The organism is Psychromonas algicola (assembly GCF_004378355.1).
Taxonomy (GTDB): domain Bacteria; phylum Pseudomonadota; class Gammaproteobacteria; order Enterobacterales; family Psychromonadaceae; genus Psychromonas.
In genome coordinates this window covers 1-57,671 of record NZ_SNUB01000022.1, presented here as the reverse complement: position 1 = coordinate 57,671, position 57,671 = coordinate 1, and the positions used below count along the sequence as shown (strand labels likewise).

Here is a 57,671-nt window from a genome sequence, read left to right as displayed (position 1 = left end):
AATTACAACAGCTGAAGGAACTCAAGTATTGCCTTTAAATGGCATTGAAAATGGCAATATTCCAGCCGCCCCTTCTGCGTCTTATACCTTGCTTGATGAACAGGGTAACCCAGTCATAGAAGACCTTTCATTAACACGTAAAGGCGATAATTTAACCTTAGAAGTTGAAGGTGAATCCGTTGCAAATATTGAAGAATTTTACACTGTCGATGGCTCTCAATATGTCGTTGATGGTTCGCAATCCCTTATTAATGGTGCAGCTTCCGCAGAAAATATGGTTATCAGCAGCTCTGGTCTTGATGCTAGCGGCAACATTATTGCACAAGGTGCAGTCTGGCAGGCTGAAACTAGTTTTCTAGGGTTAAGTACATTGCAACTTGTAGGAGCAGGATTAGGCTCTGCTGCAGTTGTCGCCGGGGCGGCGGTTTCGGGCTCTGATTCTGATTCTGGCTCAAGTACAACGCCAGATACAACTGCACCAGAAATTACCTCAGGAACAACGGCCGCCGCTATTGACGAAAACAGTGGTGCGAATCAAGTGGTTTATACCGTTACCGCAACGGATGACAACCCAGTGACTTACAGCTTGTCTGGTGACGACGCGAGCTTATTTACCATTGATTCCACAACAGGTGACGTGACCTTAATTGCCGATCCAGATTACGAGACTCAATCCAGTTACAACTTTAATGTGGTGGCCACAGACGAAGCGGGCAATGAGTCTGAACAAGCTGTGTCATTGGATATAAATGATTTGAACGAAGTCGCGCCAACCAATATTTTTACTGGCGCCGCTTACGATGAAGCCAGTAACACACTGACGTTAATTGGCACAGACATGAACACGCTTTTGTCTGACGGGGAAGATGCAACAACAGACATCAAAGACAACCTCAATTGGGATAATTTAACGTGGGACATTAATACGGATAATAACGATAGCAACAATGTTAATTTTAGCCTGAGCGATATCAACAGTGTGTCTGTGCAAGATGACAATACGTTAACCATTACGCTAACAGACACGGCAGCAAGCTCCCTAGAAGGCAGTGATGATTTTGATGATTTGACAGAAGACAATTCTATTCAAATCACAACAGGGTTTTCAGTGGATACAGAGGGGAATGTAGCAACGACGGATGCTTACGCAGGCGAAGCTGCAATGGACACCTCTATCGTTGTTTTTGATTTGGTCAATGGTGAAAACTCTAGCCATTCAGATAGAAGTTTTGATGCGGATGTGTCTTATACCATTTATATCATTGTGAGTGGTCAACCTGCTGAACCTGTCGATATCTGGGAAGGGGCGAGTAACTTAGGAAGTGATGATTTTGTTGTGTTGGTGTCAGGTGATGGCAATCCAGTTACAGGATATTCAAACAATTTAATTAATGGCATAACTCATTCCGCACCGGATCGGACGACTTATAAAACAAGCTATGGTAGGGCGGCGGTAATATTAGACGCAGGGTACTTTACCTTGTCACAGTCTAACTACTCTTATACTGCAGTCCGTTTATGGTCAGCAGGCACGAATGGCGATCCAAGCGTTCAAGTAAATACGCTTAGCGGCAACTTTACGTTAACGGCTTTACCATCCGGAGTTTTGACTTCTCAAGGTCTCGTTTAGTTTTATTTTAAGGCGTGTTTGGGTAGCGTTATGCATCTCAAACAACCCTTTTATTTTTTATAATTAACGTTTTTATAGGAAATAGTAACAACATTGCAAATAGCAACATTCCTACAGCTCCTTTATTCTCTTAAACCTTGATTAATGAACTGATTCAAGGTTTTCTACCAATAAAAAAGAATAGTGAAATACAATAATCGAATCATACTTAATAACAACTATTAATCATTTAATACTTGTTTATTGTTCTCATTATTCTTTAGAGCGTGTAATCTACATATTAAATGGTAACGGGAATTCATTTTTAAATACATTTTTTTACTTAAATCAAAACCTGCATAAAAAATTCAGGTCGCGAATCAAATAAATCAAAAATCATCTCAAGAACAAATTATCTAAACAACAAAAAACTTCTGAAAAAGCAAATTAAATACATCATAAGCCGTTGAAAAGTAAATACAATAAAACATAAATATAGTTTTTGTACAGAATTCAACAGCAACGGGAAGCAGATGAAAGCATTAATAATACGGCTTATATTAATGTCTATAGTGGTACTGCATCATCAAACAACTTAGTCGGTGAAATTTAATTTGTAAGTAACGGTTTAACAAATTATAGAAATGCCGCTAAAAGCCAACAGCTTATTGAAGGTTTGACTTACTCTGAAAATATTCCACTTAATGCAAAAATAAGATGGGACTATACTAACTATTGGCTTTCTTTAGATGACAGCTCAACTGAATATGGGCCTTACGTTGGCATTTTTGCAGGTAATCCTGTCACACATATACAATTCCGTATCGGTAATAGTAGCGAACAATCAACCAATGAGATGATTGCGGACAATGTAGTTATTGCAGATGAAGCAGGAAATCCCGTTCTCTCTGAAAACTTTGATACTGGTTTCTCAGAAGCTGAAGCGCTCAGTTCAACCTACTCGAGCTCTGCAGAAGCAACCATAGCAGAAATCGATTTATAAAAATAAATCAGTTTTATCTTTGTAGATGACAAAAATACAATCTGTAAAATTTATATTCGATATAACTTAAAGATTATATAACTCATAAAATAACATTCAAAGAATAAAAATTCTCACCTTTTAAAATAGCGTCTATTATAAAGTGCTAGTTATAAAAATACCCTACCAGGGCAACAATAAAATATGGAAGTTAACAATGAAAAATAATTTAACGAGAACTCTTTTTTTAGCACTATTCCTTGCCGCTTGTGGAGATAGTGGCAACGGTAGTTCAACAAGTACCACCAATTCATCCATACCTTACGATTATTCTAAATATAGAAATGCATTGAATAATGCCAATCTCCAGCAAACAGACCTTTCTGATTGTACCGATGGTGATATTAATGAAAGTTGTTCTAAAAGTGATGTTGTAGATGCTGGTGATTATGAAGACTACAGCTCAGAATACTTTTACGTTGATAAAAGCTCTGGTTGGTTAACTTTTGAAATGGAAGGTAAAAGTAACCGCACAGAGCTACGCTTTACAGAAAATTTCTTAACCGACTCAACTGAAACAACCTATACATTAAGTGCAGAGATCCTCCCTATTTCACCAACAGAGTCAGTTGCAAATAGTACTGATGGTGAGGAAATAACTCTATTACAAGTTCATAATAAAGGTGAAAATAACGCAACCGACAACACTGTTTTGTCACATCCTTTATTACGGGTTGTTTGGGATGGAGAGAGTCGAAGCGATGATGGTACAGATGGAGGTTCATATAGTAATGCATACTGGGCGATCATTAAAACCAACGCTTATGAATGTTCAGACGTTGATGGAGATAATTACAATCCGAACTGTCCAGATTCATACGACAATTTTTACCTCGGTGCTTACGATGCAGATAATCCCACTGACTTTGAAGTTAAAGTAGGTAATTCACAATTAGTGGTTAATGTAGATGGCACTAAAATGGTTGATCATGATATCAGTTATTGGGCTGCACTATACAGTTACTTTAAAGCAGGTGTATACAACCAATACACAAATGGTAACAGCGTTGTAAGATTTAAAACTCTTACCTATAGCGATGGTTTATTAATTAGTGAATTAGACTCATCTCTTGCCCCTTCTGCTAACTTTGATTTATCAAAATGGAACCTAAGTGTCCCAATTGATAATGGAGAAGGTGATGGTTATAAAAAAGCCACAACGGTTACCGTGGAGGATTTAAATGATGACTACCAATTAGCCGATTATTTTTGGACCGATACTAGTGACGGCGGAATGGTTTTCAAAGACTATATCGATGGGGCTATTACATCAAAAAACACAACCTATACACGTACCGAATTACGAGAAATGTTACGAGGAACAGACACGAGCATCAGCACTCAAGGTGTTAATGGAAATAACTGGGTGTTTAGCTCAGTACCAACGGATTTACAAAATAAAGCCGGCGGTGTTGATGGAAATATGGTTGCAACACTCGCAGTGAACCATGTGACAACAACAGGTAAAGATAGTTATGTCGGGCGAGTGATTATTGGTCAAATTCATGCAGCCAGTGATGAGCCGATTCGCATTTATTATCGCTTATTACCAGGCCATACAAAAGGTTCCGTCTATTTCGCTCATGAGCCAAGTAATGGCAACGATGAGCAATGGTATGAAATGATAGGATCTAGAGATGATGATGCAGATGAACCCTCAGACGGCATCGAACTAGATGAAAAGTTTAGTTACGAAATCGATGTTGTAGGCGACATCATGACGGTAACAATCACTCGTGAAGATGGCAGTACGATTGAAGAAGAAGTGGACATGAGCAACAGTGGATATTCTGATGGTTATTACACAAAAGATGGAGTTGAAACTGAAGATTATATGTATTTCAAAGCCGGTGTTTATAACCAAAACAAACTTGTTGATGAAGATGAAGACGGTAATGATGATTACGGCGCTGAAGCTGATGATTATGTTCAAGCTACTTTTTATTATTTAACCGTGTCACATTAATATTAATATTCTTCTTTTGAACTTCGATTAGAATAAAGAATGCCTGTTACCAATATAAACAATGTTGATAACAGGTGTTTTACCTTTTATATTCATAATTTCCTCTTTTAAATTTTATTTAATCTCTACTCCTAAGTATTTTAACTCCTTCAATAAAAACAGCTTCTCTAATGCTTACTGATTAATAAATACTAATCCAGCCCTACCACTTTTTACAACAAGCAATCCTACCTAGTAATTTCTTCGTATGGAGTATATTAGCAAGCAATTAAGACAATATAAGAGCAATTATTCATTGATACATAGCAATATCATGGTTACCAAATTAAACAGTTTAAAGTGTCTCCAATTAAACCTTTTATAACATGATGACAACAGTAAAGATCAATGAGTTTAAAAATTATCTAAGCGCATCAGTAAAGAGTAAGAGTAAGAGTAAAAGAAAAACTAAAATAGTTAATATGAAATTTTAAGCAAAAAAAAGCGGTTAGATAAACTAACCGCTTTCTATTAACTAATGTTAATAATGAATCACTTGCTTAAACTAATTAGCTTAGTTCAGGAAGTTTATCTTCATCGTCATCATCTTTTTTGTTCTCTGAATCAGCATCTACAGCGTTAATCAGTAATAGACCAACACCTAACACGATACCACCACATAGAACAAACACTAAGCTTGGTACAAATGCATTTGGTAAGAAGAACATAGCCATGATGCCTGCACCAGCAGAAGCAATTAACATACCCAACATTTTACGTTGTTTGTTATCAAGTACAGCTTGTGCACTAGATTCATTACGTAAAGGCGTTGCTAAGTTGTTAAAGAATGTATCAACATCTTTCTCACGCTCTGCAGATAATGGCTTGTAGAAGAGCATAGTACTACAGAAGAAACCACCCGTAATAACAATGTGACCTAATAGACCAAGACCAACTTTAAGATCTTTCCATTCACGACCAGTTAATGCAGTCTCTAGACCAAACCAGTTTTGAATGTCTTGTGCAGAGATAACTAAACCAACGTAGTAAGATACAGCAGCACCAACGATTAACGTTGCCCAAGCAGCCCAATCCGGAGTTTTACGGATGAAGAAACCACAGAAAGCAGGAACCGTCATAGGGAAACTGATTAAAGCACCCACGTTCATCATAACGTCAAATAGGCTTAGACCTTTAAGAGAGTTAATGAATAACGCTACGAAGATGATCACAAGGCCAAATACAGTAGAGGTTACTTTAGAACAAGTTACTAATTCTTTTTCAGTCGCCTTTGGACGTAAAACAACTTGGTAGAAGTTTTTAACAAAGATACCTGAGTTACGGTTTAAACCAGAGTCCATAGAAGACATGGTTGCCGCGAACATTGCAGAAATAAGTAAACCAACCATACCTACAGGCATGTATTCTTGTACGAAGTAAAGGTAAGCATAATCAGCTGCTTTTTTACCAGCTTCAGGGTAGATAGCTGCTAATTCAACACCAGTAGATGCTAGGTACCAACTTGGTAGGAACCAAATTAGAGGACCCATAGTCATTAAGATACAAGCTAGTAATGCTGCTTTTTTAGCATTCTTAGAATCTTTTGCCGCAAGGTAACGGTAAGAGTTAAGCATGTTATTAGTAATACTGAACTGCTTAACAAAGATGAAGAATGACCATAATGCAAAGATAGTGAAGTAGTTAACTTGAGTACCAACAAGGAAAGTAACTTCTCTTGTAGATTCAAATCCTTCAATGATATTAGAAATACCACCACCTTGGTTTAACGCAACAATTGCACATGTAATTGTTACAGCCATGATAATAACCATCTGCATAAAGTCAGATGCGATTACCGCCCAAGAACCACCTGTTACCGACATAACAAGTACAACAATACCCGTTGCCCAGATAGTCACTTCGATATCAACACCGAACAAACCAGAAGCAATGATTGCTAGACCGTTTAACCAAATACCAGCGTTAATTACACTGTTTGGCATACTTGTCCAAGTAAATACTTGCTCATTTTTACTACCAAAACGTTGGCGAACTGCTTGAATTACAGTTACAACACGTAGTTGGCGGAACTTCGGAGCGAAGTATAAGTAGTTCATTAGGTAACCGAACGCGTTAGCAATAAAGATAATCGCAACAGTGAAACCATCGTTGTAAGCTTTACCGGCAGCACCAGTAAATGTCCAAGCACTAAATTGTGTCATGAAGGCAGTTGACCCTACCATCCACCAGAGCATGTTACCGCCCCCACGAAAGTAATCACTTGTATTAGATGTGAATGTTCTAAACATCCAACCAATGGCAATAAGGAAAAGGAAGTAAATTCCCACTACCAGAATATTAAAGTCCATATTAAAAACCCTTTTGTTATTAAGAATGCGCAGACAATATATGAGTGTGGCCATTAATTGTATTACAATAGAGTGATAGTGTGATTGAAATCATAATAAAATCGCGTTACCAGACATTTTACTGATCTAACTCAAATGTAGTAGTCATCAGTACTCGCTAGGGATTGGCAAAAAGTGCAAAATTTAAAACAGAAGAGCCTGATCACATTTTAATTTCATTTCATTGCAAATGTATGACTACAGAATAAATTTTGTACAGACTTTAAAATAAAAAAACAGAAAATAATAAACACAAAAATAACGCATTCTATTGATTTAAAACACTTTATGAACAACCCGTTCCTAACAGACAATATTTAGAAAACGACACTTGTTTAAAATAAATCGATTTATCATATTTATTTTTATAATTAGTCCGAATTAATACTTAAAATCACTTATTTTTCGGAAAATAAAAGCAATATGTTAACAACTCGATAAAACCTTAGATGCATTTACACGTAACTAGATGAATGCTCCATGGGATAAAATTCGCACAAAAAAAGCAAACTGAGCGATCTCTACATTCATTGCTATTCATTCAATAACACAATATGCAAAATAAGGTTTATAAGCCATTTCCAGCCATAGAACGATTATTTCCTATAACAAACTAGATTTAATCGATTAACAGCAAGAATAACCAGTAACAGGCTTGGAGCGAGGAGATGAGCTAAGTACTCACTAATGCAAAAATTAGGGCAAAGTAAAAATCACGCTGCTAAAAATAAGCGTTGAATAAATATGGCTAACAAGGTTACAAATAGAAAAAAGCGAAGATCAATGAAAATTAAAAGAAGTAAGAAAATTAATTTTGTAAAACGAATTGTTCAGATGGTGTGAGTAAACTATAAACTAAATAATAAAGAGACAAACGAGAACGTGCTTAAAGCATTGCCATTGCAAAATAGACGATATAACAAAGAGTCTTAAACAAAAAAGCGCTTGAAGAATTAACTCCGAGCGCTGATTGTATTTATCTAATTAACTTAAATTAGAATTGCATGTTAAGTAAGAAACCAACTTTTACTTGCGCATCATCAAGTGAAGTTGTTGAAACAGAATCTTTATCAGCTCTATACTCAATTAAGTCGCCTTGTTGCATTGCTAACTCAGTTAATAAGTATACATTCTTAGTTAATGTGTGCTTAGACGCAACAAACAGATCCATATAAGCATCATTATCACTTACATTATCAATATCTTGAGTGATGTAATCACCACCAACTGATAGTTTAACTGTGCTACTTAATTTGTATGTCACATCAAATTCAACACCAGTAGAAGTAAAGTCTGAACCTGTGTTAGCAGAGTTATCTTCATAAGCTGCGTCTTGGTAAGCCACTAAACCAGCTACAGAGATATCACCCATTTGATACTCAACTTCAGCTTGACCATAAACTGCAGTTGAAACTTGTGCGAAATCTGCTGAATCTTGATTATAACCAGTAGTATGACCTACACCGGCATTAATTTGTAAATCACCTGGTTTATAGAAAGCGGTAACTTGCATAACTTTAGCATTTTTGAAGTCATCACTATCGTCTTCATTATTAATACCATAAGTTGCACTTATAGTAAGATCATCAATTTCAATTTCATACACTAAAGCATTAGAATGCTCAGTTGATCTTCCATCAAGCTTACCTGAAGCTGCACCGCCCCAAATCTCAGCAGTATCAATACCAAAATTATCAAATGATGTAATTTGGTTACCCCAAGTTAGCTGACCATATTGACTATGGTTAAAACCTGCCCAAGCATAGAAAACACCTACTGCAGCGCCAATTTCAGTGTAGCCATCAGGATCGGCAGTTAAATCCATACCCGCAATGTAATCTAAATTGTCACTTGCATGCCAAGTAAATTTGAAATCGATATCATCAAAGATAACTTCAGTCTCACCGCTATTTGATTTATAATCACCGTCAGTATCGGTAAAAGTTATATATGACTTTAAATCTATATCGCCATTAAAATTAAGTGTCATATCATCGTTTTTAATTAAATCAACACCGCCAGCAAATGCTGAAGTAGCGCCAAGAAGTGATGGAATAAGAACTGCTAAGAGTGCCTTTTTCATATTAAATTTCCCTATAAAGTTTTATTAAAAATTAAGTTTTTTATTTGTACTACTAATTCTAATACGTTGCATCGAATCCCGATAACACGTTGTCTTGACAACCCTTTGGCTGCTGACTGATAACGAGACTAACACTTGAATTATTTTCCTGCAACTGCAGGAACTTTTTATTTATTACCTTGTCATGACATCACAAGTCATTGATAAATAAAGAAACAGAGACAGTTTAAATCGAATAATGTGATCGATCTCTGTGTTTACCTCATGATTTTAGAATGTTTACGCAATTTTTTTGTACGACAAAAATTCACGCTTGTGATTACTATCACGATCAAAATGTGATCCTTGTTTATATTTATTTTTATATAGCGATAAATTAAGTCTGATTTATTGTTGACTTCAAGTGCTTTTTTATAGACCAAGCACATATGAACAATCGTTCATATTTCATGCAACTATAAAAAGTTAGAATTACATAATTAGGTAAACGAATCAGATCGTTAAAATACTCTTCTATTATTCATTACTAGGGTGATAAAGCACATTTAAAAACGATTCAATCGATAACTAGGGTCAAAATAAGAAAATGTTATTTTTTAAAATATAAAATGAAAAATCATTTGTAGTATTAGTATTATCTTTCTTTTAAAAAACGACTGATTATTTGCTACAAAGGAATAATTAACCTCAATTCTGGATAAGCAAATCGATACAGCACCGTTATTTTCACGTATTTCAGCGTTAAATCATCTCCCAATAGCCAGCTATTGCTTCGATAATTTGCCTTGAACTACACAAAACTAACAGCACTGTATTGTATAAGTTTTTAACGTTTTGATATTAAAAGAATTTACGATTCCATTATCCAGAACTGAGGTTAGTTAATTTAAAAGTATAGTGAGAAAAAGAGTAATAAGAAGCAGTCATTGATAGCTTTATTAAAAAATGGAGCAGGTGAAGTTAAAACAGTCATAAAGAAAGTCTAACCACACCATTATTTAAGAATTAAACACGATCAAATTTCATATGACGAACCGTTGCATCGGTTCCTGCATAGCATTGTTTGATTAATGCAATATATAACTCCCCTGTCGCCAAAGCATCAACCAAGGCTCCATGAGATGAGTATTCAGGTAAACCATGACGTTCACGGATTGAGGATAAGCGAAAATCAGAAGTTCCAATATTCCCTTTATAAATACTTAGCGATTTTTCTATACTGAGTGTATCAACCCATAATAAAGGTAATGGTGGTAGATCATAACGTCGCTCAATATATTGATTTAAGAATTTTTTCTCTATCATACTACCGTGTACGATAATCACTTTGCCTATCATTGCGTTAAGTAAATTATCCATTACAGTTTCTAAGGGCAAACCTTGTTCAAGCATTTCGGGCACAATGTGATTAATGATCGCCGTTTCCGCTTTGATATGTTCATTGCTATGAATTAACATTTCAACGGCTTCATTAAGCAATAACTGCTGCTTTGTCATAGGCAAATAACCAACGCTTAATAAACTATCAACTTCAGCGTCGAACCCTGTTGTTTCGAAGTCGAGAGACAGATAGTCAAGCCCGATAATTTCATCATCTAAACTAGGTAGAGGCGCTAATAATAATGCCTTGATATGCTCAGGCAATGGATGATGTTCTGCCAAGTATATTTCACGCTCTCGTTTTAATTTATTGAGCGGATGGAAGTGATTTAGAATAGCGCGCATAAGTTCCCTTTATTTAAAGTACGAGTAAAACCAAACGTGATAACAACATTCCATATTATTATTCGCTATCAACAAAGCGTAGTTTGGTGTATTCCTGTAAATCAGCAATGATTCGGAAAGCATCTTTTAAATGCTTTCTTTCAAAGCTACCAAAAGCATTAGGATCGATATGATTATCCGGTACTTTACCTTCCTTAAGTGCAGTTAATTGTTGCGATAAACGCACTTGGGTAAGAAATTGAAATGATCCCAGAACATTTTTAAGCATATCTTCACTTAATAAATTATGTTCGTAAGCATGATTAAAACGCGCAATGGTTTCACCCTTTTCCGAACCCGATGACAACCCATAAATACGCGCTAAATCCACCAACAAGTTAATCGCGAACTTCTTAATATTAAGTGTGTTAGAGTTTTCACCACTCTTTTCTAATACTAAAGAATTAAAAATACCTAAAGGCGGACTAACAGAAACAGAATCGCTCACCATCGACGATAAAAATACGCTAGATTTTTTAATTGAATCAAACAAGTGCGTTTGTAATTCGGCATTAAAAGATTCATTACCGTATAACCAACGTGTTTCTAAAAATACGGTCACGTTTAACAAACTATCGTATTCAGGATTAGAAACCCATTTGCTATAAGAGGCTTTCCAAACTTTTAATGGCATGCACCATTTAGGATTAACAGCCATATATTTACCTGTGCATAAAGGATAAGCACAAGCATCAAGCGCATTACACACCCATGAAGCTAACTCTCTAAAGTATTCTCGATCTTCTGTCGTTGCATTATCAGATAAAATAATCGCATTATCTTGATCCGATAGCATATGTACTTCATTACGAGCATGCGATCCCGCAACAATCCAAGCATATTCACAAGGCGGTTCACCAAAGTGTTTTTCAGCCATTTGTAATAGACGACGATTATAAGCATCCATAATCATTGTCATCACATGACCAATAATATCGCCACTCACTTTACCTTCAACTAAGGCTTCAAAAATAGCTTGTCGCTCAGGCGTTAGAACAGAAAGATCGTCAACTGTATTCGCGTATTTAATTTTTTCAATTAAGAACACCGCTTGTATTCGGTTGTTTCTTACAAGGTGAGTCGTTGTTAATACTCCCACGACATTATTATTATCAACAACAGGTAAGCTACGAACGTTATTTTGCATCATGATTGATGAAGCTTTTAGCACTAAATCATTTGGCCCAACCGTTAATGGATTAGGCGTCATAATTTCTCTCACTGGGCGATTAAAATCCAATCCAGCTACAATCACACGTTTTGTCATATCTCGGTCAGTCACCAAACCAATGATTTCACCGTTTTCAGTGATCACTGCCGTTGGCGAACACACCGCCATTATCTCTCTCGCCACTTCACGAATAGGCGTAGAAGCATCAACTACTACAATTTTATCACTAGCAACTTCAGAGACTTTCTTAACAAAAACTCCCTTTTCGCTATCTGACCAAACAACGTCTAAAGCCGAGTGTAAACGCACTTGAACGTTACTTGCAAAATGCTCAGCAAAATCTGGGTATTCTTCTAGTAAATTTAATAAGTCTGAATGAGGGACTAAATAAAGTAATGTATTCTCAATCGCTGTTGCGCTGTAATCTTCTTGTTTTGATTCTTTTGCTTCATCTAAAAACGTAAAACCAAATAAATCTTCCGCACCTAACTTCGCACGTAACATACCGTTTAGTTTGCGCTGTTCCATTGAACCCGTTCGGATAACATAAAGGTAACGTAACTCATCTTCTCCGCCAAAATGGATTTGCTCACCTTTGGCTAAATAAGTAATTTTAATGCAACAAGCTATTTTACGTTGTAGATCTTTAGGTAACTTATCGAAGGGATCGATAGTGGCAATGAAATCATGAATGTTCGGAATTAATGTTTGATTCATACAAATCCTTTAAAATACAAGCGTAAATGACACAAGAATCATTCTATATGCTCAGAGAATGTCTTAAATACATAGAACTGTCTAGTTTGAATTGAAGGCAAATGATTTACTTTATATGAGCGTATATCAATCCAAGCCACTCAATTTAGATTAAGAGCATTCTAAACGACTTAGCGCCAACTCAGTTTCTATTACCAATACAATAATACAAATAAAAAAGAGCAAGGTGAAGAAGTAGATTTGATAAGTGAGAAATCATACCGATTACATTAAATGTATTGGCTAAACTTTCCACTGAAGAAGCAGTTCAATTCAACAATGAAATTTACGTAAGCAGTTGTTTTCTTTTTCAAAATTTACAAAAAAGTGAATTATTTTAACAACTAAAATAGATAAGGTATTTATTATGATTGGCATTAAACAGGGAGACAGTAAAGCAGGCGTAACCTGCTTTTAAAAAAATACCAATTCTACTAAGTCTGTTATCGACTCACCGGAATTGATATCATTTTGTGCTATTTGGTAAACGACGTTTACTTTTACTTAATAGGTCAATATTAGCTTGTCTTGCTTTATCAGAATCACCCGCCATGATCGCAGAATAAATTGCGCGATGCTCATTAATACAGGTGCTACCTTGAATTGAAGAGTGCGTAATAAAACTTTTAAACATAGTACATAACACATTCGCAAAAGGTAGATAAAAGCTATTCCCAGTTGATAAAAAGATTAAACGATGAAATTCTAAATCCGCTTCGGTCCAAGTCTCAACATTAAAATCTTTAGAAATATCATCCATTCTTTGGAAAGTCGCAGACAATTGTATACGTTGCTGAGCAGTCGCGTTCATTGCAGCTAAAGCTGCAGCTTCAGGCTCTAAAGCATTACGTAGCGATAAAAAGTCACGATAAACCGCTTCATTATCACCAATATCAATCAACCAGTCTAATAGTTGAGAATCTAAAAAATTCCAATTCTCACGTCCAGTAACACGTGTACCGACTTTAGGTTTAGACTCTAGTAATCCCTTTGAAGTCAGCAACTTAATCGCTTCTCTTAGTGATGTTCGACTTACTTTAAACTGCTCACATAAAGTCATTTCACCAGGAATAATTTCATTTTGGGCGACTTCCCCCGAGAGAATTTTACGCGCTATTTCACGTGCTAGCTGCACATGTAAACTGCGTTTTACTCCATCCATTTGTACGAATGCGCTATGCATAAGGTATCTTCCAGTTAATAATTTAGCTCAGAATAGTATTACAAATACTATTCATTGCCTACAAGAGCACGGTAAGCACTTCATCTTATGTGATTCAAATTTATAAATTGTTTTATTTTTGAGATACGCTACCAGATTAAATTGATAATTTTGCGCTTTTAACCCTTGAATGAGGCTTCTTGATAACAATTAGTTAACACTTATTTGAATGACAAAACGTATTTTTATTAAAGGTAATAAAACAAAACCCATCATAATGACGGGTTTTATAATGAATCAATTAATACAAACTAAACCGAGAACGGATATTTTATCGGTTCATGGCATTGATAACCCACCACTTCAAAATCATCCATAGTGACCCAAGTTTCTAAATCTTCAAGCGACTGGATTTTAGGATTAATTTTCAATTGTGGAGAAGCAAAAGGCTCACGCTTTAGTTGCACATCTTTCATTAAAGCTAATTGATCTTCATAAATATGTGCATTAACTATTTTGTGATACGCCTTACCTGCTTTTTTACCTGTGATTTGTGCCATTAATGCAAGAAAAGCAAACACTTGTACTTGGTTAAAATTTAATCCTAAGGGTACATCACATGAACGCTGATAACTGGTTAAGTGCAATGTGTCACCTAACAGTGAAAAAGTATGTGTGTGCATACAAGGGCGTAAACAACCCATTTCAAATTCACCAGGGTTATAAAAAGTAATGATTTCAGCTCTATCATCGATACCATTTTTCAGGTTCTCAACCACTTTTTTAAGCTGATCTAAACGACTACCGTCAGGCTTTGCCCATGCGCGAGCTTGAACACCATAAACACGCCCCATATCGTCATCGCCTTTACGATATTCACTATTTAACCAAACCTCATTAAGATTAGCATTCGCATCCCACGTTTTAGTGCCTAACGCACGAAAATCAGCGGCATTATCATAGCCACGGATATAACCTAGAAATTCAGCAATGGCAGATTTATAAAAACTTTTACGCGTCGTGATCATTGGGAATTGATTATTACCAACATCGTATTCCAGATCGGCATTAATCACTGTTAAACAACGTTTTCCCGTACGCTCATTTTCAATCCAAGTCCCTTGGTCAATAATGCGTTGGCATAACTCTAAATATTGCTTCATTATTATTTACCTTTGTTCGCTTTAGGCTGTTTACCTTTATGTTTAGGTGAACTTGCAACCGCTTCGATTGGATTTTTTTTGTAAGCATAAAACATTAAGCCAGAACCAATAATAATCATTGGTAAAGATAAAATCTGTCCCATACTCATGCCGAGTGTTAACAAACCAAGATGCGCATCAGGTTCACGAGCGAATTCAATAATAAAGCGGAATGTACCATAGCCTAATAAAAATAAGCCTGTCACAGAACCTGCTGGTTTAGGTTTACGTGTAAAAATGATGAGTATAATAAATAATGCAATGCCTTCCAACGCAAATTCATAAAGCTGCGATGGGTGACGAGGTAATGGACCCGCATTGTGGAAAATAATACCAAAAGGAGAATCAGTCACTCTTCCCCATAATTCAGAATTAATAAAATTACCAATACGTCCTGCACCTAAACCGACAGGTATCAATGGCATCAAAAAGTCGCCAGAAGCTAAAATGGAACGTTTATTACGTAGTGCATAAATAGAGCCCGCAATAGCAACCCCCAACACACCACCATGGAAAGACATGCCACCTTCCCAAATTCTAAATAAATAAAGTGGATCGTTTAAAAAAGCTGAGAATTGATAGAAGAAAACATAACCCGCTCGTCCTCCTAATATAACCCCCATAAAACAAACAAATAACAAGTCACTGGCTTGCTCACGGTTCCAAACACCATTGGATTTATCACAAGCACGGTTTGCCATCCAAAATGCAAAAGCAAAACCCACTAAGTACATTAATCCGTACCAGCGTATATCTAATGGGCCAAGACTGATTGCAATAGGGTCAATATTAGGTAGTACATAATGCGATGAGGACATATTTTTCTCTAATTAGTAATGCGAATAAAATAGTATGAGCGCCACATAATAACGAAATATGGAAATTAATAATATTGAAATTTGACTAGAGTATTAAAAGAGCTTTCTCTATCAAAGATAAAAACACTTTCTGAACCATAAAACCCTGATCTGTATTAATGCTTAAAATAATTTAATCATTAAAATGCACTTGTTATCAGTAAAGATAACCTATAGCCTCCCGCTATAATCCATGCCTTAACAACCAGTTAAGGCATTAATCGCGATCACTAAACAAAAATAATTAGTATTGCATAAAGCTAAAACCAAAATAGGACATATTTATGAGCCCCACTCCTACTCTTATTCAACGCATGATCAACGGCAGTCTCGTATTACAAATCGTTGTCGGTATTATCGCAGGTGTTTCCCTTGCAACTCTTTCTCCAACTACTGCTACCTCTTTTTCTTTTCTTGGTGGATTTTTTGTTGGTGCGTTAAAAGCAGTAGCTCCTATTCTTGTGTTTATCTTAGTGATTTCTTCTATTGCCAATCAAACTAAAGGCACACAAACTAACCTTAAACCTATTATCCATTTATATTTAATCGGCACTTTATTAGCATCGATTACAGCGGTTTTATTTAGCTTTTTATTTCCAACGTCACTTATCTTAGTCACAAGTGACGTCGCAATCACGCCACCAGAAGGCATAGTAGAAGTACTCAATACATTATTATTCAAAATAGTTGATAACCCAGTTAACGCATTATTAACAGGTAACTTCATTGGTATTTTAGCTTGGGCAATTGGTTTAGGCTTAGCTTTACAACATGCGAATGAGTCTACTAAAAATATGCTTCATGACCTTGCTAATGGCGTATCAAAAATCGTTCACCTAGTGATCCGTTTTGCACCCATTGGTATTTTTGGTTTAGTTGCAACAACATTTGCTGAAACAGGGTTTGAATCATTAATCGGTTATTCGCATTTGTTGGCTGTATTATTAGGCTCAATGTTATTTATTGCTTTTGTTGTTAACCCAATTATTGTGTATGTAAAATTACGCACTAACCCATACCCGCTTATCTTAAAATGTCTTCGTGAATCAGGTGTTACTGCATTCTTTACACGTAGTTCAGCTGCAAATATCCCAGTAAATATGGAATTATGTGAAAAATTAGATTTGCATGAAGATACTTACTCAGTATCCATTCCACTAGGTGCAACCATTAACATGGCTGGTGCAGCAATTACTATTACAGTCTTAACCTTAGCTGCTGTGCATACGCTAGGCATTGAGTTTGATATTTTAACCGCTATTTTATTAAGCGTTGTCGCTGCGGTTTCAGCTTGTGGTGCTTCAGGTGTTGCCGGTGGTTCATTATTATTGATCCCATTAGCATGTAGCTTATTTGGTGTGCCAAATGAAGTCGCAATGCAAGTAGTGGCTATTGGTTTCATTATCGGTGTAGTTCAAGATTCTGCAGAAACAGGTTTAAACAGTTCTACTGACGTTGTATTTACGGCGGCAGCTTGTCTTGCTGAAGAAGCAAAAGAAGCAGCATTACAAAAATGATTTATTGCTAATAAATAATGAATATAAAAAAACCGAGTTCAATTGATGGACTCGGTTTTTTATTGCTAATAAGTTAAGACAATTAGCTGCTATTTTTTACCTGCTCGAACAAATCCGCCTAAGCCTTTAGTATCTAAATAATCCACAAAATGCTGTTTAATAAATTGTCCATCATGCCCTTTTAAAGCCATCGCGGTACAAGTTTCTAACTCGGGAATCGTGACATGGTTAAGTAAATATTTAACCTTATTCATATTAAACGCATTCATACTCAATTTGCGATAACCTAACCCTAGCAATATTAATAATCCTATTGGATCGCCTGCAAGCTCACCACAAATGCTCACTTCAATATTATGCTCTTGGCTTTGTTGTAAAATGAGCTGCATTACCTGTAAAACAGCAGGGTGATAGCTATCAAATAAATCAGCAACTCGACTATTATTACGATCCACTGCTAATAAATATTGGGTTAAATCGTTGGTACCAACCGATAAAAAATCAACTTGCTCAGCCAACTGCTTAATAATAAATACAGCGGAAGGCACTTCAATCATGACCCCTAATTCAGGGAAAGGAAATTGCTCCGCCGTTAATTCATGCTCAATACAAACTTCTTTCCATGCTTGTTGGATCAGGCTTTTCGCTTCTTCAACTTCACCAATTGAACCAACCATAGGTAACATAATCCGTAAATTTTTACTGTTCATACTTGCACGTAACATGGCACGAATTTGGATCCTAAAAATATCAGGATGGTCCAAGGTTAAGCGGATACCACGCCAGCCTAAAAATGGATTTTCTTCAGTGATCGGAAAATAACTTAATTCTTTATCGCCACCAATATCTAAAGTACGCATGGTGACAGGGAAATTTTTATATTGCTCTAAAAGACGCTGATAAGTTTTTATCTGTTGTTGCTCTGTAGGAAAAGCACTGCTCAGCATAAAGGGTAATTCACTACGATATAAACCAATACCTGCAAAGTGTTGCTCATTGAAACGATCCAAATGCGCATTAAGACCCGTATTTAACAGCACTTCAATAAAGCAGCCATCTTTCGTCATAGCAGGTTGATCTGAGCCTTGATCCACCAGCGCTTTCATTTCATTCTCTTCTTTAAGCAACACATTATATTTTGCTTTCAAAGATTTATTAGGATCAACAATAATGGTACCAGCATAACCATCAATAATAATGTAACTATCAGCTATATTTTTTAATCTTATTGAAGCGCCTAATACAGCAGGAATACCTAATGCACGGGAAAGAATCGCAACATGAGAACTTAAACCACCTCGAACTGAAACAACCCCTTTTAACTTGTTAACCGGAATCATTGCGAGCATGGAAATAGTCACTTCTTCTGCAACTAAAATAATACCTTCAGAGAAGTTTTGTTTTTCATCATTGTGCTTTGTCAGGTGATACAGCAAACGCTGTCCGACATCTCGGATCTCTACGGCACGCTCTTTAAGATAGGTATCTTGCATGTTTTCAAACTGCTTAATATAGCTTTCAGCCACTCGCTTAATAGCACTTTTAGCAGTTAATTTATTCTCTTGTATTTGTACTTCAATGGCAGCTAATAAGGCTTTATCTTTTAATAAATGCCCATACACATCAAATAACACAAAGGCATCTTTAGATACTTGATCTTTAAGCGTAGTCGCCACTTTTGAAAATTCATCGGCACACGTCTGCACCGCTCCACGAAATAACCTTAATTCATGCGCCGTCTGCTCAGAGGTTTCAATCGTTACATCGCTTAATACAATATGTCCTTGTAAAACATGCGCTTTATTAATTGAAATTCCGGGACTAGCAGGGCTACCTTGAAGATGCAGAGAGCGATTTTTTTTAATTGATTTATTAGGCAAATCCATCATGGCTTTGCCTAACACACTGCCTAAATGTACAGACAAAGTAACAAGAAATGACTCTTCTAATTTATTAAATAAACGCGGTAATTTTTGCTGTGCAACCAATACGCCCATGACTTGACGCTTATGAATAATTGGCGTGCCTAAAAAAGAACTAAATTGCTCTTCGTTACTTGATGGAAGATATTTAAATTGAGGATGTTCAGCCACGTTTGCTAAGTTAATCGGTTCACCTTTTTGATAAACCAACCCCACAATCCCTTCATCGAGATTAAAATGGGTCGCACCAACAACTTGGCTCGCTAGACCTTCACTGGCCATCAAACTGAGTTTTTGAGTTTCTTTATTAGTGATAAAAATAGAACAACAATCCAAGTTCATTGTCGTTTTAGTTTGCTGGACTAATAAATTGATAGCGTCAGGGAGTGTTTCAGCCTCACCGAACTGTTCTACGATTTGACGAAGTTGGCTGAACATAAAACACTCCTATTACCATGAGAAAGTATTTATCGCTTAACAGATCCTCGACGAGGACGTTTATTTCTTTTTTTATCTTTACTGTGCATTAATGCAAAAGCAGCATTTGAAAACTCAGCTAATGCACGTCGATAGACATCGCGTTTAAATGACACAACCTGGCGAACCGGATACCAAAAAGTAACCCATCGCCAATCATCAAATTCAGGATGGCCGCAGGACTCAAACCCAATTTGATCTTCTTCAGCAATCAGTTGCAATAAAAACCAGCGTTGCTTTTGTCCTATGCATACTGGTGCAGGTGAATCCCAACGCACTAAACGTTTAGGTAATTTATAACGCAACCATTGACGGCTACTTACAATTATTTTCACATGTTCTGGTTTTAAGCCAACTTCTTCGTGTAACTCTCTATACATAGCTTGTTCAGGTGTTTCACCCTCTTTAATTCCACCCTGTGGAAACTGCCATGAATGTTGCCCGAAGCGTTTAGCCCATAATACTTGACCATTTTTATTGCAAATGATGATACCTACATTAGAGCGGTAACCATCAGTATCAATCATTAAAAACCTTAATAAGGTTAGATCTATCCTATTTATGCACAAGCTTTTAAGCTCTCGAATCGGATAAATGAAATTATAATTATGTATGCATAATTACACAGAAAGCCTTTACCATCAAACTGATAAACCACAAAAAAACCAAGCACTTCCTATTTACATCACGTTTACAGAAAATGAATTATAAAAACTATCCCCGAAATCTGTGCATAAGTTTGTGTACAATTAAAAATAAAGCGAAGATTAACAAGGTTCACTAAATATCAAGATCTTAATGGAATTTATAAAAAACAAACAATAACATTTAAAAACAGTGAGTTACAAAAAACACAATTAAAATCAGTTTAAAGATCTGTATTTAGATCCAGTACTTTTAATTCACAATCGAATGTGAGTATCTTGCGCGATTAAAAAATAAGCATTGCTAATTTAAAGCTCTATTTCTGTTTAAAAAACAAACACAAAGACGATTTTTAAAGAGCTTTTATTTAATTTTCAAAGATCAAAATAGTAACATTTAATAAAGTCCACTTATCCACTAAAATTGTGCATAACTCTGTGTAACTTTATTTTAAAACTATGAATAACCCCGAATAAGAAAAACAAGTACAATAAAATACTTGGTTTATTAATAGCTAGTGAGAATGATTATGAAGGCAACACCACAAACTGAAACTCAGTTATTACAATATTGTGAAGACATTGCCGGTCATTCATTAGCAGAACTAGCAGACATTGCTGGTATTCCAGTTCCTAAAGATTTACGTAAAAATAAAGGTTGGGTAGGTCAATTAATTGAATGGCATTTAGGTGCAACAGCGGGCAGCAAACCAGAGCAAGATTTTAAACATCTAGGTATCGAATTAAAAACAATCCCCATTGATAGACTGGGTAAAGTCTTAGAAACTACCTTTGTTTGCAGTACACCTATTTTACAAACCACTCATTTAACGTGGGAAAATAGCAATATCCGCAATAAGTTAAGTAAAGTATTGTGGCTACCAGTGCAAGGCGAAAGAGAGGTTCCTCTCGCCGAGCGCATTGTAGGCAATGGTTTTTTATGGACAGCTTCAACAACGCAAGAACAATTGATGATGCAAGACTGGAATGAGCTAATGGAAAAAATTGCCCTAGGTAAAATAGAACAAATTAGCGCTCGAGATGGCCAAGTTTTACAGTTACGTCCTAAAGCAGCAAATGGTAGCGTAGTCACTGACGCCTATGGTGAGCAAGGAGAACTTATCAAAGTACGTCCTCGTGGTTTCTATTTAAAGAAAGTATTCACACAAGATATTATCAATCAGCAATTTCACCTTTAACAACTCAAGCTTATTAAAGTGATCTATTCCCTCGTCTATAACGTTTGAATACATGGATTCGTGATGATTGTTAACGCGATAAATGCCAAGATACAAATTAACATATCAAACAGACACTACCACTGTAATAATTTACAGTGTATTATTTGCAGCAAGTAAGCTAGTTTCATGGTCAACATTGTCGTCATAATAACTATCTTCAACCGATTACAAACGTATATTCAAAGCATTAATGAGTGAGAAATAATGAACAATATTGAAATCCGTGGAGCCAAAACGCACAACTTAAAAAATATCAGCTTATCTATCCCTCGCGATAAATTAGTTGTGATCACCGGGCTTTCTGGCTCAGGTAAGTCCTCACTCGCTTTTGATACCTTATATGCCGAGGGTCAACGTCGTTATGTAGAGTCACTCTCTGCTTATGCACGTCAATTTTTATCATTAATGGAAAAACCCGACGTTGAACATATCGAAGGTTTATCGCCAGCGATTTCAATAGAACAAAAATCAACATCTCACAACCCACGTTCTACTGTCGGTACCATCACCGAGATTTATGATTACTTACGTTTACTGTTCGCGCGTATCGGTGATCCTCGTTGTCCAACACACGGCGTAACATTACATGCTCAAACAGTAAGCCAAATGGTTGATGCTATTTTAGCGCATCCTGAAGGCACTAAAATGATGTTGCTTGCGCCTATCGTAAAAGGTCGTAAAGGTGAACATGTTAAGACTTTCGAAAGCTTAGCCGCACAAGGATTTTTGCGTGCAAGAATCAATGGGGATGTTTGTGATTTAAGCGATCCACCAAAACTAGAATTGCATAAAAAACACACCATTGAAGTAGTTGTTGACCGCTTTAAAGTACGTGATGATTTAAAACAACGTTTAGCAGAATCCGTTGAAACCACCTTAGATTTAAGTCACGGCTCTGCTATTTTAGCGTATATGGATGATAGCGAACCCGAGCAACTTTTCTCAGCTAACTTCTCTTGCCCACACTGTGGTTACAGTATTTCAGAATTAGAGCCTCGTATCTTTTCATTCAATAGCCCATCAGGTGCTTGTGAAACCTGTGATGGTTTAGGGATTGAGCAATACTTTGATGAAAAGCGAGTCGTTACCAACCCAGAATTAAGCCTAGCAGATGGTGCAATTGATGGTTGGAGTAGTAAATCGAATTATTATTTCCAAATGTTATTTGCCGTTGCAGAGCATTATGGATTTTCACTCACCACGCCTTTTAAATCGCTCACTAAAAAACAGCAGCAATACGTGTTACATGGAACTGGTTCTGAAAGGATCTCTTTCAGTTACAGCAATGACAAAGGGGATATGGTTTCTCGTTTGCATGCTTTTGAAGGGGTTATTCCTAACCGAGCACGTCGTTATAAAGAAACTGAATCGCCAGCAATGCGTGAGTATTTAAGTAAATATATGAATCGCCAATCTTGTTCAAGTTGTGGTGGTTCGCGCTTAAAAGAATCATCGCGCCATGTATTTATCAATGATGTGAATTTATCTTATGTATCTGCGTTATCCATTGCCGATGCTGAAGAGTTTTTCCAAAACATTAAATTGGTTGGACAAAAAGAAAAAATAGCAGAAAAAATTCTGAAAGAAATTTTAGAACGCTTAAGTTTCTTAGTAAACGTAGGTTTAAACTACTTAAGCTTAGAGCGTAGTGCAGAAACCCTTTCTGGCGGTGAAGCGCAACGTATTCGTCTCGCAAGCCAAATTGGTGCAGGTTTAATGGGCGTGATGTATGTGTTAGATGAACCTTCAATTGGTTTACATCAACGTGATAACGAGCGCTTATTAAAAACATTAACTCATCTACGTGACTTAGGTAATACAGTGATTGTGGTTGAGCATGATGAAGATGCTATTCGACAAGCAGATCATATTATCGATATCGGCCCAGGTGCAGGTATTCACGGTGGCGATATTATTGCTCAAGGTAATTACCAAAAAATATTAAAAGCGAAAGGCTCATTAACCGCTGATTATTTAAGTGGTCGAAAAGCAATTGAAATCCCTGCCAAACGTACACCGTTAACAGGTAATTGGATCAAGCTAAAAGCCGCAAGTGCGAACAACTTAAAATCCGTTGATTTGTCATTGCCTTTAGGTGTTTTAACTTGTGTGACAGGTGTATCAGGTTCGGGTAAATCTACGCTGATTAACGATACTTTATTCCCGTTAGCACAAACAAAGCTAAACAAAGCAACCACAGTAGAAGCCGCTGCACATAAGAGCATTAGTGGTTTATCTCAGCTTGATAAAGTGGTTGATATTAACCAAAGCCCGATCGGCCGAACACCACGTTCAAATCCAGCCACTTACACAGGTATTTTCACACCAATTCGTGAACTGTTTGCTGCGACACCAGAATCACGTTCACGTGGTTACAAACCAGGTCGCTTTAGTTTTAATGTAAAAGGCGGACGTTGTGAAGCTTGCCAAGGCGATGGCATGATCAAGGTAGAGATGCACTTCTTACCTGATGTTTATGTCCCTTGTGATGACTGTAAAGGACAACGTTATAACCGCGAAACCTTATCCGTAAAATACAAAGGTAAAAACATTCATGAAACCTTGGATATGACAGTAGAAGATGCCTTTAAATTCTTTGAACCTGTTCCAGTGATTGCACGTAAATTACAAACCTTAATGGATGTAGGTTTGTCTTATATTCGTTTAGGGCAAGCGGCAACCACACTTTCTGGTGGTGAAGCACAGCGTGTAAAATTAGCTAAAGAGCTATCCAAGCGCGATACAGGTAAAACCTTGTATATACTTGATGAGCCAACAACCGGCCTACATTTCCACGATATCGCTCAGTTATTAAAAGTGATTCATACGCTGCGTGATAAAGGTAATACCTTAGTAATCATTGAACATAATTTAGATGTGATTAAAACAGCCGATTGGATCATCGATTTAGGCCCAGAAGGTGGTAACGGCGGCGGTGAAATTATTGCCGAAGGTACACCTGAAGCAGTGGTTAAAGTAAAAGGAAGTTATACAGGCCAATTCTTAAAGCCTATTTTAGATAAGGCTACGTTAGAAAATTAAATTCAAGAATAAAGTATTTTAAACAGTAACAAAAAAGCCATTAACATCTGCTAATGGCTTTTTTATTTTGAAAAATTTAAGGCTAAAAACTAATGGGTTTACGCTTTTTAGGCTGCGGCTTCTCTTTCGCTTGCGGTTTTACATCTTCGCTCACAGTCTCAACAAATGGTTCAATGTCAGACTCGTCAACCATTTCGTAACCTTCAGTTTGCCCTTTAATCGCCACATGTAAGTGTTCACCATTAAAGCTAATCAAATCGCCTGCATATACTTTTTTGCGTTTACGCGTTTCTTCTTCACCATTTAACAACACATAACCTTCACTGATCACTTGTTTAGCTTCACCGCCACCAGAAACAAGATTGCCAATTTTTAAGATCTTATAAAGCTCCGTTGGCTCTTCATTTACTTCCACCAGCGTGGCATAAATTTCTTCTTGTTGATCCTGTTGATGTTCTGACATTGTGTTTCCATATGAAGTTTAATAACGTAATTAAACCGATTGTAAACGCAACGCCGCAATAAGCGAACTATTTTCCAGTCAGGCTATGATCCCAATCTTTCCAAACTACCTCATAACCTTGGTTTTTAACTAATTCAGCCATCACCGCTGGTGAGCGTTCATCACTAATTTCAAACTGCTCTAACGCTGCTTCAGATTCCGCGGCATAACCACCCGGTTGCGTACTTGAGCCTGCACTTAATGAGGTAATGCCTAAAGGTAAAACATGGTTACGGAAATGCTCAGATTCACGCGTAGACAATGATAATTCCACTTCAGGGTTAAACAAACGATAAGCACAAATCAGCTGAACTAATTCTTTATCGTTCATCACTGATTTGATTTCCATTCCACCTTCACAGGGACGTAAACGAGGAAAAGAAATAGTATAACGACTTTGCCAATATTTTTTCTCAAGATAGGTTAAATGCGCCGCCACATAAAAGCAGTCTGTTCGCCATTCTTCCAGCCCAATTAAAGAGCCTAATCCCATTTTATGAATGCCTGCTTCACCTAAACGATCATGCGTATTTAAACGATAAATAAAATCAGATTTTTTACCTTTTAGATGATGCTCAGCATAAGTTACAGGATTATAGGTTTCTTGATAAACTAAAACCGAATCCACGCCATATTCGATTAATTCGCTATATTCATCTTTATCTAAAGGTTGAACTTCAATGGTAATGTGCGAAAAGTGTTTTTTAATCACAGGTAAAGCTTGCTTAAAATAGTCCATCCCAACTTTACGTTCAGATTCCCCCGTTACCAATAAGATATGATCAAATCCCATTTTCTTAATCGCTAAACATTCATTCTCTATTTCTTGCATATCCAATGTTTTACGACGTAATGCGTTATGCATTGAAAAACCACAATACGTACAAATGTTGCTACACATATTAGAAAGATAAAGCGGAATATAAAACTGTTGAGTTTTACCAAAACGTTGCAAAGTGAGTTGCTGAGACTTTTGCGCCATTTGCTCTAAATAAGGTTCTGCCGCAGGACTAATTAACGCCTTAAAGTCTTCCAAATCTAAACGCGATTTTGATAATGCACGTTGCACATCTGCATCTGTTTTAGCATAGATAGACATGCGAATATCATCCCATTGATACTCTTTTATCTTTTCACTAAAAGTCATAGACTTGCCTCAAGAAAAGCAGTTAACGGGCTGGATGCAACAGCTTGTGTGCTTTGCCCACCTAAACCAGATAAGTAAGCTTGGCGCCCTGCTTGTACGGCTTTAGCAAAAGCTTCACTCATTGCAACGGGATCGCCTGCAACGGCAATCGCTGTATTCACTAACACCGCATCAGCGCCCATTTCCATTGCCAAAGCAGCATGCGAAGGACTGCCTAATCCCGCATCCACAATCACAGGCACATTCGCTTGTTCAATAATAATTTCTAAAAAGTCAGCGGTTTTAATACCTTTATTTGAGCCAATCGGTGCGCCCAATGGCATCACAGCAGCACAACCCACCGCTTCTAAATGTTTACATAAAACAGGATCTGCATGGATATAAGGCAACACAATAAAACCTTTATTGGCTAACATTTCAGCTGCTTTTAAAGTTTCAATTGGGTCCGGTAGTAAATACTTAGGATCTGGATGGATTTCTAATTTAACCCAATTAGTTTGTAATGCTTCACGCGCTAATTCAGCAGCAAATACCGCTTCTTTAGCATTACGCGCACCTGATGTGTTGGGTAATAGATTCATGCCGTTTTTAATTAAAGGCGCTAAAATATCATCATCTTGATGCTGCATATCAACACGCTTTAACGCCATAGTCACTAATTCTGATTGCGATGCTTTGAGAGCTGCCACCATAGTTTGCTGATCATTAAATTTGCCAGTGCCTGTGAATAATCGAGAAGTAAAACTTTTATCGCCAATGACTAATTGATCTTTGCTTTGCATATCTTCAAATAACATTTTATCCACCTGCAATTGCTTGAAATAGAGAGATATTATCACCCTCGTTGATAATGTAACTTTCCCACTGAGAGCGAGTGATCACTTCCTGATTAACCGCAACTGCGCTGCCCATTAGCGGTTTATCTAACTGTAATAACAATCGTTCGATATTGGTGTTATCTGCCACCTCTACCACTTGTTCGTTAACTTGTATTTTCATCAGCGCTTTGCTCCTCAATGTAGCTTTATAACCATGTTCAAATAATTAAAGATGCCCACAGACTTTGCATGTTGGATCTTTGTTAATAACAAAGGTTTGCCAATCTAGTGTTTTCCCATCGAACAACTTCAATTTATTTTTAATACCAGAAGGTAGGCCAACAAAATATTTAATGACTTCTAATGCTTGTAGTGTGCCGATGGTGCCAACGACTGGGCCAATAATGCCTGAGTTACTACAATTGAGCGTTTGCTCTTCTGAGCTTGGAAAGAGGCAGTGGTAACAAGGAGAATCCGCTTCGCTATGATCAAAAAACATTAACTGTCCTTCAAAGCGGATCGCCGCGCCCACGATTAAAGGCACTTTTGCATCCACACAGGCTTTGTTAATCAACTGTCGACTTTGCATATTGTCGGTGCAATCTAAGACCAAATCGGCCATGGTTAACTCCATGGTAAGCTGATCTGCCTGCATTGATTTATTAATGCTACGCACTTTAATTTCAGGATTAATTTGTTGCAGTTTACGTTTAGTCACTTCCACTTTTGAGTCACCAACATCATCACTTTGATAAGTAATTTGACGCTGTAAGTTACTCACTTCAATGCTATCAAAATCACTTAATACCAAATGACCAATACCCGCAGCAGCAAGATATAAAGAAGCAGGAGAGCCTAATCCGCCCATTCCAATTATCAGTACTTTGGCATTTTTTAACGCTAGTTGACCTGTTTCACCCACGTCTTCTAATAGAAGGTGTCGGCTATAACGTAATAACTCTGCATCGTTCAACATGTTCAATCCTTCACTCTATTAACGCATGATTTCATTAAAGCGCTCGATAACCTGTTTAGGATCATCGGCACGTGTAATAGCGGTTACCACAGCAATACTGCCTACACCACATTCCCACACGGCTGGTGCGCGCTCTAAATTAATGCCGCCAATCGCAACCGTTGCCATATCCGACATCAAATTTGCATACTTAGACAAACGTGTTAATCCTTGCGGATCCGAAGGCATGTCCTTCGTTTGTGTTTCAAAAATATGGCCTAAAGCGATATAGCTTGGTTTAAGTTGTCTTGCGCGTAACATTTCATAATAACCATGTGTACTTAGCCCTAAACGCAATCCTGCGTCGGCAATTAATGGTAAATCTGCTACATCCATATCTTCTTGCCCAAGGTGCACACCGTAAGCGTTATGTTTAATGGCTAACTGCCAATAATCATTAATAAATAATCGTGCATCGTATTTTTTACCTAATGCAATCGCGTCGATGATTTGTTGTTCTACTTGTTCGGGTTGTTTATCTTTAATGCGTAATTGCAGTGTTTTCACCCCCATTTTTAAAACACGCTCTACCCATTCAACAGAATCTACAACAGGATATAAACCTAACTGTGTTGTATCACAAGGTTCAAAACCAGGACCCGCTTCTAAGCTACCCGGCAAATCCAGTTCATAACCAATACTTGATTCAGGCAACACAATTTCAGGGAAGTCAGAACGCTCCGTTGGCCAACCGCCATGTGCGACTGAACCTTCACCAGTCCCCAAGGCTTTTGAGGCTTTTAAACCTTGGTTGATATAAGCTTTGGCTAACACTAATGCGTCTTCAATAAAATAGTCTAAGGCTAAAGTCGCCGCAATCGCACTGGCTAATGTACAACCTGTTCCGTGCGTATGAACATCTTCTAGACGTGGACTGGTTAACGCAATTTCTCGCGTTCCATCACTCCAGTAATCCAGTGAAATTTGATCCACCAGCTCAAAGTGACCGCCTTTAATAAACACACTGCCACAGCCCATGCTGATTAACTTATCAACAGCAGGTTTAAATGATTCACCTGAAATTAATGCATGGCCAGATAACGTTAAAACTTCATTAACATTGGGTGTAAGTAAATCAACTTGTGGTAATAAATGGCTTTTAATAAATTCATTAATGCCTTCTTCTGCCATATTGTCACCAGTAGAGGCAACAGCGACAGGATCGTAAATAACAAAAGGTTTATGAGCCCAAGTTTGTTTATAGTGTGCGAGTTGTTGAGCAAGAATTTTGACGTGTTCAATGCTCGCAATCAGTCCAATTTTAATCACTTTAGCAGGCATATCGTCGGCTAATGCATCCAACTGCTGAAGAAACATTTTTTCAGAAACACTTTCAACTAAATGAACAGCTTTTGAGTTTTGCGCGGTAATTGCACTGATCACAGAGCAGCCATCCGCACCGAAATCATGAAAAGTACATAGGTCAGCCTGAATACCAGCGCCTGCGCTAGAATCCGAACTGGCAATCGTCCACACTATATTGTTCATATTTAACCTTTTTTTCATTTATTGAATATTGTACGAAGGTTAGCATAAAGAGGTTTAGTTTAAATCAAAGTGATTTGACGATGAATGAAACTAAACCGCTATACCTTTAATACACCTTAGGCTTTATCTAGCTTAGGAGGTTGATAAATCTCAGCCCCACTTTCGGTAAATTCTTTGGCTTTAATCGCCATACCTTCTTCCGCTGACATAGTGATGGTCTCATCTAATATTTTAATTGAGATTTCACCCGAATCTAACTTCGCCGTAAAGTCTCGAACATCCTGCGTAATTTTCATTGAACAGAATTTTGGACCACACATTGAGCAGAAATGGGCAACTTTGCCAGATTCCTGCGGTAACGTTTCATCGTGATATTCACGCGAGGTTACAGGGTCTAAACCTAGATTGAATTGATCTTCCCAACGGAATTCAAAACGTGCTTTAGATAATGCATTATCACGAATTTGTGCGCCGGGATGCCCTTTCGCTAAATCAGCCGCATGCGCTGCAATTTTATAAGTGATCAGTCCTACTTTTACATCATCTTTGTTTGGCAGACCTAAATGCTCTTTTGGTGTTACATAACAAAGCATTGCACAGCCATACCAACCGATTTGAGCGGCACCAATACCAGACGTAATATGATCGTAACCCGGTGCAATATCAGTCGTTAATGGACCTAGTGTGTAGAAAGGTGCTTCAAAACATTCTGTTAACTGTTTATCCATGTTTTCTTTGATCATTTGCATTGGAATATGACCCGGACCTTCGATGATCACCTGCACATCATATTCCCACGCAACTTTAGTTAACTCGCCTAACACTTCTAATTCAGAGAATTGCGCTTCATCATTTGCATCTGCAACGGAACCAGGACGTAAACCATCACCCAGTGATAACGACACATCGTATTGCTGACAAATTTCACAAATTTCACGGAAGTACTCGTAAGCAAAATTTTCTTTATGGTAAGTCAAACACCATTTCGCCATGATTGAACCACCACGCGAAACGATACCAGTGACACGCTTAGCGGTCATAGGCACAAAACGTAACAACACGCCCGCATGAATGGTGAAGTAATCCACACCTTGCTCTGCTTGTTCAATTAACGTATCGCGAAACACTTCCCAGCTTAAATCTTCAACCACACCATTTACTTTTTCTAATGCTTGGTAAATCGGTACGGTACCGATTGGCACTGGCGAGTTACGTAGGATCCATTCACGCGTTTCATGAATATTACGCCCCGTTGATAAATCCATTACCGTGTCACCGCCCCAAAGCGTTGACCAAACCAACTTCTCCACTTCTTCTTCAATTGAAGAGGACACAGAAGAGTTACCGATATTAGAGTTCACTTTTACTAAAAAGTTACGACCAATGATCATCGGCTCTAATTCAGGATGGTTAATATTTGATGGAATGATCGCACGACCTCTAGCCACTTCAGAACGAACAAACTCAGGCGTAATTGATTCCTGTAAGTTTGCACCGTAACTCTGCCCTGCATGTTGTGAAAGTAAGGCTTCACATTTAATACGCTCACGACCTTGGTTTTCACGAATCGCAATGTATTCCATTTCTGGTGTGATAATCCCCTGACGTGCGTAATGTAATTGCGTGACGCATTGCCCTTTTTTAGCACGTAATGGCTTAGGCAAATTGGCAAACCGTAATTCATCTAATGAATCATCGGCTAAACGCTCTTGCGCAAAGTTAGACGTTACACTCTCTAATGTTTCAACATCATCACGAGCGCCAATCCAAGCTTCACGCAAACGCGGTAAACCTGCATGCACATCTATTTTGATATTAGGATCGGTATAAGGACCTGACGTGTCGTAAACTGGAATCGGTTCATTTTTTTCATAAATTGGGTTTTCTTCAGAACCACCAACAAAGGTATCGGTTTGGTGGATTTGACGCATCGCGACTTTAATCGGATGAATCTCACCATCAATAAAGATTTTTTCTGAATTAGGGTAAGACTGATTATTCAAACTCTGAATATAGTCTTGTGCAGCTTGACGCGACTCACGACGAGATAGACCTTTACGATCTGTGGTTTTTAACGTTGAATTAATTTCTTTAGACATAGCATTCTTTACCTAGTTTAATATAAACGGCTTATAAAAGATTGCTTGTCGAATAGGTGTGGAAGTTAAAAAATATCCAAGAATGGAAAATAGATAGATATTTTCTACTTGTTCCCTTCGTAGGTATTAGCCCAATCAGGTTCCACGGATCCCACGCAACTGCTTTTTAAACACAGTTACTTATGTGGTCTCAGCCTTTGGGAAATTCCCATTAGCACTCCGACAAGATGCACGCAGTATAGAAGAAAAAGCGGCCGAGTTAAACAGAAGAAATTATTTACTTACTTTTAGACGACTCACTAGGCTCTTGAATTTGGTACAAGGTGCGATGATCATCGCAGACTTCTTCGCAGTCACAGCTTTTCTCAATCCCTAAACTGGAAAGGCCTCCACAACTACCTTGGATTCGACTTCTGCCAAAAAAAACACCCAATGCCATAAATACAATAACCAATAAAAAAACGGCAAACGTAATAATAAATTCCATTAACTTTTCCTTTAATGTTTACCACAGCACTTACCTTGATGTTTATGTTCATCAGCGTGGCCGCCACATTTTTCTCCGTGGTTATGTTCATGAGCATGCCCACCACATTTAGCACCATCAGCTTTTACAACGCCTTGCTCAGGTTCAGTTAATGGATTTTTTTGTAAAGCCGCATCTGTTAATATTTGCTCAAGACTATGACGAGTATTACCTTGCTCAACTTTGAAACCTGCATTCAATAATCTTGTTAAGTTTTTTTCACCAATTTTTCTTACAATGATTGAATCACAGTTCATTTTTTTAAATAACTCGACAATACTCTGCTTAGATCCACAACACCCACTCGACTCTATTGATGGGTTTTTATGAACAGCAATAAGCTCTTGTTGATCATTATAAAAATTAAATGCTTCGGATTTTGAGAATTGATGTGAAAGTTTATTGTTTGTCATCGCAATTGCATAAATCATAATATTTGTCCTTTAGATTCAGAAACAACAAGTTCTTCAGGCATCACTAAAGCATTTCCATTAATTAAAGCCGAGCTTATTTTAAAACGAGACTTTTTTAATATATTGGCAAAGGTTTGACGAGAAACTTGCATTTTTTTAGCCGCATCTTGTTGAGAAAGTCCTTCAATATCCACTAAACGAATTGCTTCAAATTCGTCCATTTCAATACTGATTTTCACCAATTCAGAAGCAGGAATACCATTAGGTTTAAATAAACTGCATTTAGCAAAACTTTCAGTACAAATATGGCGTTTAATTTTCGGTCTCATTTATATTCTCAACGATTTTATTTTAAGTGTTCAATTAGGTTCACACATGTTATCTTACTCAAGTAATTAGCATATGCCAATTACTTTATTCAATATACGTCTTAGAGGTCAATCATGTCGTCTACTCATCAAGCAGAAAAAGAACAATTAATAAAACAACTACAATTACTTTCTCCAGAAAAATCAACGCCTTCTTTAACATTAGTCAGCAAGCACACGAGCCATCAACATTGCATGTTATGTGGAAGCCATCCTGTATTAGGTTTGAAACTCAATTTTTATAGCGCTCAAACACAACAAGTATTCGCACATTTTAAAAGTTCAATTCATCAACAGGGCTACGAAGGGATCTTACATGGAGGTTTTTTATCCGCTTTATTGGACAGTAGTATGTGTCAGGCACTTTTTAACCAAGATATTGAAGGTGTTACAGGCGATATGAATATTCGCTTTTTACACGAAGTAAAAGTTAATAGTGAAATATTAATGATAGGTAAGGTTATCTCCTCTCGACATCCACTTCATAAAGTAGAAGCAGAACTGTATGTCGATGGCGTACTAATGGTAAAAAGTAATGCGCGATTTATGACAAAAGGCTTTGGAAAGAAATAATAGAATAAAATTTAAAATGCATTATTAACACGAGACATTAACTTATTAAGCAATTGAATTTCTTCTTCATTAAATCCTGCAGTCAGTTGCTTAGTGAGATTTAAATGTAATGCATCATGCTCTTGAAACAACTTTGTGCCTTGATCTGTTAATTTAACTAAAATCGAACGTCGGTCAGTACCATGTGGAACTCGTTCAACTAGCTTTGCTTTTGTTAAATTATCAACTAAAACAGTTAAAGTGCCTGTTGTCACACCGACTTTATTCGCTAACTCCTTCATCGGCATTGAGCCGAAGGCACCTAAAATTTCAACTGCATGTATCAATGTTAGCGAAACTCCCTTATCTTTTACTATTTTTAGTTCCCATGATGATAACTTCTCATAGAACTCAATAAAGGCATGATTTAGATTTTCACTCTCAGATTTCATTACAACTCTCATTATTAGCTTTTAAGACATTCTATCTGAGTACATTTGTTAACTTCAATAGTTAGATGTGCCAAACGCTCAAACGGCTTTAATAAATTATGGTAATAATCTGTAGAGAATGGATTATGTGAAACGATAGTTATTTCTGCAGCATAATGGTCCGCACTAATTGACCAAATATGAATATCAGCAACTTGATGGTCATCTTGCTGTTCAATGCAATTTATTACCTTTTGCTGGTAGTTCCTTTCTATACTCTTATCCAACAAAATGGGAGCTGTCTGACTTAATAACCCCCATGCCCATTTACTAATAATCAAAGCTCCGATTATTCCCATTATTGGATCTAACCAATTTAATCCAAAATAGCTTCCCATTAATAATGCAATGATTGCTAATATAGAAGTTAAAGCATCTGCCATTACATGGAAGTAAGCAGCACGTAAATTGTGATCATGTTGCTCTGTATGAGAATGGTCGTGATCGTTGTCATGGTGATGATGTTTATGACTATGATGATCTTTTAATAAAAATACACTTACAATATTCACAAGTAAACCAACGCAAGCAACCAAAATTGCTTCTTTAAAATGAATTTGCTCTGGGCTGAATAAACGCACAGCAGACTCAATTGCCATAATCAGGGCAACTAAACCTAATGCAATTGCACTAGTGAAACCTCCCAACACACTGACCTTCCCAGTACCAAAAGCATACTTAGGATTGTTTTTATGTTTACGGGCATAACGGTAGACGAATAAAGTGATCATAAACGCTGCGGCGTGTGTCCCCATATGCCAACCATCAGCAAGCAAGGCCATTGAACCATAAATAGTACCTGCAACTATCTCCGCAAACATGGTGCTAATAGTTAGTAGTAAAACATATAAAGTATTACGTTCACCTTGTTCATTTTGATTAGAAAAATCATGTTGATGCTGCCAAGGTTTAAGTGAATGATATTGGGCCATTATTATTTCCTATTCAAAAAAGACTCAAACAATAATCTCACCAACTAGTTTGATTATCAAACTATATGAAAAACAAACTACTTAAATAGAATCTAGATCAATTCCACAACAAAAATAATGGCTAAGGGAATAAAAAGTCTAACTAGTTAAGAATTACTTCTTAGCAGCAGCTTTATCAGCTTTATCAGCTTTAACTTTTTCACTAGATCTTAAAATAAAGGCTTCTGCTACCTCAGTAGGACAAGGCATGACCTTTTTGAACTCCATAGAGAACTGAAGTTAACACTCAAAAATTTCCGCTAACACAAACGAGCAGATACAAAAAAGCCCCGATAGTTTTCACCATCGGGGCTTATAAAAAAGTCTAACTAGTTAAGAATTACTTCTTAGCAGCAGCTTTTTCAGCTTTAACTTTTTCACTAGATCTTAAAATAAAGGCTTCTGCTACGTTAGTAGGACAAGGCATAACCTTTTTGAACTCCATAGAGAGCTGACCACGAACAGGAGCCGCAGAGCTTCTCCACTCATATACTAAACTGTCGTCTAATTCGCTCTGCAGCATTGTACGTAGAGAACTGAAGTTAACACTCAAAAATTTCCGCTAACACAAACGAGCAGATACAAAAAAGCCCCGATAGTTTTCACCATCGGGGCTTATAAAAAAGTCTAACTAGTTAAGAATTACTTCTTAGCAGCAGCTTTATCAGCTTTAACTTTTTCAATTACTGCTTCTGCTACGTTAGTAGGACAAGGCATGTAGTTTTTGAACTCCATAGAGAACTGACCACGACCTGAAGTCATTGTACGTAGAGAACCGATGTAACCAAACATTTCTGAAAGAGGTACGTCAGCTTTAATACGAACACCAGTTGCGCCCGCTTCTTGACCAGCGATCATGCCACGACGACGGTTAAGGTCACCGATAACATCACCAACGTGATCATCAGGAGTAAATACGTCTACAGACATTACTGGCTCTAGAAGTTGTGCACCTGCTTTAGGGATAGACTGACGGAATGCACCACGTGCTGCTAATTCAAATGCTACTGCAGATGAATCCACGGCATGGAAGCCACCATCGTAAAGTTCAATTTCAACGTCAAGTACAGGGAAGCCAGCTAGTACACCAGTTTCCATCATGCCTTCGAAACCTTTCTCGATTGCAGGGAAGAATTCTTTAGGTACGTTACCACCAACAACTGTTGATTTGAACGAGAAACCAGTACCTGGCTCAGCAGGCTTGATACGGTAATCGATTTTACCGAATTGACCAGAACCACCAGATTGTTTCTTATGCGTGTAAGAATCTTCAACAGCTTGTGTGATTGTTTCACGGTAAGCAACTTGAGGTTCACCTACTAGTAAGTCAACACCGTATGTACGCTTAAGGATATCAACTTTGATATCTAAGTGAAGTTCACCCATACCAGATAGGATTGTTTCGCCTGAATCTTGGTCAGTTTCAACACGGAATGTTGGATCTTCTGCAACCATTTTACCGATAGCAATACCCATTTTCTCAGTTGAACCTTTATCTTTTGGTGTAACAGAGATAGAGATTACTGGCTCAGGGAAAACCATTGCTTCTAGAATGATTGGATCTTTTGGATCACATAATGTGTGACCAGTTTGAACGTTAGTCTTCATACCCACGATAGCGATGATATCACCCGCTTGTGCAGAAGTAAGTTCGTTACGATCATCAGCTTGCATTTCACACATACGACCAACACGCTCAGTTTTACCTGTAGCAGCGTTCATGATTGTATCGCCTTTCTTCAATGTACCTGAGTAGATACGTACGAAAGTTAATGAACCGAAACGGTCATCAGTGATTTTAAATGCTAATGCTTTTAGTGATTCATCAGCAGAAACTGTTGCTACGCGACCAGTTGGTTCACCTTCTTCATCTGTAAGAGGTTGCGGATCAACATCTGTAGGACAAGGTAAGTAATCAACAACAGCATCAAGGATAAGTTGAACACCTTTGTTTTTAAATGCAGAACCACAGTAAGTTGGGAAGAAGTCCATTGTACGAGTACCAGCACGGATACAACGTTTAAGATCTTCAATTGAAGGTTCTGTACCTTCTTCTAAGTATTCCATTAGAAGGTCTTCGTCTTGCTCTAGAGCAGTTTCGATTAGTTTAATACGGTATTCTTCAACTTTATCAACCATGTCCGCAGGAACATCTTGGATAGAGTAATTTTCAGGAAGACCAGTGTCATCCCAAACGTATGCTTGACGACTTAGTAGGTCAACAACACCAACGAAATCATCTTCGATACCGATTGGTAGAACCATAACTAGTGGGTTAGCACCAAGAATGTCTTCAGTTTGCTTAACAACGCGGTAGAAATCAGCACCCATACGGTCTAATTTGTTTACGAAGATAATACGTGCAACTTCTGAGTCATTCGCATAACGCCAGTTAGTTTCTGATTGTGGTTCAACACCACCAGAACCACAGAATACACCGATACCACCATCAAGTACTTTAAGAGAACGATATACTTCAACTGTGAAGTCAACGTGTCCAGGAGTATCGATAACGTTAAAACGGTGGTCATTCCAAAAACAAGTTACAGCAGCAGACTGGATAGTAATACCGCGCTCAGCTTCCTGTTCCATGAAGTCAGTTGTAGATTCGCCATCATGTACTTCACCAGTTTTGTGGATCTGGCCTGTAAGTTTCAGGATACGTTCTGTAGTAGTGGTTTTACCCGCATCAACGTGCGCGAAAATACCAATGTTTCTGTATTTACTTAAATCTGTCATTTTTTATACTCTGTATTAAAAAAGTTGGAGGCTATATTCCCGCGGCATTATACAATTTTTGTGGTTAAACAGAACACAGAATTTAGAAAAAAGAGCAAATATGTTGCTTTTTTCGGCTTTATTTTGTGTTTTTTTACAAAAACACCTCGAAAAACAGAAAGGGCTGTCATTAAACACAGTCATTTGAAGAATAAATAAACGATATTAAGCGATCAAAACAATCGCAAATAATAAAGAAAACACAAAAGTACTCAGCGCAGTGTTTTTCAATTGTTCATTAAAAATTTCACCTTCTCGAGTTTGTTTCTTTATTTCGTTGGAAATTTGTATACAACTTTTAGCTAATGGACTTATAACTAATAAAAACAAATATTGCCAAGTTTCACTATCTTGTAAATTATAAATATAAATCACACTGGCTAGCATAGCCGTTATTAATAGTAGTAAATGATAGATAAATGCTTTTTCACGTCCTAATAAAACAACCAAGGTAATTTTATTAGCCGCTTTATCACTATAAACATCACGTATATTGTTAATGTTTAATACCGCCGCACTTAATAAACCAAGACTAACAGCAGGCAAGAATAAAGAAGCCGGTAAGGTCAGTGCTTGCAAATAAAAACAGCCTAGTACCCCTAATAAACCGAAAAACATAAAGACTGCAATATCGCCCATAGCCCGATAACCATAAGGCAGCTTACCCATGGTATAAGTAATTGCAGCAGCAATAGCCAATGCGCCTAGCCCTAAAAAGATTAACCAACTCTTTATGTCATCATCAAAAGCAATTGCCAATAATGAAAGCCCTGAAAGCAAACACAACATAGTGACTATAATAATGGCATTCTTCATCGCACGCGCACTGATTAACCCACTTTGCATTGCTCTATCTGGGCCAATACGTTGTTCATCAGCTCCAGTGAAAGCATCACCATAATCGTTAGCAAGATTAGAAAGTATTTGTAGTAACAGAGCGGTTAATAGTGACAATAAAAAAATACTAGAATCAAAAACCTGGTAGTGCACCGCTAATCCACCAGCGACAATAATAGAAGCAGCGGCTAAAGGGAGAGTGCGTAAGCGTAATGCATTGATCCAGACAGTAAATAGCTTCACTAAAAATCCTATAAAATGATGATTATTGTTAACAGTACTAGGAATAAGGTTAATATCGCGCTACATTAACAAACCTAAATGAATAAATATATAACTGGCTTATGCTTAACGCTACGCAGCAATTCCAACAACTACTATTGTTTAGTCCTAAACACGGACCGCTTCTAATACAAAATTTAACCATTCCCAATTTAACCGATAATACTCGTCACTATTTCTCATTTTCCAAACGATATCCTTATCAACATAATTTAACTTTTAAACAATTAACTCAACAATCTTCTAAAAACCATCAACAACTAACCATTTTTTCTAAATCGAAAGCGTATTATCAAGCATCGTTATCTAGCCAACAAAGCAATACAACAGCATCAAGCAACATTGACATTAATTATTACCACACACCAACACAATTACAGATAATCAAAGACGAGGTTAAGAATGCCATTATATTATGAGCAACAAGGTTCGAATGATAATCCAACACTTGTTTTTTTACATGGTTTTTTAGGTAACTGCTTAGATTGGCATACAACCATCGAGCAACTGAAAAGTGATTTCCACTGTGTTTGTATCGACCTTCCCGGCCATGGTAATTCTAGCGCAATTGATCTTTCTAAAGTCGACGGCTTTGCAAACTGTCATCAACTTATTAAATATTGCTTAAACGAATTAAACATTCAATCTTTTGTCTTTGTTGGTTATTCATTAGGTGGTCGCATCGCATTAGATTACGCGCGTAGCCAAAACGATCCTAGACTAAAGCATTTGATATTAGAGTCCACTCACCTTGGTTTGGACAACGACAAAGACAAAATGCAACGCTATCAATCCGATTTAATATGGGCAGAATGCTTTGCCACACAATCAATAGAAGACAGTTTATACGATTGGTATGACCAAACTATTTTTGATGACTTAAGTGATGCAGAAAAAGGCATGCTAATTGAAACAAGAGAAGATAATTACGGGGTTTACCTCGCCAATATGTTATTGGCAACAAGCTTAAGCCATCAGCAGTGCGCAAGACAATTTATAGCGACAACGGATTTACCGATTTCCTATTGCTATGGAGAGAAAGACAGTAAATTTAAAGAAATAGCAGATTCACTTCCACAACGAAAAAACTTAGTCATTCAAGGTTTTGCGGGTTTAGGCCACAACACTCACATTAAAAAACCCATCATCTACGCAAATAATATTAAACAGATATTAAGGTAAGCGACTAAGTTATTTTACTTACACAATGCAAATCGCATTTTTGATAGCATTTACCTATTAACTTGATTGATATAAACAATTCGTTTAAGTATTTAATTTAATGGATACTATTGAAGTTATGGCCAATGAAAAGTCGGTCATACAATACTTCAAATTATATAGAGGAACATCCAATGGTATTAGTAACAAAACAAGCACCTGATTTTACATCTGCCGCTGTACTAGGTAATGGCGAAATCGTAGATAACTTTAACTTTGCTGAATTCACAAAAGGTAAAGAAGCAGTTATCTTTTTCTACCCGCTTGATTTCACATTTGTATGTCCTTCAGAGTTAATCGCATTCGACAAACGTTTTGGTGAATTCCAAGCGCGTGGTGTTGAAGTAATTGGTGTTTCAATTGATTCACAATTCTCACACAACGCATGGCGTAACACTGCTATCAATGATGGCGGTATCGGTGCAGTTCAATACCCATTAGTTGCTGACGTTAAGCATGAAATTTGCCAAGCATTCGGTGTTGAATTTGAAGAAGCTGGTGTAGCATTACGTGCCTCTTTCTTAATCGACAAAGAAGGTGTTGTACGTCACCAAGTAGTGAACGATCTTCCATTAGGCCGTAACGTAGACGAAATGTTACGTATGGTTGATGCACTTCAATTCCACGAAGAGCACGGTGAAGTTTGTCCTGCTCAATGGGCTAAAGACAAAGCAGGTATGGACGCATCTCCAGAAGGCGTTGCAAAATACCTAGCAGCTAACTCTGACGACCTATAATAATTAACTAAATTGTTATAAATAAAAAAGGCCTCATTTGAGGCCTTTTTTGATCGTGCGAGTTAGCTTTCCGATGAGTCAGTCCAGCGCTCACTATAGGGCTAAAGACAAAGCCGATATGGACGCATCTCCAGAAGGCGTTGCAAAATACCTAGCAGCTAACTCTGACGACCTATAATAATTAACTAAATTGTTATAAATAAAAAGGCCTCATTTGAGGCCTTTTTTGATCCTGCTAATTAATATTATTTTAAAGAAGAGTAATAAGCTGCAAGGTTTGCAATATCTGCATCGCTTAACATAGCGGCTTGCGGACTCATCAACATTGACATACCACCTCCACGAACGCCGTCTTTATAGGCTTTTAAAGTAGAAACAAGGTAAGCTTCTTTTTGTCCTTTTAAGTTTGGATAAATAGGTACAGCAGACACACCTTCAGCACCGTGACATACAGCGCAAACAGCTGACTTTGCTTTACCTGCTTCGATGTCTGCTGCATTGGCAAAAAATGGAAGACATAAAAATAATGCAATTAAACTTTTGTTCATTGGAAACTCCCTCTAAAAAATGAATAACTCAAATAATAGTGTTAATTCTAATAAAATGTATATGAACTGATATGATATAAATCATTGATACAACGAAATTCCTAACATTAAACGAGACACTAATGCTAATACCCTACCAACAACTCGACGAGATGACATTAAACAATTTAATCGAACAATATATATTACGTGAAGGAACGGATTACGGATTAGTTGAATTTTCATTACAGGAAAAAACACAACAAGTGCTATTACAAATTAAGAATGAAGATATCCACATTATTTATTCAGAACTTGAAGAAAGCGTAACTCTAATCAGCAAACACGAGCTCCAAGCTGCACAAGTAGAAAAAATAAACGAATAATTTATATTGTTTTTAGATAGCGAGCGTGCATAATTAATGAATACGGTTATAAATAAACGTTGTCTATCACAAAGTTCTAATTTATAGCAGAAGTAATGGCCATATGAATTGTAGAGCTTTATAAAAAAACGATACAATTCATATATAGAATGTGTTTTAGTGAAAAATAAAAGAAATAGCGTTAGCTATTCATCACCAAAGATAAAGGGAAGTTTATGATCATTACCAAACCTCAAACCGATCCAACGTTAGAATGGTTTTTATCGCATTGTCATACTCACAAATATCCTGCAAAAAGTATGTTAATTCATGCAGGCGAGAAAGCGGATACATTGTACTTCATCGTTAAAGGTTCTGTTGCTGTTGTCATTAAAGACGAAGACGGAAAAGAAATGATTCTGTCTTACCTGAACCAAGGTGATTTCATCGGCGAATTAGGCTTATTCGATAAAGAAGAAGAGCCAATCCGTAGTGCATCTGTTAAAGCAAAATCAGCTTGTGAAGTAGCAGAAATTTCATACAAGAAATTTACACAGCTAATTACAGTTAATCCAGATATCTTAATGCGTCTTTCAAGCCAAATGGCGAACAGACTACAAGTGACTAGCCAAAAAGTGGGTAACTTAGCATTCTTAGATGTAACTGGCCGTATCGCAAACACATTGCTAGATTTAGCAAAACAACCAGATGCGATGACTCATCCAGACGGTATGCAAATCAAAATTACACGTCAAGAAATTGGTCAAATCGTGGGTTGTTCACGTGAAACTGTTGGACGTATTTTGAAAATGCTAGAAGAGCAAGGTCTTATCTCTGCTCACGGTAAAACAATCGTGGTATTTGGTACGCGTTAATTCGCATTCAAATCCCATAAAAAAACCGCTTCATTATTATAATAAAGCGGTTTTTTTGTATCCAGTGTTTGCTAATACGTATTTATACCAATCACACTAATTAACTGATCTATTTTACTTGTTAAAATAACTTATTTCTTCGTTATAAGTTTCATAAAGGAAACAACCCTTTACCTCAACTTATGCCTTGAACTAAGCCATTTTACCTGCGCAAAATTTAGAACACTTATTTAATGTAATTGGTATTAGTGTATTAATCATTACCAAACAGATCCGCTTTGATAATGTAAAGTTGATTCGAATCCACAGTATTTTTATCCAAATACTTTTGTTCTAACTTGCCCTTAGTTGACCATGTTGCAAAATCATCGTCGTTTAATACGCCTAAGTGGTGTTCATCAATCACCCACAAGCCTTCCATTTTATCGTGTGGATAAGCCACTTCATCAACCATATCAATCACTAAGGTTTTATTCACAGGTTGAATACCTTTTGCCGCTAATGCATTCCAACCATGTTTATTTGCATATTGTTCAAGCGTTAAACCATCAATCAATAAACCATGACTTGCATCGCGCGTAACAGAAGCTGAAAGCGCAACACTAGAAAGTGGCGTACCAGTGCTTAAGTCGATTCGGTAAACTTGTTTCTGTGCATTAGGATTAGCTTTTTTAGGACCACCTAAAAGGAAACTGCCATCGCGTTCAATCACTAAATATTGCTCAGCCGTTAACGTCGCAATTTCAGAGTTAGCATTTTCTGCTTTTTCTTGGCGATATAAATATTGCTCAGTGTTACCTGTATTCAAATCCACTGTCACAATACGAGTTAAATTGCCCTTTTGTGCCGCTTTATCAGGATTCTTCATGGTCGATTGCATAATGCCAACCAATGTTGATTCATCAGGCGTGATCGCCAAACCTTCCATTCCTCGGTTAGCACGGCGATGTTGAAAAACAGCTGGTAAGTTAATCTGTGTACGTTGATCGTCTTTAAACGCATTAATACGCTCAATCTCAACACCATTCTGATCAAAATGAACAATATGTGGACCGTATTCATCACTCACCCAAAAAGAACCATCTTTTAAAGCCACTAGTCCTTCGCCATCTAAACCAAAATCATCCACTTTGATAGGATTAGTCGATTTGCTATAAGGCAAACTATTATCCATTAACACCGGCGTTCCATCGGCATGATAAGGCGTTTCGCCTGTGCCGCCTAAAGCAGAAGAATTAGGTAATCCTGAAATCAACTCCCCTGTTGGTGTTTTAAGCAAAATATCTTTAACCAATGAAATAGAACCATCGTGACTCACTTCAAACAAACCAATACGTGGCACATAAGACACAACAGGAAAACTTTTCCCTTTGCCATAATCACCCGTGTAATTTGCATTCGGTCCTCGATCCGTTAACGCATAAAATTGATTAACATGTGTAGGATGAGCAGTCATCGCCGAGCCATAACCACCATTACGAATTTCAAAGGGTTGATTGGTTTTCGCATCAAGTAAATCATTGCGTAAAACCGAATAAGGTAATTCACTACTTTGACCTGAAAAACTAGCAATGAAATCAGCATTCCCTATTTTGTCTGCATGGTTGGCACAGCCAGTCATTACACTTGCCGATAATAAACTTGCGATCAATGTTTTCTTATACGTTTTTTTACTAGTTATAGCTTTACTCGTCATTGTCTTGCTCCCTGAATGAATATGGCAAGCAAACTAAACAATAAATGTGACGGTTTAATGAACTTCACGAAAGCTTGATAACCAGCAGCCTGCAAGATAAATAACCCGCCCTTTAATACCAAGCATAAAAAAAGGAGCTTTCGCCCCTTTTATCAATACAAAGTAAACATTAATCACTCAAGCGTTACTTCACAACGGCTTCTTCCGCTTGCTCTTCAGCAGGCAGATGTAAACCATCAACAATCACAGCACAAGCGGCATCACCAGTAATATTAAGCGCAGTGCGGATCATATCGAAAATTCTATCCAAGGCGAATAATAATGGTAACCCTTCAATTGGAATGCCCGCCGCTAATAACACCGCAACCACTAAGAAAGAAGGCCCAGGCACACCAGCTTGACCAATTGCACCAATAGTTGCCGTTAAGATGATCGCAATATAAGCACCAAAGCTTAAATCAATACTAAAAACTTGAGCAAAAAATACAGCGACTAATCCATAATAAATCGCATTACCGCTCATATTAATAGTGGCCCCTAAAGGTAAAACAAAAGAAGCCGTCGAATTATTAATATTTAAATCTTTTTGAACCGCATCCATAGTCACAGGCAATGTTGCCATTGAAGAAGCTGTTGACAAAGCCACCGCTTGCGGACGTTTCATCACAGACAAAAAGCGACGCGCAGACACATTCGAAAATAGCTTGATTAATAATGGATAAAAACCAAAGCCAAAAATAAGAATAGCAATGACATAAACAACGAATAACTTCATCACAACCGATAACACATCAAACCCAAAAGTCCCTACCGCTTCAGCCATCAAGCCAAACACACCAATTGGCGCGATACGCATAACCACATTAATCATCCATACAAAAGCATCAACCAAACCATTTAACGCCATCAGTAAAGGTGCCGTTTTAGCGGTATCGACTTTAGATAAAGCAATGCCTAAGAACAAACAGAAAACAAGAATTTGCAGAATATTTGCATTGTTTAATGACTGAAATACATTCGTTGGGATCATGCCTAAAACAGTCGCAAAGAACCCAGGCACTTCGCCTTTATCCGCATACTCATTTGAAAACATAGAATGCATACTCGTTAAATCAATGCCCACACCCGGTTTAAATAACTCACCTAACCCAAGCGCCAGAGCAACCGCAGCCGCAGACGTTAACATAAAGAAAATAAAAGTCGTCAAACCGATTTTTCCTGCCGCAGGACTATCACCTAAATTCGCCGCTCCTGTAATAATGGCAACCGCCACTAAAGGAATAACCAACATTTTAATGAGGTGGATAAACACAGCACCAAGTGGCGCGAACATTTCTGCACTCGGTCCCATATAAGCGCCCACCACAGTACCAATAACCATGGCGATGACCACTTGCGTGCCTATATTTGAAAACAAACTTTTATTTAATTTTATCACTGACGATCCCTTTTATTATCTTTAACAATTTTCAAGCACAAGGTACCGAATATCCTGTATTGAATACTGACAGTGATCAATAATCGCTTAACTACTTAATTTAAAATGAATACAAAGCAAAAACTTGCTAGAGTTATCAATCACAAAAGCTTAATAGCAAACCATTCACACTTAGGAATAAGCATGAAAGTATTCTTCACCCCATTACTATTAATTGCATTAACCCTGAGCTCATCACTCTCCTTTGCCATTGTTTCTCCCACACCAGAGAGCAAGATACAAAAACAAAATAACTCAGGCACCATACAAATAGGCTGGCAAGATCTGCAAGGTAAAGTTGCCCCGTATTACGACCCATTCCGCGAGTTAACGCAGAAGCAAATATACAACCTTTCTATTTATGGTCGCGTTGTAGAGCTGCAAAAAACATTACCAAATAGAGTCACTGAGAAAATGATAAAAATGGGTGAAGAAGCAAAGTCCAAACTCATAGCAGACAAGGTAGACATTGAAGGCCTCTTTGCACAGCGCGAAATCATCGTCGCAAAACGAAGAAAAGCCGCAATGGCAACCAACAGTTTATTAATCAACAGGCAAATACAAATATCAGGCTATTTACTCGCTTTAGAATTTAACGAAGGTTTAGTGACAGAGTTTTTGTTAGTACCCACAGTCGGTGCCTGTTCACACAAACCCGTTCCAGCAGCCAATCAATTAATATTGGTGAAAACCAAGCAAGCTTTTGAAGCAAGATCGCCTTATGTTCCAATCAGAGTGACTGGGACGTTACAAAGCAACCAACAGAATAAGAATCTTAATTTGGTGGATGGGAATAAGCAGATTCAAATGGCGTATTTTATTGATGATGGAATGGTGACGGAGTTATAGTTTTGTTTTGCTTAGCGCAGTGAAGGTTCATCCTAGTTCCCATGCTCCGCGTGGGAATTCATTTCTGCATTGAAGTTTAGCTCGTCTGCGCTCGTCGGATCATCTTGGTTATTATTTACAGTGGTTTCGCCCTGTCGGCGAGTTCATTTTCTTTATACGAATAAAGAAAACGGAACCAAAAGAAAATCGCCCATAACGTTTTTTATTCTGAATAAATCACAGCCTTCTTTACGCACCGCTCATACGCGGCGTCCATGCCGCGAAGTTCGCTAACAACGGCATCCATGCCTCTGCTTGCTAAAGGCAGTGATTGATTCAGAAAAACTTAATGGGAGGTTGATGTAGCCGTATTGAGTTTCATTTTTTATTAACTTATTGATATTGTTAAGCTCAACGAATAACTTCCCAATACTTTTGTAGAGGTTAAATTATGAAAAATATACAGACTAAAAACTTAGTCGACTTTGGATTATTCACACATGCAAAGGATTACTATTCAGCGGCTCAAATATTAAAAGAGAATGGCCCTAATAATCCTTATTTTATAATGCTAGCTTTATCTATTGAGTGCTTTTTGAAAAGTATTCGGACAAAGATTGAATGGAATGATTCAGTTGCAATAAAGGTAAACCATACAAAGAAAACACATGACCTATCAAAGATTTTTCATAAGATAGAGATAAACCATCCATTAGATGCAGAGTATTTAAAAAATAAATATGAAATTCAATATTCACGCTCACTAAAGCAAGATATAGAATTGAATAAAACCGTTTTTACCGATAGGCGTTATCCATATTCGGCAAAAGGTGGTATTCCCGAAGTCCCATTACATTCTAATGATGAAGGACTACGCATACCTAAAGATAAAAAAGATAAAATTAATATTGCAGTTTATGTTAAAGAATTAGAGGCTGTTGCGAAGTTTCTGTCCGATGTACTTTCAAAGTATATTGATTGAAACAAAAAAAGATCAGCCTAGTTCCGATAGTCTCCGAGAGGTTTATCTGCACCAAAGGTTAACTCGTCTTCGCTCGTCGGATCATGTTGATGGTTATTTACAGTGATTTCGCCCTGTCGGCGACTTTACTTTTTCTTGGTCAGAAGAAAAAGTAAGCAAAAAGACTGACACCGAATCGCTTTCTAATCCAAACCATGGTGAACTTTCTTAACGCACCAGTTCATACGGCACGTCCCTGTGCCGGATGAACTTACAGCAAACGTCCTGTTTGCTGTTGCTGAAAGTTATCCATCGTTTGGGAAAGCTCAACGGTGGAGTGTTGTAGCCGCGTTGAGTTAAGTCCTCATGTAACTTTCTAATTTGATTCTCAAAAACTAAAATACTTAATCAATTCCCCATAAGCGATTTAAATCAATATCATCGCTATAAGGTCTGCTTTCCTCATTTTTCAAATAATCAACTTGCATTACTATTGGCAAGTCAAAAGCCGCACCTGTAACAACACAGCTACCTTTAGATAAATTGGGAATTAAGCTTTTTGACATCTTATCCAACGTACTTATTGTATTATCGATTAAGAATAAATCCCTATCATTCACTAGCTTGTGTATAAAAAAGTTATGGAGTTGAGACATGATCGTTGGTGAAATATCTGCAGGTCGTTGGCTAGATAATGTTAAAAACATCCCAAACTTTCTCCCTTCTTTAATTATCTCTTCAAACATCTCAAGCCGGTAATCTTTCCAACTCTCGTGCTCACGGGTAGATTGCTGAGATAGAATATTATGAGCCTCATCAATTATAAAATGAAGCGTTTTGTCTGGTTTTATCGCTACTGTATCTCTGTGGTTTTGGTAAAACATTTTAGCTAACAACAGAGGGATAATTTTTTTTGTTTTCTGGTTGCAATCTCTTAAAGAAATTACGCTTAATAGTTTGAAATTCACTTCATTATTATCTGTAATACTAAAAACTTTATCTAGATCCTTAATCGCTGATTCCACTCTCTTTAACAAGGGTTGAATATGTTCAAATTGAATATGCCCAAATAAAAGGTCTCTTAATAATTGAATATTTATGCGAATAATAAGTTCATTGAAAGGGTTTAGTGTAGTGGTATTTATAGTATTTAATATTGGTCGTAAATATTGATTAAACCCTGCATTATTTTCATAAAATTCCCACCCGGGTCCAGCAACATTATCACATGCAAATTTATTTTTATTATCATACCAAAAAATTTTTTCTAACTTATCTATTAAAGCATCTGATTTTAAGTTTTTAGCAATGACCTTTAATTGAATTAAAGCTTCTCTATCCTGTGCGGTATTTACAAAACATAGATGAAAAGTGCTAATAATATAATTTTTTAAACTATCTTGTTTTCCTACATGTTCTGCTCTTTTTTCGATAATTCTATTTAAAAATGGAGTTTGTGTATTTGCGGTCGCTTGAAACAATAAGGCTAATATTTCAGTGTTCCAGATATGAGAACTTGGCAATGGAAACTTGTTATCGTTTGTTGCTTCATTTACAGCCCTTCTTCCTGTACTAAGTTTGTATACTTTTTTATTTACAGGGTTTTTAATAAGCTGGTTACCCGTATATTCACCATTAAAATCAATTAATAAAAACTGGCTTTTATCTAGTAACTTATCTTCATAATTATTAAATAGTTCAGAGTACAATTTTGTGAGGGTATTCGACTTCCCACTTCCCGTGTTGCCAAAAACACCTATATGGCTATTAAAAACTTTATTCCACGGGAGAGATATCGGAGTATCTTCTTTTAACATCTTACCTATGCTAAAAGAACCATCCGAACCTTGATTAAAAATACTAATAACTTGGTTTTCATTTAATAAATAAGCTTTATCTTTGATCATCGGCATTAACTTAATACCATCATTGAATTTATACTGCTCAAAGTAGCCAATGGGTTTAACTTCTATTTTTCTAATATATTGTATTTTATTTTCTTCTCGTTCAAAGTATTTTTCATCTAAGTATTCCCCTTCGATAATACAAACTATTAAACAAAAACCTCTTTTAATTCCAATATATTCACGTATTGAAACACCTTTATATTTTTTACCATCATAAAATAATGTTTCTAGATTTGATTCATCATAAATACGCAATGTGACTTGCATTCCTTTGACAGCAACAACCTCTCCAACATTAATCTTCATTTATTTTTTCCCTAAGAACATCAGCATTGAACACAACATCATTGAATTTCTCAAAGTCCAAATTCCCATCTTTTAATGAAACAAGCTCTACGTTAATATAACCATTAAATTTTTTCTCCATTGATTTTCTTTCTTGTTCATTAAAGCAACAAACATAAACTTTCAATTTCCGATTAGAGAGTGAGCGTTCAATTAATTTTAATATGTGTTCGTCAGCAAAAGAAAAAGCAAAACTGATAAGAATAGAATTAGGCTCTTCAAGTTGATAGCTAAGAAGACGAAGCATTTGATAATAATGCTCTTCAAATACTGTCTCGTGAAATTTCCATTTTGTTGGGTTTACAATAGGTAGCTTGTTATAGCTTTCCCAAAAAGTATCTATAACATCATTATCTAATGTTATATCTATCCTTAAAACATCTGCGGTATTTTTAGTAGCATCATTTAGAATACTTTCTAAATGATGAAGATAAGGTTCTGCAACTTCAGGAATAACAACTCCTGTCTCAGTTAATGCATAGTCAACGATTATACTGTCCTCATGTTTTCTCCAATATGCAGAGCCATGCATATTAATTAAATTAATTTGAGGGATATCAGAAACATTTTTGCCAAAAACCCCCGACTTGCAAACATAGTTATTGAAGTTTTTCGCAGCGAGTATTTTTTCTAGAAAACCACTAGAACCATCGTTAATATAAAAATCTAACTTTCCTTTTTTTATTAGCCTATCTGCAACTAATGGAATACACCCGTCATAATTAGTAGTGAATAAATTACACCTTTTTGAAAAGTCACTTTTCTGTTGTAATAAACGTATAACCGAATCAATAAATTTTTCATAGTTATCAATTACTTCTTTCTTTTTACATTTAGATGCATCATCCGGAGAGGTTATGTCTTCAACTAACAAATCATTTATCTTAAATTTACAAACAGGCTCAATTATTTTTTTATAATAATACATAAATAATAAAGCATGCAGTTCTTGTTTCCCTGCCTGATCTAATTTTGTTGCTAATGTTTCTATCGTTTCTTCTTTTGTATCATCGTCCGAGTTTTTTAGGGATAACCATAGAGTAGGAAATAAACCATTTGATGCCCCTGCACCTATAAGAAAGTTTAATTTATGCTGATAAATATCTTTTAAAGGTATGTTTTCCATTTAGTTAAAGTCCCTATTTACAGTTTAAGCGATTAAATTTTAGATGAATGAAATACCGTATCAGTCATGTAAAATAACAACCATATTATCATCAAAATATATAATAAAAATCCTCTACTCTATAAATATACAAAAAGAAATAAAAAACCAGGGAATCAATAAATGCCTTTAGCAAGTAAAGGTAGCGAATGATACGACAGTATCGAGTTTATGAGCAGCCGTTGTTAGCGAACGTCGCGTATGAGCTGTGCGTTAAGAAGGTAGTTATTACTTTATTTTCAAAGAGTAGATCAAAAAACGAATCGAAGGGCGAGTTATGCGACAGCATAGTTTCACGAGCGGATTAAGCTCTGCTTATCCTGTTCCATCTTTTTGCTTGTTGTGGGTAAAAAGCCTCTTCTGACAAGAAAAAGTAGACTCGCCGACATGGCGAAACACCAAGTTATTATAATTCGTAAAGATCCGACGAGCGCAGACGAGCCTAAAAGGAAATCGAAACCTTAAACGCTATCTTTAATCAACCAACGTATATTTGTTTGAGAAGTGGTGACATAACCATTTGTATAGGTTGAATGCGGTCATGCTTTTAGTTGTGGGTAAGCCATCTGCATCTAAAAAGGATTCGCCTTTAAAGGTGATCACCCCGTGTTGTTCTGACACACTTTCTACCTTAATACCTTCAATAAAATCTTCATGCTCTGGTAACTGTGCATTGGCTAGTTTAATAATGTCAGCCATGTTGATTTCTTGTTTTTTATCGCTCATTAAAAACTTATTTCTTTCATATTCATCAACCTTACAAGCCAAAATAAAATATAAGTAGGTACTTTTCCATTAATCAGAGAATTTAAAATTAAACATATGATTACTCAAACAAATAATACCTCGTAATGTACATACAGGGTTCGCGCTGAAGTCTAGGTCATTACCAGGATATTGTTCTTGAATACGATAAATATATTGGAGCATATTTTTATCACTAATATTATTATTATCCACTCTTAAAGCAACAATTTGATCTAAATCGCCAAGAGGAGATAAATCTTCAATTTCATTGCCGCTTAAAAATAGCGTATTAATATTTTTATTACTTTTTAAAAAGCTAATATCTTTTATACCACTATTTATTAGTACTAATATTTGTATATTCTCTATGTTCTGAAGAGCTTCAAGATTCTTTAATTTATTATTAGATAACCCAAGCTCAATAAGATGTGTATGACCACTGAGAAAAGAAAGATCACTCACTTTATTACCCATCAACATAATAGAGCTTAACTTGCTAAATTTACTGAGTACAGATGCATCACTGATGGCATTTTTACTCAGAATAATCCTGTTAAGCCGAGTTAAAGAGCCAAGCTCTTCTATATCCTCAATATGGTTATTGCCTAACTCTAAATTAGATAACCTTTTAGCATTTTTTAAATTTGGAATATGATGCACATTGTTTGAGTTAAGGTTAATGCGGGTTAGTTTTGGCAACTTATTAATAAATGAAATATCTTGTATTTTATTGCCTTCAAGATCTATCTTTTTTAAGTTAGTTTGCTCTTTCGCAAGAGATAGCTGTTTAAGACTGTTTCCTCGCAGATTTAACTCAGTTAAATTTCCTAGGGAGTTTAATGAAAATGAGCCTGCAATCTTATTATATTCAAGATTCACTTCTTTCAGATGACTCATGCTTTCAAGTATTGAAATATTGCTTAATAATCCGCTTTTCTTTCTTTTACCTTTAACATAGAGTTTCTCTAATTTTTTCATATCAACAATAAAAGAGAGATCTTTAACATCACTGTAATTTACTGTTAGCTTCTCCATATTAATTAATCTAGATAATGGGGCGTAATAACTATCTTTAGCTAACTGTGACAACGTTGAATTCGATTTTTTACTCGGTTTTACGCCGGTTAAGTCCAACTCTTTTAATTTAGTTAAACCTTGCAACGGCAAAAGGCTTTTTAATGGGTGGTACTTCAATTTTAATTTTTCTAAATTTGTACAATACTGCAAAAAATCGACTTCTTGCGCGCCGTAGTATGCGCGTCTTACCGACAAATCAAGCTCTACAATTTTCGCAAGATCTGAACTAGTTATTCCTCCTTGCTTCTTTTTAAGGGCTTTTCTGACGGTGTACTCAATTGATGCATTAGGAAAAATGATCACTTCATTGTCCGTCTTTATTGGGTTACTAATACCTTCAAAAATATTGGCCGACACTGTTTTTAATACTTTTTCATCACGTAGTCTAAATTTACCACGAAGTATTTCTTTTAATTTTTCTGTATTATTTTCTTTTGCAGCATTTTGAACGCTAGAATTAGCTGCAGGGTTTGATGAATAGGTGAAATTTTTTACTTTAGAAAACGCAAGGATCTCATTGTAATTACCAATAAAATTTTGTATCACTGAAAAGGTTTCTAAATGATTAAGTGGCTTTAAAGCAGAGATACTTACTATTTTATTTTTACTCAGTTCTAACGTTTTTAACTTTGAAAGATAGCTTAAAGCAGAAACATCCATTATTTCATTGTCATTTAAGTCTAGATTTTGAAGTTCAGTTAATCCTTTTAACGCTGAAACGTCAGTAATTTTATTTCCGTTTAACTTTAATTCTTTTAACTTTGTCAGGTTAGTTAATGGCGACAGGTCAGAAATGTTATTTTCTACATGCGGCGCATATTTGTTTGTTTTTGCAAAGCCTAAGTTAAGATATTCTAAATTGGTTAATTTCGCTAAAGCATCGATATACCAAATAGAGTCATTGGCCAAGCTCAATCTTTTTAAACTTGTTAAATTAGCCAGACCATCAAGCTTATCCTTTCCTTTTTTTAGCTTTAATTTATTGGCGTTGAGTGTTTCAAGGTATTTAAGGTTTGCTAATGGTTTAAGGTTATTAACTTTTGAACTAGACAAGTTAAGATTTTTTAATTGTGCAAAATGTTCAATGCCAGATAAAAATGAGATTGAATAATTGAGATTTAAATACTCAATATAACTGACATGATGATTATATAAAATCCCCTCAGGTTTATTGATAAGCAGACGAACATGGTGCTCAAATTTTGAATCATAAAACTTTATTTGACGCTTTGATGGACTCTTTTTAATGTTGTCTTTGATTCTTTTAATATAATTTTCCGCAGCTTTGGTAGTTAAAGCATAATGAGATGTTAATTCTTTTTTGGCGAGATCACTTTTATCATCAACAACTAAGGTATATATGTTCTTTTCAAAGTTCAGCGGATGAATTAAATTATTGTTTTCGTCTCTTTCTTCTACATGTAATTTTAAATTTACAGGATCGTAAAACTCTGGACTAGGAATCACATCTCCTTGTTCATAAACTTCCCCATTAAATTTTAAGTCGTTAATATAACGTTTTTCATACAACAGTTTTTGCTTACCATGTTCAGGATAATGGATCACTTTAGATTTGGTTACGATACGAAGGTTGTTATAACCATTGCTTTTAGCAGGCAATATTTGGATAGAAGACTTCCCTTCTTCACGTATTCTTTTTTTTGAATTAGTGTGATTAGAGGAACAAAACGAATCTCCACGATTCATGTTATATGACATTGGCAATGAGTTTAAAACAGGGATTAATTTTTTATCATCAATCACAAACAAACTCAGCTTATCGTCCCTAGAATCCGTAAATACGCATGAGTGAGATTCAGTATTAAATCCTAATCTGACACCAACGGCTCTAACGGTATCTGTCAACATATAAGGAGCAATATCTAACCACATCTTATTTTTGCTGATGTTTTGCGCCTCATACTCACTAAGAAAGATCTCATACTTTGCAAGTATCTCGCGCTTTTTATTCGACACATCTATGATAGAGACAACTAAAATTTTGTTGGGGAAATCAGTATCTCCATGATAAATATCGATAATAATCGAAGAAAGCAATTGATTTTTATTAGTAGGATGCCATTTACAAGCTGAGTCAAACACTTCTGAATGGTCAAACTCTGCATCAATAGAAGAATAAATAAGGTTTTGAATAGCGAGACTACAGCCAGATTGTTTTGCAACAGCAATATTGCTATAAAAAAAAGAACAAACTTGAATTAGAATGGTTAAAAGGATTGTTTTTTTCATCAAATATCACCGTTATTTATTAATAAAAACCATCATAGCTTGGTAAAAAAGAGGAATTATATTAAAAATATAATCTAAGTTTTACGCTGGCAAAATGGCTCAACTGGAGTATAAATTGACGTAAATGGCAGTGTCTTTTATTTCATGATGGTGCTTAACACTTAGCTTTAAAGGAAAAGTATAAAAACTTAATTTAAAAGCAATTTAATGACAACATTATCAATAAGAATTTAAAGTTTCAATATTTAACTTATCAACAACATTTTGCCAACAAAAAAGGAGCCTAAACTCCTTTACTAGATAAAATAAGTAGTCTCTACGAAAGAACCAAGCCTTTTGTAAGTCCTCTTCAATCAACCAAGGTGTATTTATTTGAGAAATGGTGACATAACCATTTGTATAGATTAAATGCAGTCATGCTTTTTGCGGTTGGTAGACCATCTGCATCTAAAAAGGATTCGCCTTTAAAGGTGATCACGCCGTGTTGTTCTGACACACTTTCTACCTTAATACCTTCAATAAAATCTTCGTGCTCTGGTAATTGGGCATTAGCTAGTTTGATAATATCTGTGCTGTTAATTGTTTGTTTATCATCACTCATTGGTTTATTCCTGTAGTGAGTATTTATAGGTATTATATTACATAGAGTCGCAGGTAAACCGCAAGCTAAAGCAAACAACCGCTAAATAACAAAAATCACCAATATTACACAAGTCAATATTTTCAATAATCGAGTATTGTACAGCCACTTTATAAAATTAATTAACAATACGAAACTCAATGTGGCTGCGATAACTCTCCCGTTGAGTTTTTCTGAATCAATGACTGTCTTTAGCAAGCTAAGGCAAGGAAGCCATTGCTAGCGAACTTCGCGACATGGACGTCGCATATGAGCGGTGCGTAAAGAAGGCTGCCATTACTTTACTTGCAAAAAAGTAGATTAAAAAATGATTCGGGAACAGTCTTTTTGCGTGCTGTGGGTAAAAGGTTTCTGCTGTTCAGAAAAAGTAGAGTCGCCGACAGGGCGAAAATACAGCTAATAATAATAAATCAACCTTGATGAGCGCAGACGAAAAACGCTTCAATAACTTAGATCATACTTTAACAATCAATTATTCCTGTTCAACGAATAAATAACAAAAATTGCCCTAATTATGCGAATCTGCGCTTTTAAAATAGTAGAAATCTAATATGCTACGACATTAAAAATCTAACTTCCCCCTAAGGAATCTTTCACATGAAACTCAAAGATCACGTCTACTTAATGGCTGACTATAACCAATGGATGAATCAGAAAGTATACGAAGCTGTGGGTGCAATGACACCAGAAAAACTGCATCAAGATCAGGGTGCCTTTTTTGGTTCTATCTTTGCGTCATTAAATCATATCTGTGTGGGTGATACGTTATGGTTAAAACGATTTGAATCTGTATTACACAGTTATGATGCTTATGCGCCTATTGCAGCGTTAGACATGCCTGAAACGCTTGATATATTTCTTGCTAATAACTTTATCGACCTTAAAGATCGTCGCGTATTATTAGATGAAGCATTATTGGAATTAGCGAGTTTATTAACTGACGAAGAGTTGCTACAACCTATTAGTTACCAAAACAGCAAAGGCGTTGCATCAAAGAAGACTTTGTTTAACCTGTTAATGCACGTGTTTAATCATCAAACACATCATAGAGGCCAAGTGACTACTTTACTTAGCCAATCAGGCATTGATATAGGTGTAACTGATTTAGTATTTATACAACCGAATGTAAATTAATAGCGATTGCGTTAATACCAATCTGTAAAATTAACTGGTCAGTTTCATCCAGTCTCTAAAGCACATGCTTTTTACTCTTAGAGGGATGCTGACAAAGTCATTCCATGCCTTACATACTTCATCAACAATATTGTCATAGCCTTTAAAACTTCGGTTAGCTAGATGATGTTGCCTTAACCAGCTCCACACTTGTTCTATTGGATTTAGTTCCGGTGAATATGGTGGCAGTTTTATTATTGAAACGTTATCCAAGTCTGCATCAATATTATCAACATGCCAACCTGCACCATCCATAATAACAATGGCATGTCTATTACAGACTGTCGCTTTGGATATCTGTAATAAATGTGCTTTCATAATCTCTTTATTAACAAATGGAACAACCATCGCCTCGCTAGCACCATTCGTTACACAGACTGAACCAAATAGGTATGCATACTCAAATTGTTGCTGCTTTACTGCTCTTGGCCGACTGCCTGTTTCTGCCCATAATCGTGTTGTTGTGTTTTGTTGGCCAAATCTCGCTTCATCTTGAAGCCATATATCAACAGACTCTAACGCAATATGTCCTGGGATCTTAAGGATCGTTT

48 protein-coding genes and 1 riboswitch (1 of these 49 running past the window's edge) are annotated in these 57,671 nt (G+C 36.6%); of the genes, 15 read left to right on the top strand and 33 right to left on the bottom strand.

Annotated elements, in window-relative coordinates; genetic code table 11:
- The 3 genes from E2R67_RS11585 to E2R67_RS16885 all read left to right on the top strand — a co-directional run.
- Positions 1-1,630: the 3' portion of a cadherin repeat domain-containing protein gene (locus tag E2R67_RS11585; protein WP_166739377.1), read on the top strand. The gene continues 17 nt to the left of window position 1, outside the view; the window shows 1,630 of its 1,647 coding nt (coding positions 18-1,647); its start codon lies off the left edge, out of view; it ends in the stop codon at positions 1,628-1,630.
- Between the two features lie 655 nt (positions 1,631-2,285).
- Positions 2,286-2,612: a hypothetical protein gene (locus E2R67_RS11580; RefSeq protein WP_134291114.1), complete on the top strand. Its 327-nt coding sequence runs from the start codon at positions 2,286-2,288 to the stop codon at positions 2,610-2,612.
- 196 nt (positions 2,613-2,808) lie between these two features.
- Positions 2,809-4,617: a polysaccharide lyase family 7 protein gene (locus tag E2R67_RS16885; protein ID WP_243837006.1), complete on the top strand. Its 1,809-nt coding sequence runs from the start codon at positions 2,809-2,811 to the stop codon at positions 4,615-4,617.
- Between the two features lie 548 nt (positions 4,618-5,165).
- Here the strand turns inward: E2R67_RS16885 and E2R67_RS11570 are convergent.
- The 7 genes from E2R67_RS11570 to lgt all read right to left on the bottom strand — a co-directional run bounded on the left by E2R67_RS11570 (position 5,166) and on the right by lgt (position 15,960).
- Complete coding sequence (locus E2R67_RS11570) at positions 5,166-6,965, bottom strand: sodium:solute symporter family transporter (protein ID WP_134291113.1); 1,800 nt, start codon at positions 6,963-6,965, stop codon at positions 5,166-5,168.
- Positions 6,966-7,998: 1,033 nt separating this feature from the next.
- Positions 7,999-9,087, bottom strand: a complete 1,089-nt coding sequence (locus tag E2R67_RS11565; RefSeq protein WP_134291112.1) for a porin — start codon at positions 9,085-9,087, stop codon at positions 7,999-8,001.
- A gap of 1,005 nt (positions 9,088-10,092) precedes the next feature.
- Positions 10,093-10,812, bottom strand: a complete 720-nt coding sequence (locus E2R67_RS11560; protein ID WP_134291111.1) for a 3'-5' exonuclease — start codon at positions 10,810-10,812, stop codon at positions 10,093-10,095.
- A gap of 58 nt (positions 10,813-10,870) precedes the next feature.
- A complete protein-coding gene (locus E2R67_RS11555; RefSeq protein WP_134291110.1) occupies positions 10,871-12,739 on the bottom strand; it encodes a DUF294 nucleotidyltransferase-like domain-containing protein in 1,869 nt (622 codons plus the stop codon).
- Between the two features lie 505 nt (positions 12,740-13,244).
- On the bottom strand, positions 13,245-13,961 hold the full coding sequence (locus tag E2R67_RS11550) for a FadR/GntR family transcriptional regulator (RefSeq protein ID WP_134291109.1): 717 nt from the start codon (positions 13,959-13,961) through the stop codon (positions 13,245-13,247).
- A 290-nt stretch (positions 13,962-14,251) separates the two neighbouring features.
- A complete protein-coding gene (locus E2R67_RS11545) occupies positions 14,252-15,103 on the bottom strand; it encodes a thymidylate synthase (protein WP_134291108.1) in 852 nt (283 codons plus the stop codon).
- Between the two features lie 2 nt (positions 15,104-15,105).
- On the bottom strand, positions 15,106-15,960 hold the full coding sequence (lgt, locus tag E2R67_RS11540; RefSeq protein WP_134291107.1) for a prolipoprotein diacylglyceryl transferase: 855 nt from the start codon (positions 15,958-15,960) through the stop codon (positions 15,106-15,108).
- A gap of 323 nt (positions 15,961-16,283) precedes the next feature.
- Between lgt and sstT the strand changes: the two genes are divergently transcribed.
- Positions 16,284-17,516 (top strand): serine/threonine transporter SstT, encoded by a 1,233-nt coding sequence (sstT, locus tag E2R67_RS11535; RefSeq protein WP_134291106.1) that lies wholly within the window; start codon positions 16,284-16,286, stop codon positions 17,514-17,516.
- Between the two features lie 89 nt (positions 17,517-17,605).
- Here sstT and ptsP read toward each other — a convergent pair whose 3' ends face one another.
- Positions 17,606-19,876, bottom strand: a complete 2,271-nt coding sequence (gene ptsP / locus E2R67_RS11530) for a phosphoenolpyruvate--protein phosphotransferase (RefSeq protein WP_134291105.1) — start codon at positions 19,874-19,876, stop codon at positions 17,606-17,608.
- A gap of 29 nt (positions 19,877-19,905) precedes the next feature.
- Positions 19,906-20,442 carry an RNA pyrophosphohydrolase gene (rppH, locus tag E2R67_RS11525; protein ID WP_134291104.1) on the bottom strand — a complete coding sequence of 179 codons (537 nt, stop codon included), beginning with the start codon at positions 20,440-20,442 and terminating at the stop codon, positions 19,906-19,908.
- A 647-nt stretch (positions 20,443-21,089) separates the two neighbouring features.
- Between rppH and mutH the strand changes: the two genes are divergently transcribed.
- Together mutH and uvrA are read left to right on the top strand one after the other, a co-directional pair.
- Positions 21,090-21,758, top strand: coding sequence for a DNA mismatch repair endonuclease MutH (gene mutH, locus E2R67_RS11520; protein WP_134291103.1), 669 nt, complete (start codon positions 21,090-21,092; stop codon positions 21,756-21,758).
- Between the two features lie 246 nt (positions 21,759-22,004).
- Positions 22,005-24,842: an excinuclease ABC subunit UvrA gene (uvrA, locus tag E2R67_RS11515; protein WP_134291102.1), complete on the top strand. Its 2,838-nt coding sequence runs from the start codon at positions 22,005-22,007 to the stop codon at positions 24,840-24,842.
- A gap of 82 nt (positions 24,843-24,924) precedes the next feature.
- Here uvrA and E2R67_RS11510 read toward each other — a convergent pair whose 3' ends face one another.
- The 10 genes from E2R67_RS11510 to E2R67_RS11465 all read right to left on the bottom strand — a co-directional run bounded on the left by E2R67_RS11510 (position 24,925) and on the right by E2R67_RS11465 (position 33,179).
- Positions 24,925-25,305 carry an RNA-binding S4 domain-containing protein gene (locus E2R67_RS11510; protein WP_134291101.1) on the bottom strand — a complete coding sequence of 127 codons (381 nt, stop codon included), beginning with the start codon at positions 25,303-25,305 and terminating at the stop codon, positions 24,925-24,927.
- A gap of 67 nt (positions 25,306-25,372) precedes the next feature.
- Positions 25,373-26,491: a 2-iminoacetate synthase ThiH gene (thiH, locus tag E2R67_RS11505; RefSeq protein ID WP_134291100.1), complete on the bottom strand. Its 1,119-nt coding sequence runs from the start codon at positions 26,489-26,491 to the stop codon at positions 25,373-25,375.
- Positions 26,488-27,288 (bottom strand): thiazole synthase, encoded by an 801-nt coding sequence (locus tag E2R67_RS11500; RefSeq protein WP_134291099.1) that lies wholly within the window; start codon positions 27,286-27,288, stop codon positions 26,488-26,490. Before E2R67_RS11500 ends, thiH begins: the two co-directional genes overlap by 4 nt.
- A 1-nt stretch (position 27,289) precedes the next feature.
- Positions 27,290-27,490 carry a sulfur carrier protein ThiS gene (gene thiS, locus E2R67_RS11495; RefSeq protein ID WP_134291098.1) on the bottom strand — a complete coding sequence of 67 codons (201 nt, stop codon included), beginning with the start codon at positions 27,488-27,490 and terminating at the stop codon, positions 27,290-27,292.
- A gap of 45 nt (positions 27,491-27,535) precedes the next feature.
- Positions 27,536-28,285 carry a HesA/MoeB/ThiF family protein gene (locus tag E2R67_RS11490; protein WP_134291097.1) on the bottom strand — a complete coding sequence of 250 codons (750 nt, stop codon included), beginning with the start codon at positions 28,283-28,285 and terminating at the stop codon, positions 27,536-27,538.
- Positions 28,286-28,303: 18 nt separating this feature from the next.
- Positions 28,304-29,812: a thiamine phosphate synthase gene (gene thiE, locus E2R67_RS11485; RefSeq protein ID WP_134291096.1), complete on the bottom strand. Its 1,509-nt coding sequence runs from the start codon at positions 29,810-29,812 to the stop codon at positions 28,304-28,306.
- 116 nt (positions 29,813-29,928) lie between these two features.
- Entirely contained in the window at positions 29,929-31,911 is a 1,983-nt protein-coding gene (gene thiC, locus E2R67_RS11480; protein WP_243837005.1) for a phosphomethylpyrimidine synthase ThiC, read from the bottom strand.
- Between the two features lie 95 nt (positions 31,912-32,006).
- Positions 32,007-32,143: riboswitch (TPP riboswitch) on the bottom strand.
- Between the two features lie 45 nt (positions 32,144-32,188).
- Complete coding sequence (gene nqrM, locus E2R67_RS11475) at positions 32,189-32,398, bottom strand: (Na+)-NQR maturation NqrM (protein WP_134291095.1); 210 nt, start codon at positions 32,396-32,398, stop codon at positions 32,189-32,191.
- 11 nt (positions 32,399-32,409) lie between these two features.
- Entirely contained in the window at positions 32,410-32,868 is a 459-nt protein-coding gene (locus E2R67_RS11470) for a NifB/NifX family molybdenum-iron cluster-binding protein (protein ID WP_134291094.1), read from the bottom strand.
- Entirely contained in the window at positions 32,865-33,179 is a 315-nt protein-coding gene (locus E2R67_RS11465; protein ID WP_134291093.1) for a DUF134 domain-containing protein, read from the bottom strand. The genes E2R67_RS11470 and E2R67_RS11465 overlap by 4 nt, the downstream gene beginning before the upstream one ends.
- Positions 33,180-33,293: 114 nt before the next feature.
- Between E2R67_RS11465 and E2R67_RS11460 the strand changes: the two genes are divergently transcribed.
- A complete protein-coding gene (locus E2R67_RS11460) occupies positions 33,294-33,791 on the top strand; it encodes a PaaI family thioesterase (RefSeq protein WP_134291092.1) in 498 nt (165 codons plus the stop codon).
- Positions 33,792-33,802: 11 nt separating this feature from the next.
- On the opposite strand, the gene E2R67_RS11455 is transcribed toward E2R67_RS11460, so the two are convergent.
- The 5 genes from E2R67_RS11455 to menA form a co-directional block, all read right to left on the bottom strand.
- Positions 33,803-34,222 carry a MarR family winged helix-turn-helix transcriptional regulator gene (locus E2R67_RS11455; RefSeq protein WP_134291091.1) on the bottom strand — a complete coding sequence of 140 codons (420 nt, stop codon included), beginning with the start codon at positions 34,220-34,222 and terminating at the stop codon, positions 33,803-33,805.
- Between the two features lie 14 nt (positions 34,223-34,236).
- A complete protein-coding gene (dmeF, locus tag E2R67_RS11450) occupies positions 34,237-35,193 on the bottom strand; it encodes a CDF family Co(II)/Ni(II) efflux transporter DmeF (protein WP_134291090.1) in 957 nt (318 codons plus the stop codon).
- 379 nt (positions 35,194-35,572) lie between these two features.
- The gene (locus E2R67_RS11445; RefSeq protein WP_134291089.1) at positions 35,573-35,785 is read right to left on the bottom strand and encodes a hypothetical protein; all 213 of its coding nucleotides are present in this window, start codon (positions 35,783-35,785) and stop codon (positions 35,573-35,575) included.
- Positions 35,786-35,874: 89 nt separating this feature from the next.
- On the bottom strand, positions 35,875-37,971 hold the full coding sequence (gene fusA, locus E2R67_RS11440; RefSeq protein ID WP_134291088.1) for an elongation factor G: 2,097 nt from the start codon (positions 37,969-37,971) through the stop codon (positions 35,875-35,877).
- A gap of 204 nt (positions 37,972-38,175) precedes the next feature.
- Positions 38,176-39,090, bottom strand: coding sequence for a 1,4-dihydroxy-2-naphthoate octaprenyltransferase (gene menA / locus E2R67_RS11435; RefSeq protein ID WP_134291087.1), 915 nt, complete (start codon positions 39,088-39,090; stop codon positions 38,176-38,178).
- A gap of 101 nt (positions 39,091-39,191) precedes the next feature.
- Here menA and E2R67_RS11430 point away from each other — a divergent pair, with 101 nt between their 5' ends.
- The 3 genes from E2R67_RS11430 (at position 39,192) to E2R67_RS11420 (ending at position 41,087) form a co-directional block, all read left to right on the top strand.
- Positions 39,192-39,548, top strand: coding sequence for a hypothetical protein (locus tag E2R67_RS11430; protein ID WP_134291086.1), 357 nt, complete (start codon positions 39,192-39,194; stop codon positions 39,546-39,548).
- Positions 39,532-40,311, top strand: coding sequence for a 2-succinyl-6-hydroxy-2,4-cyclohexadiene-1-carboxylate synthase (gene menH, locus E2R67_RS11425; RefSeq protein ID WP_134291085.1), 780 nt, complete (start codon positions 39,532-39,534; stop codon positions 40,309-40,311). Before E2R67_RS11430 ends, menH begins: the two co-directional genes overlap by 17 nt.
- Positions 40,312-40,484: 173 nt before the next feature.
- On the top strand, positions 40,485-41,087 hold the full coding sequence (locus tag E2R67_RS11420; protein ID WP_134291084.1) for a peroxiredoxin C: 603 nt from the start codon (positions 40,485-40,487) through the stop codon (positions 41,085-41,087).
- A gap of 245 nt (positions 41,088-41,332) precedes the next feature.
- Here the strand turns inward: E2R67_RS11420 and E2R67_RS11410 are convergent, their stop codons facing one another.
- Entirely contained in the window at positions 41,333-41,635 is a 303-nt protein-coding gene (locus E2R67_RS11410; protein WP_134291083.1) for a c-type cytochrome, read from the bottom strand.
- A 122-nt stretch (positions 41,636-41,757) separates the two neighbouring features.
- Between E2R67_RS11410 and E2R67_RS11405 the strand changes: the two genes are divergently transcribed.
- Together E2R67_RS11405 and crp are read left to right on the top strand one after the other, a co-directional pair.
- A complete protein-coding gene (locus E2R67_RS11405) occupies positions 41,758-42,000 on the top strand; it encodes a YheU family protein (protein WP_134291082.1) in 243 nt (80 codons plus the stop codon).
- Between the two features lie 215 nt (positions 42,001-42,215).
- Positions 42,216-42,854, top strand: a complete 639-nt coding sequence (gene crp, locus E2R67_RS11400) for a cAMP-activated global transcriptional regulator CRP (protein ID WP_134291081.1) — start codon at positions 42,216-42,218, stop codon at positions 42,852-42,854.
- A 253-nt stretch (positions 42,855-43,107) separates the two neighbouring features.
- On the opposite strand, the gene E2R67_RS11395 is transcribed toward crp, so the two are convergent.
- Together E2R67_RS11395 and E2R67_RS11390 are read right to left on the bottom strand one after the other, a co-directional pair.
- On the bottom strand, positions 43,108-44,550 hold the full coding sequence (locus E2R67_RS11395) for an esterase-like activity of phytase family protein (RefSeq protein WP_134291080.1): 1,443 nt from the start codon (positions 44,548-44,550) through the stop codon (positions 43,108-43,110).
- Between the two features lie 184 nt (positions 44,551-44,734).
- On the bottom strand, positions 44,735-45,931 hold the full coding sequence (locus E2R67_RS11390; RefSeq protein ID WP_445177040.1) for a dicarboxylate/amino acid:cation symporter: 1,197 nt from the start codon (positions 45,929-45,931) through the stop codon (positions 44,735-44,737).
- 240 nt (positions 45,932-46,171) lie between these two features.
- On the opposite strand from E2R67_RS11390, the gene E2R67_RS11385 reads away from it, so the two are divergent.
- Both E2R67_RS11385 and E2R67_RS11380 read left to right on the top strand, forming a co-directional pair.
- Positions 46,172-46,876: a DUF3299 domain-containing protein gene (locus E2R67_RS11385; protein ID WP_166739375.1), complete on the top strand. Its 705-nt coding sequence runs from the start codon at positions 46,172-46,174 to the stop codon at positions 46,874-46,876.
- A 430-nt stretch (positions 46,877-47,306) separates the two neighbouring features.
- Complete coding sequence (locus tag E2R67_RS11380) at positions 47,307-47,837, top strand: hypothetical protein (RefSeq protein WP_134291078.1); 531 nt, start codon at positions 47,307-47,309, stop codon at positions 47,835-47,837.
- Positions 47,838-48,220: 383 nt separating this feature from the next.
- On the opposite strand, the gene E2R67_RS11375 is transcribed toward E2R67_RS11380, so the two are convergent.
- The 5 genes from E2R67_RS11375 to E2R67_RS11355 all read right to left on the bottom strand — a co-directional run bounded on the left by E2R67_RS11375 (position 48,221) and on the right by E2R67_RS11355 (position 55,908).
- On the bottom strand, positions 48,221-50,029 hold the full coding sequence (locus tag E2R67_RS11375) for an ATP-binding protein (RefSeq protein ID WP_134291077.1): 1,809 nt from the start codon (positions 50,027-50,029) through the stop codon (positions 48,221-48,223).
- Positions 50,019-51,194: a hypothetical protein gene (locus E2R67_RS11370; RefSeq protein WP_134291076.1), complete on the bottom strand. Its 1,176-nt coding sequence runs from the start codon at positions 51,192-51,194 to the stop codon at positions 50,019-50,021. The genes E2R67_RS11375 and E2R67_RS11370 overlap by 11 nt, the downstream gene beginning before the upstream one ends.
- Positions 51,195-51,707: 513 nt before the next feature.
- Positions 51,708-51,959: a DUF2498 family protein gene (locus tag E2R67_RS11365; RefSeq protein WP_134291075.1), complete on the bottom strand. Its 252-nt coding sequence runs from the start codon at positions 51,957-51,959 to the stop codon at positions 51,708-51,710.
- Between the two features lie 69 nt (positions 51,960-52,028).
- A complete protein-coding gene (locus E2R67_RS11360) occupies positions 52,029-55,307 on the bottom strand; it encodes a leucine-rich repeat domain-containing protein (RefSeq protein ID WP_134291074.1) in 3,279 nt (1,092 codons plus the stop codon).
- A gap of 349 nt (positions 55,308-55,656) precedes the next feature.
- Positions 55,657-55,908 (bottom strand): DUF2498 family protein, encoded by a 252-nt coding sequence (locus tag E2R67_RS11355; RefSeq protein ID WP_134291073.1) that lies wholly within the window; start codon positions 55,906-55,908, stop codon positions 55,657-55,659.
- 636 nt (positions 55,909-56,544) lie between these two features.
- Here E2R67_RS11355 and E2R67_RS11350 point away from each other — a divergent pair.
- Positions 56,545-57,081, top strand: coding sequence for a DinB family protein (locus tag E2R67_RS11350; protein ID WP_134291072.1), 537 nt, complete (start codon positions 56,545-56,547; stop codon positions 57,079-57,081).
- A 30-nt stretch (positions 57,082-57,111) separates the two neighbouring features.
- Here the strand turns inward: E2R67_RS11350 and E2R67_RS11345 are convergent.
- On the bottom strand, positions 57,112-57,671 hold a 560-nt coding region (locus E2R67_RS11345; protein ID WP_134291071.1), incomplete at its 5' end, for an IS630 family transposase.

Excerpts from the sequence above, each read along its gene's own strand:
- E2R67_RS16885 (WP_243837006.1), top strand. The coding sequence starts at position 2,809 with ATGAAAAATAATTTAACGAGAACTCTTTTTTTAGCACTATTCCTTGCC.
- E2R67_RS11570 (WP_134291113.1), bottom strand. The coding sequence starts at position 6,965 with ATGGACTTTAATATTCTGGTAGTGGGAATTTACTTCCTTTTCCTTATT.
- E2R67_RS11565 (WP_134291112.1), bottom strand. The coding sequence starts at position 9,087 with ATGAAAAAGGCACTCTTAGCAGTTCTTATTCCATCACTTCTTGGCGCT.
- E2R67_RS11560 (WP_134291111.1), bottom strand. The coding sequence starts at position 10,812 with ATGCGCGCTATTCTAAATCACTTCCATCCGCTCAATAAATTAAAACGA.
- E2R67_RS11555 (WP_134291110.1), bottom strand. The coding sequence starts at position 12,739 with ATGAATCAAACATTAATTCCGAACATTCATGATTTCATTGCCACTATC.
- E2R67_RS11550 (WP_134291109.1), bottom strand. The coding sequence starts at position 13,961 with ATGCATAGCGCATTCGTACAAATGGATGGAGTAAAACGCAGTTTACAT.
- E2R67_RS11545 (WP_134291108.1), bottom strand. The coding sequence starts at position 15,103 with ATGAAGCAATATTTAGAGTTATGCCAACGCATTATTGACCAAGGGACT.
- lgt (WP_134291107.1), bottom strand. The coding sequence starts at position 15,960 with ATGTCCTCATCGCATTATGTACTACCTAATATTGACCCTATTGCAATC.
- sstT (WP_134291106.1), top strand. The coding sequence starts at position 16,284 with ATGAGCCCCACTCCTACTCTTATTCAACGCATGATCAACGGCAGTCTC.
- ptsP (WP_134291105.1), bottom strand. The coding sequence starts at position 19,876 with ATGTTCAGCCAACTTCGTCAAATCGTAGAACAGTTCGGTGAGGCTGAA.
- rppH (WP_134291104.1), bottom strand. The coding sequence starts at position 20,442 with ATGATTGATACTGATGGTTACCGCTCTAATGTAGGTATCATCATTTGC.
- mutH (WP_134291103.1), top strand. The coding sequence starts at position 21,090 with ATGAAGGCAACACCACAAACTGAAACTCAGTTATTACAATATTGTGAA.
- uvrA (WP_134291102.1), top strand. The coding sequence starts at position 22,005 with ATGAACAATATTGAAATCCGTGGAGCCAAAACGCACAACTTAAAAAAT.
- E2R67_RS11510 (WP_134291101.1), bottom strand. The coding sequence starts at position 25,305 with ATGTCAGAACATCAACAGGATCAACAAGAAGAAATTTATGCCACGCTG.
- thiH (WP_134291100.1), bottom strand. The coding sequence starts at position 26,491 with ATGACTTTTAGTGAAAAGATAAAAGAGTATCAATGGGATGATATTCGC.
- E2R67_RS11500 (WP_134291099.1), bottom strand. The coding sequence starts at position 27,288 with ATGTTATTTGAAGATATGCAAAGCAAAGATCAATTAGTCATTGGCGAT.
- thiS (WP_134291098.1), bottom strand. The coding sequence starts at position 27,490 with ATGAAAATACAAGTTAACGAACAAGTGGTAGAGGTGGCAGATAACACC.
- E2R67_RS11490 (WP_134291097.1), bottom strand. The coding sequence starts at position 28,285 with ATGTTGAACGATGCAGAGTTATTACGTTATAGCCGACACCTTCTATTA.
- thiE (WP_134291096.1), bottom strand. The coding sequence starts at position 29,812 with ATGAACAATATAGTGTGGACGATTGCCAGTTCGGATTCTAGCGCAGGC.
- thiC (WP_243837005.1), bottom strand. The coding sequence starts at position 31,911 with ATGTCTAAAGAAATTAATTCAACGTTAAAAACCACAGATCGTAAAGGT.
- nqrM (WP_134291095.1), bottom strand. The coding sequence starts at position 32,398 with ATGGAATTTATTATTACGTTTGCCGTTTTTTTATTGGTTATTGTATTT.
- E2R67_RS11470 (WP_134291094.1), bottom strand. The coding sequence starts at position 32,868 with ATGATTTATGCAATTGCGATGACAAACAATAAACTTTCACATCAATTC.
- E2R67_RS11465 (WP_134291093.1), bottom strand. The coding sequence starts at position 33,179 with ATGAGACCGAAAATTAAACGCCATATTTGTACTGAAAGTTTTGCTAAA.
- E2R67_RS11460 (WP_134291092.1), top strand. The coding sequence starts at position 33,294 with ATGTCGTCTACTCATCAAGCAGAAAAAGAACAATTAATAAAACAACTA.
- E2R67_RS11455 (WP_134291091.1), bottom strand. The coding sequence starts at position 34,222 with ATGAAATCTGAGAGTGAAAATCTAAATCATGCCTTTATTGAGTTCTAT.
- dmeF (WP_134291090.1), bottom strand. The coding sequence starts at position 35,193 with ATGGCCCAATATCATTCACTTAAACCTTGGCAGCATCAACATGATTTT.
- fusA (WP_134291088.1), bottom strand. The coding sequence starts at position 37,971 with ATGACAGATTTAAGTAAATACAGAAACATTGGTATTTTCGCGCACGTT.
- E2R67_RS11430 (WP_134291086.1), top strand. The coding sequence starts at position 39,192 with ATGCTTAACGCTACGCAGCAATTCCAACAACTACTATTGTTTAGTCCT.
- menH (WP_134291085.1), top strand. The coding sequence starts at position 39,532 with ATGCCATTATATTATGAGCAACAAGGTTCGAATGATAATCCAACACTT.
- E2R67_RS11420 (WP_134291084.1), top strand. The coding sequence starts at position 40,485 with ATGGTATTAGTAACAAAACAAGCACCTGATTTTACATCTGCCGCTGTA.
- E2R67_RS11410 (WP_134291083.1), bottom strand. The coding sequence starts at position 41,635 with ATGAACAAAAGTTTAATTGCATTATTTTTATGTCTTCCATTTTTTGCC.
- E2R67_RS11405 (WP_134291082.1), top strand. The coding sequence starts at position 41,758 with ATGCTAATACCCTACCAACAACTCGACGAGATGACATTAAACAATTTA.
- crp (WP_134291081.1), top strand. The coding sequence starts at position 42,216 with ATGATCATTACCAAACCTCAAACCGATCCAACGTTAGAATGGTTTTTA.
- E2R67_RS11395 (WP_134291080.1), bottom strand. The coding sequence starts at position 44,550 with ATGACGAGTAAAGCTATAACTAGTAAAAAAACGTATAAGAAAACATTG.
- E2R67_RS11390 (WP_445177040.1), bottom strand. The coding sequence starts at position 45,931 with ATGGTTATTGGTACTGTGGTGGGCGCTTATATGGGACCGAGTGCAGAA.
- E2R67_RS11385 (WP_166739375.1), top strand. The coding sequence starts at position 46,172 with ATGAAAGTATTCTTCACCCCATTACTATTAATTGCATTAACCCTGAGC.
- E2R67_RS11380 (WP_134291078.1), top strand. The coding sequence starts at position 47,307 with ATGAAAAATATACAGACTAAAAACTTAGTCGACTTTGGATTATTCACA.
- E2R67_RS11375 (WP_134291077.1), bottom strand. The coding sequence starts at position 50,029 with ATGAAGATTAATGTTGGAGAGGTTGTTGCTGTCAAAGGAATGCAAGTC.
- E2R67_RS11370 (WP_134291076.1), bottom strand. The coding sequence starts at position 51,194 with ATGGAAAACATACCTTTAAAAGATATTTATCAGCATAAATTAAACTTT.
- E2R67_RS11365 (WP_134291075.1), bottom strand. The coding sequence starts at position 51,959 with ATGAGCGATAAAAAACAAGAAATCAACATGGCTGACATTATTAAACTA.
- E2R67_RS11360 (WP_134291074.1), bottom strand. The coding sequence starts at position 55,307 with ATGAAAAAAACAATCCTTTTAACCATTCTAATTCAAGTTTGTTCTTTT.
- E2R67_RS11355 (WP_134291073.1), bottom strand. The coding sequence starts at position 55,908 with ATGAGTGATGATAAACAAACAATTAACAGCACAGATATTATCAAACTA.
- E2R67_RS11350 (WP_134291072.1), top strand. The coding sequence starts at position 56,545 with ATGAAACTCAAAGATCACGTCTACTTAATGGCTGACTATAACCAATGG.